Here is a 56,798-nt window from a genome sequence, read left to right on the forward strand (position 1 = left end):
GCAAAGCCTTCGCCGTGGGTCAGCTGGCGCACCGCTGCCTTGCCTTCCTGCTTGAGGTCGTACAGGTACAGCTCGCCGCCCAGCGGGAACAGCAGGCGCTGCGCGTCCGGCGACCACTGGTAGTCGACGATGCCGGTCATCGCGGCGATGCGCTGGCGCTCGCGACGGGCCTTTTCCTCGTCACTGAGGGTTTCGGTACCGGGCAGCACCACCTTGGAATCGACCAGCAGGCGGGTCTGGCCGCTGCCGATGTCATAGCTCCACAGGTCCAGCTGGTTGCGGTCGCTGTCCTTGCCGCGCAGGAAGGTCACGCGCGAGCCGTCCGGTGCCACCTTCGGCTTCATCAGGGTCGGGCCGGACAACGGCAGCGGGCCGGTGATGGCTTCCAGAGTGAGTTTTTCAGCGTGGGCGACGGTAGCGGTGGCGAGCATGAGGGCGAGCGAGGCGAACAGATGGCGCATGGAGGATCCCGGCAAACGGCAGGTCCGTCACCGCGGCGGGCGCGGGACGGTCAGCCTCCATCCTAACCAAGCCGGTGCGGGAAGACAGCATGACCTTCTGCCCATGAGGTCTTCCCATAATGAGTGCCGACCAACGGTCGGCACCCACCGTGCCGGGTCAGCGCTTGCCGAACAGGTGCTTGCGCTCTTCGTCGCTGAGCGGCTTGCCGGCGTCCGGGTTCACCTGCGTGCGCAGCGCATAGGCGCGCTGGGTGGCGGGACGGGCGGCGATGGCCTGATGCCAGCGCTTGAGGTGGGGGAAGGCGTCGAAGTCCGCCGGCAGCTTGTCGTAGGCGCCAACCCACGGGTAGCTGGCCATGTCGGCGATGGTGTAGTCCTCGCCGGCCAGGAAGGCGTGCTCGGCCAAGCGCTTGTCCATCACCCCGTGCAGGCGGCGCACTTCATTGTCGTAGCGCTCGATCGCGTACGGGATCTTCTCCGGCGCGTACACATTGAAGTGGCCCATCTGCCCGCTCATCGGGCCCAGCCCGGCCATCTGCCAGAACAGCCATTCCAGGGTGGTGACGCGGCCACGCGGGTCGGCCGGCAGGAAGCGGCCGGTCTTCTCGGCCAGGTACAGCAGGATCGCGCCGGACTCGAACACGCTCTGCGGGGCGCCGCCGTCGGCCGGGTCGTGGTCGACGATGGCCGGCATCTTGTTGTTGGGGGAAATGGCCAGGAATTCCGGCTTGAACTGGTCGCCCGAGCCGATGTTGACCGGGTGGACGCGGTACTCCAGGCCGGCTTCTTCCAGCAGCAGGGTCACTTTGTGGCCGTTCGGGGTAGGCCAGTAATACAGGTCGATCATGGCGGCGGCTCTGGGGTACGGAAAGGAACCTGAAGTCTAGTGCGTGCGTTGGCTTGGCACCGTCATGGCGGGCCGGTAACCTCGCCTCTCCCCCGAAACGCAGCATCCTCCGCATGAGTGCAAACCGTCCGCCGCTCTCCCCGTTGTCCACCCTGATCTTCGCCTCGCGCTGGCTGCAGCTGCCGCTGTACCTGGGTTTGATCGTTGCCCAGTGCGTTTACGTGTTCCTGTTCGGCAAGGAACTGTGGCACCTGATCTCGCACTCGGTGTCGATGGGCGAGCAGCAGATCATGCTGATCGTGCTGGGCCTGATCGACGTGGTGATGATCTCCAACCTGCTGGTGATGGTGATCGTCGGCGGCTATGAAACCTTCGTCTCGCGCCTGCGCCTGGAAGGCCACCCGGACCAGCCGGAATGGCTGAGCCACGTCAACGCCAGCGTGCTGAAGGTGAAGCTGGCGATGGCGATCATCGGCATCTCCTCGATCCACCTGTTGAAGACGTTCATTGCAGCCAGCCCGCTGAACGGCCTGCCGTTGTGCAAGCCGGAACAATGGGCGGCAGCGGCTTCGTCGGCATCGGCCAGCTTCTACAACGCCGGCCCCGATACCTGCACGACCCTGACCCCCGATGGTGTGCTGTGGCAGACCATCATCCACTGCGTGTTCATCCTGTCGGCGATCGGCATCGCCTGGACCGACAAGCTGATGTCCAACAGCCACAGCAAGGCTGCCGCGCACTGACGCCATCGCCGGCAGCGGCACGACTGCCGCTGCCGGCGCCGCTCCCGGCCCTTGTACGCAAGGGTGGCCGGGATGCTAGATTGCACCCTCGCTGCAGGCGACGGTGACGCTGGGAAACGTCCCCCGCCACGCCCGGATCTTCCGTTCCGGCCATGCGTATCTACGTTTTTCGTAACGTCGTCTTCTTAGAGGGGAGCAGGATGTCGCACGTCGCAATGATCGCTGCCGCGCGCCGGTGGTTGCCGGTCGCTCTGGCTTTGGCCCTGGCTGCCTGCTCGGGCAAGGAAGAAACACCGGCCCCGGCCGCGCAGGGTGCCACCGCCCCCGCCGCTGCAGCGCCAGCCGCACCAGCGGTGGCTGCCAAGGTGCAGTCGATGGGCACCGAGCAGCTGCGCGAATCGGCCAGCCAGGCACTGCGCGAGAACCGCATGTACGCCCCGGCCGGCGACAACGCCATCGAGTATTACCTGGCCCTGCGCGACAAGACCCCGGACGATGCCTCGGTGAAGAGCGCGCTGACCGACCTGCTGCCCTACACCCTGATCGCCGCCGAGCAGCACCTGGGCCGCGAGGACTTCACCGAAGCGCAGCGGCTGGTCGCCCTGATCGAAAAGGTCGACGCCTCGGCCCCGGCCCTGCCGCGCCTGAAAGAAGGCCTGAGCAAGGGCGTACAGATCGCGGCCAAGCGCACCGAAGACGAGACCGAGAAGGTCAAGAAGGACGCTGAAGACCGCACCAAGCAGCTGGCCGAGCAGCAGCGCCTGAGCGAACAGCGCGCCAAGGAAGCCGAGGCGGCCAAGCAGATTGCCGCGCAGCAGGATGTTGCCCGTCGTGACAGCGAGCGCCAGGAAGCCGAGCGCCAGGCCGCCGCCCGCCGTGATGCCGAGCAGAAGCAGCAGCAGGCCGCGGCGCAGCAGGCCAACGCCGCCCGCCAGGCAGCGACCGCCGCTGCGCCGAGCCTGCGCCCGGTCAGCACGCCGGCACCGCGTTACCCGGCCGAAGCGCTGCGTTCGGGTACCTCCGGCGAAGTGCTGGTGGAGATCACCGTCGGCACCGACGGCTCGGTGACCAATGCGCGCGTGCTGCGCGCGACGCCCTCGCGCGTTTTCGATCGCGAAGCCCTCAACGCGGTCAAGCGCTGGCGTTTCGAGCCGGTCAATGCCCCGGTCACCACCCGCCGCACGCTGGTGTTCGCACCGGGCGGCTGATGCCCAAGGCGGTAGCGCCGGGCCGCGCCCGGTGGTTCTGGAGCAAGGCCCGGCATGTCCGGGCCTTGTACGTTTCAGGCTGCGCCGTCGATCAACCGTTGCAGCGCCGGATCACGTGCGGCCAGCACCTGGAACAGGCCCAGTGCGTGCAGTCCGGGCAGCAGACTGCGCAGATCTGCTTCGGCGGCGACACGGGTGGCGGCATCACCGGCCGGGTCCTGCCAGTCGCGGACGCTAGCGAGAAAGGCGCCGACGCTGCCCTTGCGCACGGTAAGACCGTTCACCTGCACGTCGTTCTGGTGATCGGGAAGGATGTCCTGCGGTTGCATGGCGTGCTCCTGGGGAATGGACGCCCAGTGTCAACGCTCGCCGCCGACTGTTCTGCCGTATAACTGCCAATGGATATGGCAAAGCAGACAGCCCAGACGCCATTGATCGATCCTGCACTGGCCGATGCCAGCGGAGGGCCGGCCCTGCTCGGCACGCAGTTGGCGATGCCGGGTTCACGCCGCACCCTTCGCCACCAGCATGCGCGCGGGCAACTGCTGGGCGCCCACACGGGCCTGCTGCGGATCGAGGCGGGCGACATCCACTGGCTGCTTCCGGCCGGACACGTGGCATGGCTTCCGCCGCAGCACCCGCATGCGCTGTCCAGCATCGGCAGCTTCGATGGCTGGAGCCTGTACTTCAGCAGGGAAGCCTGCGCGGGCTTGCCGACCACACCACGCATCTTCCAGTCCAGCGACCTGCTGCAGGTGGCGGTGCCGCGTGCACTGCGGTGGTCCGGGCAGGCGTTGGATGCGGTGCAGCAGCGGTTGGCGGGGGTGATCATCGATGAGATCGCCGCCGGCACGCCCTTGCCGCTGGCCCTGCAGCAACCCAGCGACCGCCGCCTGCGTCGCATCGCCTCGGCCCTGGCGCGCGCGCCGCATGACACCCGCAGCGTCGAGGACTGGGCCGCAGCGAGCGGCCTGTCCAGCCGCAGCCTCGCCCGCCGCTGGCAGGCCGAGACCAACATGACCCTGACCCACTGGCGGCAGCGCCTGCGCGTGCTGCTGGCGCTGCCGCAATTGCTGGCCGGTGAGCCGGTCACCACCGTCGCATTGTCATTGGGCTACGACACGCCCAGTTCCTTCATCGCCGTGTTCAAGCGCGAGATGGGAGTGACGCCGGCGCGGTATGGGGGAGGAAACGCCTCACTGCGCTGACATGAACAAGGCCCGGGATGACCGGGCCTCGTTCTGCATCCGCCGGGCATGGCCCGGCGCTACCGGTTACGCTCAGCCGGAAATCGCCAGCCGTTCGTTGTGGTAACGGCGCACGGCAGCAAACCACAGCACTGCGGCCAGACCCAGGCTTGCGCCGAGGTAGACCGCCCAGATGGTCGGGCTGATCGCCTCGTGGCGGATCACCTTCAACAGCATCTGGTTCTGCGACAGGAAAGGCACTGCGTACTGCCACAGCTCGCTCTTCACCGGGTAGGCCATCAATGCGTAGCCGGGCAGCATCGGCAGCAGCACCAGCCAGGTCATGTGGCTCTGCGCTTCCTTCATGCTCTTGGCCGCGGCCGAGAGGAAGGTCAGCAGCGAGGTGCCGATCAGCAGCATCGGCACCATCACCAGCAGCATCTGCAACATCGAGCCGATGTTCATGTTGAGCTGCCGGCCGACATTGCCGGGCGCGATCTGCGCACTGGCCTTGAACGCGATCAACGTCAGCAGCAACGAGGCGAAGCCGACCACGCAGGCGGCGGCGATCTTGCCGCTGACGATGGCGCTGCGCGAACCCGGGGTCGCCAGCAGCGGCTCCAGCGATTGCCGCTCGCGCTCACCGGCGGTGGCATCCATCACCAGGTAGGCGCCACCGATGAACGAGGTCAGCGTCAGCAGCACCGGCAGCAGCATCGACAGCATCATGCCGCGCTTGGCCTCGGCGCTGGCCATGTCCTGGGTAGCCACCTCCAGCGGCCGCGCCACCTGTGCGTCGACGCCACGTGCCATCAACCGCAGCGCACCGACCTGGCCGTTGTAGGTCGCCAGGGCCGCCTGCAGGCGGGCGCTGGGTACCTCGGCGGCGCGCCGGGTACTGTCACGGATCACTTCCACCAGCGCGGGCTTGCCGTCGGCCCAGTCCTTGCCGAAATCGGGGCTGATGCGCAGCGCGACGTCGATCTCCTGCGAGCGGATCGCCTCGGCCAGATCCTTGGGCGCCGGCGCGGTGTTCAGCCCCTGCGCGGCCAGGAAACGCACCAGGTTCGGCGCATTCTCGGCACCGATGGTCGGGATCTGCAGTGGCTGTTCAATCTGGATGCGCACACGGCTTTCGGCCAGCTTGCCCATGCCCAGGATCAGCAGCGGGTACAGCAAGGGACCAAACAGCAGGGTCAGCATCAGGGTGCGGCGGTCACGCGAGAGGTCGCGCAGTTCCTTGCGCATCACCGTCATCATGGTCGACATCATGCTCATGCGTGCAGGCCCTCTTCGCTGCCGATCAGTTTCACGAACGCATCTTCCAGGTTGGGTTCGCCGGACTGCGCACGCAGTTCATCGGCACTGCCGGCGGCCATCACCGTTCCCTTGGCGATGATCACGATGTGGTCACACAGCGCACCGACCTCCTGCATGATGTGGCTGGACAGGATCACGCAGCGCCCTTCCTCGCGCAGGCCCAGCAGGAAGCGGCGAAGCGCGCGGGTGGTCATCACGTCCAGGCCGTTGGTGGGTTCGTCGAGGATCACGTTGCGCGGGTCGTGCACCAGCGCGCGGGCAATGGCGGTCTTGGTGCGCTGGCCCTGCGAGAAGCCATCGGTCTGGCGGTCGAGGATGTCGCCCATGTCCAGCGCATGCGACAGCACTTCGATGCGTTCGCGGATGCGCGACGCGGACAGGCCATGCAGCTCGCCGAAGTAAGCGATGTTCTCGCGCGCGGTCAACCGCTTGTAGACGCCACGCGCGTCGGGCAGCACGCCGAGATGGCGACGCACTTCCACCGGATCGCGGGCGGCATCGATGCCATCGACGGTGATGCTGCCTTCATCCGGCGTCATCAGCGTGTACAGCATGCGCATGGTGGTGGTCTTGCCGGCGCCGTTCGGCCCGAGCAGGCCGGTGATGCGGCCATCCTCGGCGCGGAAGCCGACATCGGCGACCGCCTGGATACGGCCGGTGCGGGTGTTGAAGGCCTTGTGCAGGTTGTCGGCGACGATCATGGGGCCCATCCGTTGAACGAGGTGAACGCCGGCACGTAGCTCAGCGTGTCCAGGCAGCTGGCATCCAGCGCCTTGGCATCGGTGGTGTCGATGAACTGGCCGAGCAGGCGCGGCATGCAACCGGCGGTCAGGGTGCCGTGGCCTTGCCCGCGGGCGACCAGCGCGCGTCCCTTCGGCAGCCCCTTGAGCACCTGTTCGGCGTAACGCGGCGGCGTCACCGGGTCCAGCTCGCCGGACAGCAGCAGCACCGGCAGATCGCTGCGCAGCGGCGCTGCCGCAGCCGCCGGCGACGGCTGATGCGGCCACACCGGGCAGGCGGCGAAGAACGCACGCGCCGCTTCCGGCCCGAACAGCGCGTCTCCGCTTTCCGCCGGCGCCTGGTAGCGCGGTGCATCTTCGCTGCAGATCACCGACCACTGCATGCCGCGGTTGATCTGGAAATCCATGCTGCGGGTCGCACCGCGTACCAGCGAGGCCAGTGGCGCATAACGTCCCTGCGCGGCCTCGTCCAGCACCAGTGGCAGCAGCGAGGAATACTGCGGCACGTAGGAGAAGGCGAACGCCAGGCCGACCACGCTGTCCGGGGTCAGTACATCCTTGCGCGGCGCATTGGTACCCGGATCGCGGTACTCGACGGTAACCGGCGTGCGGCGCAGGGTGTCCGCAACGCTGCGCAGTTGTGCGCGGGTATCGACCGGGAAGCGCTTGCTGCAGGCAGCATCCTTGCGGCACTGCGCCGACTGCAGGGTGATGGCGTTGTCGAAGGTATTGGCGAACTCACCCCCTACCACCAGATCGTTCGGCACCACACCGTCGATGACGATGCTGCGGGTGTGTTGCGGGTAGGCCGCCGCATAGCGCTGGGCAACGCGGGTGCCGTACGAGCCGCCGACCAGGTTGAGCGTATCGGCGCCCAGCGCCTGGCGAACCGCGTCCAGATCGGCGATGGCCTCGGCAGTGGTATAGAAGCGCGGGTCGGCGCGGCCCTTCAGCGACGCGGCGCAGCGTTCGGCGTACTCGCGCAGCAGCGCCTCGCTGGGCGCAGCATCCTCATCCATCGGCAGCACCTTGCCATCCGCGCCCAGGCAGCTGAGCGGGTTGGAGCCGCCGGTGCCGCGCTGGTCGATCAGGAAGATGTCGCGCTGCTTGCGCACCTGGCGCAGTGCCGTATCGACGATGACGGCGACCTCGCTGGCCGCCTGGCCGGGGCCGCCGGCCAGGAAGAACACCGGGTCTGGCAGACCCGAGCCACTGTTGCCCGACTCCAACCAGGCAATGCGCAGGTCGATCCTGCGGCCGTCGGGCTTGCTCCGGTCTTCCGGCACCTGGAACGTGGCGCACTGCGCCTCGACATTGTCGCTGGCGCCTTCAGTGGCCAGCGTGCAGGGACGGAAATCGATCTGGCCGAAGCGGCGGCTGGGCGTATCGCCTGCGCCGTCGGTGCCTGCCTGCGGCGGTGCGCTGCAGCCGGCAATCAGCATGCTGGCCAGCAACCCGGCCCGCGCGAAATGGTGTCGTTGCATCGTGCGTGATTCCCCTGGGAATGTTCCTGTCCACCACGACGGTGTGCCGCGGCAGATGTGACCAAACTGATGTGACCCAACTTACACGCGCCGGGCGCTGGCGGCGACAGGTGGATGTCCTAGGCCGGCGTCGGCACCGCCACCAGGCGGTTGCGGCCCTCGGCCTTGGCCCGGTACAGGGCGCTGTCGGCCAACGCGATCAGGCCGGAAAGATCGGTCCGGCCGTCGTCCAGCACCAGCCCGATGCTGGCAGTCACCGCCACCGGACCGGTGTCGAGCAGGGCCGGACGCTGCTGCAGCCCGTGGCGGATCGCGTCGGCCAGCGCCGTCGCCTCATGGCCGCTGCTGCCAGGCAGCAGCAGCAGGAACTCCTCGCCCCCATAGCGGCTGAGCAGATGCACGCGGCCGATCGCGCAGCGGTGCAGCACACCGGTGAAATGCTGCAGCACCTGGTCACCCGCCAGATGGCCCCAACGATCGTTGACCTGTTTGAAATGATCCACATCCAGCAGCAGCACCGCCAACGACGTACCGTGCCGGCGTCCCTGTTCCAGCTGCAGCTGCCCATCCGCCAGCACCGCGCTGCGATTGAGCAGGCCGGTAAGACCATCGATCCGCGCAGCCCGACGCAGTTCCACCAGCATGCGTTCGACCAGCAGCAGCACCAGAGCGAAGCAACGGGCCAACTCCAGCATCACCCCGGCCAGGTAGGTCACGAACATCGGCGTGCCGGTACGCATGATGTCCTCGCCGGCACCGGCCGCCACCGGCAGGAACAGGCGCACCACGTACAGCAGGCCCTCGGCGAGGAATACCGCCGCAGCCAGCCTGCAGCTGGTGCGTTGCTGTGGCGGGGCGTGGCGCAGCAGCAGCCAGGCGATCCAGCCATCGATGAGCGCAGCGAACACACTGAACACATGCAGGCGCACGACCAGGTTCGGCCACGGCACCAGGAACAGGAAGATGCCGGCCATGAACGCGGCCACCAGCAACAGCGGTCGCCATACCGGCAGGGGTTGGCCCAGATGCAGGGCCATGCCACGCAGCAGCAGCACCGCGCAGGCGGCCATCGCCGCGTTGCCGGCCAGAATCGCCGGCACCTGCGGCAGGTAGGGGCGCAGCGCCAGCAGGGTCACCCCCAGGGTCAGGGCCCACAGGCTGAGCGTCCACAGCCGCAGCACCGGTTGCCCGCGCAGCACCACCAGCAGCAACGAGAACCCCAGCGCGATGCCCACGCAGAGCAGGAAGCCAAGCACGGCGACGGTGGGGAAATCCAGGGACATGCGGCGCTGGAAGGAGGGCGGCGCGCGCATCTTAGCGCCTTGTGGCGGCCGCACGGACCGTCGCACCTGGGCAGGGCCAGGCGGGCCATCGAATCCGGTGGCGGAAAATGGCGAGCACGCGGCCCGTGGCGGCGACAGAATGCGCGGAAAACCGGGAGACACTCCATGCATTCGTGGCAACTCAGTGGCATCGACCACCAGCCGTTCGAAGCGCTTTTCGAATCCAGCGACGACGCCTTGGCCGCACGGGGAATCGTGCGGCGACGCGCAGGCGACGGTGGTGGCTACCCCTGCAGGGTCAGCCTGACCGACGCGCCTGCGGGTGCCGAATTGCTTCTGCTGCCTTACACACACCTGGCCACGCAGTCGCCCTACCGCGCGTCGGGCCCGATCTTCGTGCAGCGCGGTGCCACCCGCTGCGTGCTGCCGGCAGGCGTAGTACCTGCCTACGTGCACCGTCGGCTGATTTCAGTGCGTGCCTATGACAGCGCGGACTTCATGCTGAGCGGCATGGTCTGCCAGGGCACCGAGGTTGCTGCGCAGCTGGACCGGTTGTTTGCCGATACAACGGTGGCCTTCGTGCACCTGCACAACGCAGGACATGGATGCTTTTCGTGCCAGGTGGATCGGGCAGGCAATCACCGGGCATGACCGTGCGCGCGAACGTGATCGTTGCCGCGCTGCAGGCGTGACCGCCAACGCATTCGTTCAGTGTGGCGTGAAGCCTGCGGGAAGGGCTTCACACACGTAGTCACGGATCGGTGTTGACGTGGTTTGCCGCTGTGCATTGCCGCTCGATACTCGCGGCGGTACCGCTCATTGCCCGTCGCGTGGCACAGCGCGGGTGCTGCGGTCACCGCTCCCTTCGACGATCACAAGGATGCGCCATGTCTCTGCGATACACCCCCTTGCTGCTGGCTACCGTCTTCGTTGGCGCCGGTGTTGGCGTTGCCGGCAACGCGGCCGCACACGGCACGATGATCACCCCGGTCAGCCGCGTCTATGCCTGCTTCCAGGGCAATCCGGAAAACCCCACCAACCCGGCCTGCGCGGCCGCCAAGGCAGTGGCCGGCTCGCAGGCGTTCTACGACTGGAACGGCATCAACCAGGCCAACGCCAACGGCAACCACCAGGCCGTGGTGCCCGACGGCAAGCTGTGCAGCGGCAACAACCCGACTTTCCGCGGTCTGGACCTGGATCGCAGCGACTGGCAGACCACGCCGATACAGCCGGATGCAAACGGCAAGTTCACCTTCGTGTTCAAGGCCACCGCCCCGCATGCCACGCGTGATTGGAAGTTCTTCGTCACCCGCGCCGGCTGGCAGCCCGGCAGCCCGCTGCGCTGGGCCGACCTGCAGGAATTCTGCTCGCTGGGCAACACACCGCTGTCGGCCGATGGCACCTACAAGCTGCAGTGCACGCTGCCGCAGCGCAGCGGCCAGCATGTGATCTACAACACCTGGCAGCGCTCGGATTCGACCGAAGCGTTCTACACCTGCATGGACGTGCGCTTTGAAGGCGGCGGTGGAACCACGCCGGTGCCGCAGTGGCAGGATGCCGGGCCGGTCACCGCGCGTACCGAGCTGCCGGTCGGCACCACGTTGGCCTTGCGTGTGTTCAATGCCAACGGCAACGACGTGGAACGTGTGGAAGCCACGCTGGCCGCAGGCCAGACCACGCCGGCACAGTGGCCGCTGGCGCTGGCCCGCAAGGTCAATGCCAGCGCCCAGCACGCGCGCGTGGGTGTGCTCAGCAACGGCGCGATCACGCCGACCGCCTCGGCCACCGACAACCGCGTGTATCTGAAGGACGGCAACCGCTTCCAGCTGGACACGAAGATGCCGGACCCGGGCACGCCCTCACCCGGCGGAGACTTCGACCATGTGTATCCGGCCGGCATCGGCAGCTACGTGCCCGGGCAGACCGTGGTGAAGAGCAGCGACGGCAAGCTCTACGCCTGCCGCCCGTTCCCGGAAGGCGCGTGGTGCAACGTCAATGCCGAGGCGTACCGGCCGGGCGTGGGCTCGGCCTGGCGCGATGCCTGGGTGCCGTACTGACTGAGGGATGGAGCGGGAGCGGCATGCACGTGCCGCCCCGCTTCTGCAATCGGGCAGATGCAGGCCCGCGGGTACGGTATGAAGTGTTAACCCGTTCGCGCTGGCAATGCACATTGCGTCGCAGCCTGCGGCTTTTCGGAATCGTTGAATGGATGGCGCTGTGCATCGTGTGGAGACTCGCTGGTCCTTCCACCGTTCACAGGATCCCCACCATGCAACCGATCAATCGACTCGCTCTCGCGATGACTGCCATCGCCGGCCTGGGCGTCTCTGCCAGTGCGCTGGCACACGGCACCATGTCCAAACCCAGCAGCCGGGTCTATGCCTGCTTCCAGGGCAATCCGGAGAACCCGACCAATCCGGCCTGTGCCGCCGCAAAGGCGATCGGTGGCGCACAGCCGTTCTATGACTGGGCCGGCGTCAACCAGGCCAGCGCCAACGGCAACCACCAGGCGGTGGTGCCGGACGGGCAGTTGTGCAGCGGTGGCAACAGCAAGTACCGCGGCCTGGACCTGGATCGGTCCGACTGGTCGACCACGCCGATCCGTGCCGATGGCAACGGCCGCTACACCTTTGAGTTCCTTGCCTCCGCCCCGCATGCCACCCGTGACTGGAAGTTCTATGTGACGCGCGAAGGATGGCAGCCAGGTACGCCCGTGGGCTGGTCGGATCTGCAGGAGTTCTGCGCCCTCGGCAACGTGCCGCTGTCGGAAGGTGGTGTCTACAAGCTGGACTGCCCATTGCCCCAGCGCACCGGCCAGCATCTGATCTACAACACCTGGCAGCGCTCGGATTCGGCCGAGGCGTTCTACACCTGCATGGACGTGCGTTTCGAGGGGGGCGGTGGTGTGACGCCGCCGCCGCAATGGCACGATGCCGGCCCTGTCACCGCGCGCGGAGCCCTGGACGCGGGTACGACCCTCACCCTGCGCGTGTTCAACGCGAACGGCAATGATCTGGAACGCATCGACACCACGCTGACCACTGGCCAGACGCTGCCAACGCAGTGGCCGCTGACGTTGGCCCGTGCGGTCAATGCAGGTGCGCGGCATGCCCGCATCGGCCTGCTGGAGAATGGTGTGATCACGCCGATTGCCTCAGCAACGGCGAACCGCGTCTACCTGGCGCAGGGGCATCGGTTCCAGCTGGATACGAAGGTGCCCGATCCGGTGGAGCCGCCGGGCGACTTCGATTTCATCTATCCGGCCGGCATCGGCAGCTACGTGCCCGGGCAGACCGTGGTGAAGAGCAGCGACGGCAAGCTCTACGCCTGCCGCCCATTCCCGGAAGGCGCGTGGTGCAACGTCAATGCCGAGGCGTACCGGCCGGGCGTGGGTTCGGCCTGGCGCGATGCCTGGGTGCCGTACTGAGGCATGGTCCGGGGGCGGCGTGATGCCGCCTCCGGTGAGGGCTTCGTGCGTCCATGAGGTTGCCGGCCAGCGGCCGGCACTACCTGGGCCTATTTGCTGCTGACGTACTTCTCGCGGCGGATCTGCGGATTGCCCAGGCCCGCCGCCTTCAGCGCTTCTGCACAGGCGTCGACCATGTCCGGGTTGCCGCACAGGTAGGCGATGTCGGTGGCCGGGTCCGGCGTGAACTCCGCCAGCGCCTGCTGCACGTAGCCGTGGCGCACGTCCGGGTGCGGCTCGGCCGGCAGTTCCCGCGACAGGCACGGCACATAACGGAAGTTCGGGTGCTTTTCGGCGAAGCTGTAGAAGTCTTCGCTGTACAGCAGCTCGCCCGGGCTGCGTGCACCCTGCAGCAGGACCACCTGCACCCCGCGCTCGGCCATCGCCGTTGCCAGCAATGGCAGCATCGAGCGGTACGGGGTGACGCCGGTACCGGTGGCGATCAGCAGGTAGCGGCCGTTGTGGTCGCCGGGGTTCAGGCAGAACCGACCGTAGGGGCCGGACGCGCTGACCTGGCCGCCGATGTCCAGCGCCTCGAACAGGGCCGTGGCGGCGCCGCCGGGGACGAAGCTGACCGCGATATCCACTGCCTCGCCCGGGCCCAGCGCGTGGTCGTGGATGGTCGCCAGCGAATAGCTGCGCTTGGTTTCGGTGCCATCGGCATAGCTGAAATGGACCTGGATGAACTGGCCGGGCTGGAAATCCAGCGGCTGGCCGTCGTCACGCACGAACTGGTAATGGCCGATGGAAGGCGCCAGCATGCGGCGGTCGACCAGTTTGATGGGGAATTGGACAGGCACGACTTTTCGGGACAGTGTGTAGCCGGGGCAAGCCCTCGGGGTCTTCTATAATAGACCTTCCCCGCCCCTCTCCAGCGCCAGCCCATGGGCGCGAAGGCTTCGAGCTTGGCTTCCCTGAACGATACGGCGCCCGCCCTGCGCGTGCGCGACCTGCGTAAAACCTATGACAACGGCACCCAGGCCCTGAAAGGGGTCTCGCTGGAAGTGGCCCCCGGCGACTTCTTCGCCCTGCTGGGCCCGAACGGCGCCGGCAAGTCCACCCTGATCGGCATCATCAGCTCCCTGGTCAATCTCAGCGAGGGCCAGGTGGAGGTGTTCGGCAGCGACCTGGTGCGCAACCGCAGCGCCACCATGCGCCTGATCGGGCTGGTGCCGCAGGAGATCAACTTCAACCTGTTCGAAAAGCCCTTCGACATTCTGGTGAACTACGCCGGTTTCTACGGCGTGCCGCGCGCGGAAGCCGAGCAGATGGCCGAGGTCGAACTCAAGCGCGCCCACCTGTGGGAGAAGGCGCAGGTGATGAGCCGCACCCTGTCCGGTGGCATGAAGCGCCGGCTGATGATCGCCCGCGCGATGATGACCCGCCCGCGCCTGCTGATCCTGGACGAACCGACCGCCGGCGTGGACATCGAGATCCGCCGCGACATGTGGCGGGTGCTGAAGGAGATCAACGCCGCCGGCACCACGATCATCCTGACCACCCACTACCTGGAAGAGGCCGAGCACCTGTGCCGCAACCTGGCCATCATCGACCATGGCCAGATCGTCACCCAGGGCCCGATGCGCGAACTGCTGGCCAAGCTTGATGTGGAAGGCTTCCTGCTGGACATCGACGGCGCCCTGCCCGCCCAGCTGCCAGTGATCGAGGGTGCGACCCTGATCGCCACCGACGGCCATACGCTGGATATCGACATGCCGCGCGCGATGGATCTGAACCGCGTGTTCGAGGCACTGAACGCAGCGGGCATCCGTGTGCGTTCGATGCGTACCAAGAGCAACCGCCTGGAGGAACTGTTCGTGCGCCTCACCGGCAACCAGGAGACGTCCGCATGAGCAGCACCCCGACCCCGGTCCTGACCGACGGCCAGCGCAACCGCATCGCACTGATGACCATCGTGCGCCGCGAAGTCGCCCGCATCATGCGCATCTGGGGCCAGACCCTGGTGCCGCCGGCGATCACCATGACCCTGTACTTCCTGATCTTCGGCGGCCTGATCGGTTCGCGCGTGGGCGACATGGGCGGCTACACCTACATGCAGTTCATCGTGCCGGGCCTGGTGATGATGAGCGTGATCCAGAACAGTTACGGCAACATCAGTTCGTCGTTCTTCGGCGCCAAGTTCGGCCGCCACGTGGAAGAACTGCTGGTCAGCCCGATGCCGAACTGGGTGATCCTGTGGGGCTACGTGGCTGGTGCAGTGCTGCGCGGGCTGATGGTCGGCGTGATCGTGCTGATCATCGCGATGTTCTTCACCCCGGTGCGCATTCCGCATCCGCTGGTGACGCTGACCACGGTGATCCTGGGCGCGACGATCTTCTCGCTGGCCGGCTTCATCAACGCGGTGTATGCGAAGAAGTTCGATGACGTGGCAATCGTGCCGACCTTCATTCTGACCCCGCTGACCTACCTGGGCGGCGTGTTCTATTCGGTGAAGCTGCTGCCGCCATGGGCGGAGGCGGCCACGCACGCGAACCCGATCTTCTACATGGTCAACGCGTTCCGTTACGGCCTGCTGGGCAGCAGCGATGTGCCGGTGGTGGTGGCGTATGCGCTGATGATCGGTTTCGTGGTGGTGCTGACGGCGCTGGCGCTGTGGCTGCTGAAGCGTGGCGTGGGCATGCGCAGCTGAGGATGTCCTGCAGGGCCTGCGGCCCTGCACCCGCGGTGGTAGTGCCGGCCGCTGGCCGGCAATAGCAACGTCAACGTCAACGTCAAAGGCAAGATATCCGTGGGTTGGCGGGGTGGTGTCGGGTTGCGGGGACGCCGCAAGTACGTCCCTGTAGGCTTGGCCGCGCCATCCATGGCGCGGACACCCCGCAACCCGACACCACCCCGCCTTCGACAGTTTCCCGCTGCTGCCGGAACGGCTGTGTGTGCTGCTGTTGGTGGGTGTCGACCTTGGTCGACACGGTAGATCCACGCCATGCGTGGATGGCTGGAGATCATGTAGAGCCGAGCCAATGCTCGGCTCTTTTTGTTTGCGATCTGATGAATGTGGATCCACCGGAAAGATGATCACGAGAAACGAGCGGAGCGACCCGCTGTTGCTTTTGATTTTCTTCTTTGTTTTCCGTGGTGGACGCACACGTAAACCGTCAGGGGTCGGGCGGGGTGGGCTCGCGGGGGTGTCCGCCGCATGGATGCGGCGGCCAAGCCTACAGGGACGTATTCACGGCGTCCCCCGCGAGCCCACCCCGCCCGACCCAAACACGGCTTGTGCTTCAAACCACCACGAGGGGCGCAGCCGTTGGCCGCGAACTCCGGCACAATCACGGCAGTGAATCCCCCAACTGCGGTGAGCGTGCAATGCGTATCCTGATCCTCGGCGCCGGCGGTACCGGCGGTTACTTCGGTGGTCGCCTGGCCCAGGCGGGCGTGGACGTGACCTTCCTCGTGCGCCCGGCCCGCGCCGCGCAACTGGATCGTGATGGCCTGGTGCTGCGCAGCCCGGTGGGTGACGCCACGTTCCCGGTGCAGCATGTCACCGCTGAAGCTCTGCCTGCGCTGGCTGCGGAACAACCGTTCGATCTGGTGATCCTCAGCTGCAAGGCTTACGACCTGGACAGCTCGATCGATGCCATCGCACCGGCCGTGGGTGCGGGTACCACCGTGCTGCCGATCCTCAACGGCCTGCACCACTACAACGCGCTCGACGCACGCTTCGGTCGCGATGCAGTGCTCGGTGGGCTGTGCTTCATCAGTGCGACCAAGGCGCCCGATGGTGCCGTGCTGCACCTGGGCAAGCCGGCCAAGCTGACCTTCGGCGAACGCGATGGCGGTGCGGTCTCCGCGCGCGTGCGGGCATTCGCTGCAGCGTGTGCACAGGCGAATCTCGATCATCTGGCCAGCGAACACATCGGCCAGGAACAGTGGATCAAGTACACGTTCCTCACCGCGCTGGCGGCGGCTACCTGCCTGCTGCGCGCGGACATCGGTACCATCATGGCCACCGATGACGGCGACGCCATCGTGCGTGGGCTCTACGACGAATGCCTGGCGGTGGCCGAAGCCGCGGGCGAACCGGTGCCGCAGGCGGCGCAGGACACCGCGCGCAGCACCCTGACCCAGGCCGGTTCGGCGTTGAAGGCGTCGATGCTGCGCGACCTGGAAGCGGGCCAGCAGGTGGAAGCCGCGCAGATCGTTGGCGACATGCTGGCGCGTGCGCGCGCCGCGGGCCAGGAAGCGTTGCTGCTGCAGGTGGCCTACAGCAGCCTGCAGGCCTATCAGGCCCAGCGCGCGGCGTGATCCGATGAACCTGCCTGGCCCGTTGCCGATGCGCGTACTGATCCTCGGCATGGGCTGGAGTGGGCGCGTGTTGGCCGCGCACCTTCAGGCCCTAGGCGTGCAGGTGGAAGGCACCGTGCGCGATCCGGCGTCAGCACCTGACGATGGCCTGCAGCGCCATCAACTGCAGGCCGACGCTGCGCTGTCACCCACCCTGCTCGATGCCATCGCACACGCAGACGCGGTGCTGTGCAGCGTGCCACCGGATGCCGAGGGCGACCCGGCACTGCGACTGCTGCATGCTGCGCTGCGCGACAGCGCGTCACTGCGTTGGCTCGGCTACCTGTCATCGACCTCGGTCTACGGCGACCGCGACGGTGGCTGGATCGACGAGAGCAGCGTTTCCGATGCCACAGAACCCGTGGGCATGCAGCGACAACTCGCCGAAGCGCAGTGGCGTGCGCTGGCGGAGGCGCGCGGCATCGCCTCGGCCGTGTTCCGCCTGCCGGGCCTCTATGGGCCTGGGCGCAATGCGCTGCTGCAGCTGGCGCAGGGCCGCGCGCGGCACGTGGTGCGCCCGGGGCTCGCGTTCAATCGCCTGCATGTAGAAGACCTGGCAACGGTGGTGATCGCCGCGATGCGCCGCCCCATGGCCAATGCGCTGTATCTGCCGAGCGATGACGAGCCGGCGCCGTCGCAGGATGTACTGGCCTTCGCCGCGCAGCTGGGGGGCTTTGCCCTGCCGCCCGCAGTGGCCTGGGATGATCCATCGCTCAGTGCGACGTTGCGGCGCTTCTACCAGAGCAACAAGCGCATCGACAGCCGCGGCACGCGCGAGGCGCTGGAGTGGACACCGCGGTTTCCAACGTATCGGGAAGGGCTGACGGATCTTGCCGCTTCGCTCGCCGGGCATGGCCCGGCGCTACCGGATCCGGGCGTTCCCGGCTGACGGGTAGTGCCGGTCAGGCAGCGTCGGGCAGGCGGAAGAACGCACGCGTCGCGGCCGTGGCGTTCGCCGCCGTGGTCTGCACATCCTCGCCACGGTCCCGCGCCAGCTCTTCCACGATGTGCGACAGGAACACCGGTTCGTTGCGGCGGTCCTTCGGCATCGGCTTCAAAGTACGCGGCAGCAGATACGGTGCGTCGGTCTCGATCATCAACCGGTTGGCCGGAATGTTCTTCACCAGCTCGCGCAGGTGCCCACCGCGGCGCTCGTCGCACAGCCAGCCGGTGATGCCGATGTACCAGTCCTGGTCCAGGTAATCGAACAGCTCCTGCCGCTCGCCGGTGAAGCAGTGCACCACGGCCGGACCGATGCGGCCTTCGAAGTTCTTCATCTGCGCCATGAAATCGGCATGCGCATCGCGCTGGTGCAGGAACAAGGGCTTGCCGTTGTCCGCAGCCAGCTGCAGCTGGCGCTCGAACGCGCGGTGCTGCGCCGGGCGCGGCGAGAAGTCGCGGAAATAATCCAGCCCGCACTCGCCCACTGCGACGACTTCAGGGTGGGCATGCAGCGCGCGCATCTCCGCATCGCACTCGTCGGTGTACTCCACCGCGTGGTGCGGGTGCACGCCGGCGGTGGCGTACAGGAACCCCGGGTGCTGCTGCGCCAGCTGCAGGGCCAGCGGCGAGTGCTCGCGGCTGGCACCGGTGATGATCATCTGCACCACACCGGCCTGCCGTGCGCGGTCCAGCACGGCCTCGCGGTCGCGGTCGAAGGAGTCGTGGGTCAGGTTGGCGCCGATATCGATCAGATGCATGGGGGCAGCAGGGGCAGGAAAACCCGCGCATTGTACCCGTGCCCGTCATGGCCCCTTATCCTTTGCACATGAACGCCCCGCAATTCCCCATTTCTCCGCTGCTGCCGCAGATCCAGCAGCAACTGGCCGCGCACCCGCGGCTGGTGCTGGAAGCCCCACCCGGCGCCGGCAAGACCACCCAGGTGCCGTTGGCGCTGCTCGATGCGCCGTGGCTGCAGGGCCGCAGGATCATCCTGCTGGAACCGCGCCGGGTGGCCGCGCGCAGTGCCGCGATGTTCATGGCGCGCCAGCTCGGCGAAGAGGTCGGCGGCACCGTCGGCTACCGCATCCGTTTCGAGAACAAGGTATCGGCGCGCACGCGCATCGAGGTGGTCACCGAGGGCATCCTGACCCGGATGCTGCAGGACGACCCGATGCTGGAGACCGTCGGCGCGATCCTGTTCGATGAATTCCACGAGCGCCATCTCAGTGGTGATCTGGGCCTGGCGCTGGCGCTGGACGTGCAATCGCAGCTGCGCGATGACCTGCGCCTGCTGGTGATGTCGGCGACGCTGGACGGCGAGCGGCTGGCACGCTTCCTCGATGCACCGCGGTTGAGCAGCGAGGGCCGCAGCTATCCGGTGGCGATCAGCCACTTCCCGGCGCGGCGTGACGAGGCACTGGAGCTGCAGGTGCGGCGTGCCGTGCAGCAGGCGCTGGCCGAGCACCCGGGTGACCTGCTGGTGTTCCTGCCCGGCCGGCGTGAGATCGCGCGCGTGCAGGCCGGCCTGCAGGACAGTCTTGATGGCGCTGCGGTGGACGTGCTGGCCCTGCACGGTGAGCTGCCGGTGGAACAGCAGGCGCGCGTGCTGCAGGCCGCCAGCGACGGCCGCCGCCGCGTGGTACTGGCTACCAACGTGGCCGAGTCCTCGGTGACGCTGCCCGGCGTGCGTGTAGTCATCGACAGCGGTCAGGCACGCGAGCCACGCTACGACCCCAACAGCGGGTTCACCCGCCTGGACGTGGTCGCCATCGCGCAGGCCTCGGCCGACCAGCGTGCCGGCCGTGCCGGCCGTGTGGCAGAGGGCGTCGCCTGGCGGCTGTGGCCGCAGTCGCAACGGCTGGAGCCGCAGCGTCGCGCCGAGATCGACCAGGTTGAACTGGCCGGTCTTGCGCTGGAACTGGCCGCCTGGGGCAGCAGTGACCTGCGCTTCCTCGACCCACCACCGAGCGGGCCGATGGCCGCCGCACGCGAGCTGCTGCAGCGCCTGGGCGCGTTGTCCAGCAGCGGCGCGATCACTGCACTCGGCCGTCGCGTGCTGGCGCTGGGCACCCATCCGCGGATGGCCGCAATGCTGCTGGCCGCACCCGATGCCCGCGCACAGGCCTTGGCCGCCGATCTTGCGGCTTTGCTGGAAGCCCGCGACCCATTGCGCCAGGGCGGTGATGCAGTGGCCGCGCGCTGGCGCGCACTGGCGGCCTTCCGCAATGGCCGTGCGCCGGCCGATGCCAATCGCAGCGGCCTGGCCGCCATCGACGCTGCTGCCAAACAGTGGCGCCGTCGCCTGCGCTGTGAGGCCGCGCCACCGGCCAGCATCGAGGCGCACGAGCTCGGCGACCTGCTGGCGCACGCCTTCCCCGACCGCATTGCGTTCCAGCATCCGAACGACCCGTTGCGTTACCTGCTGGCCAATGGCCGCAGCGCCCGCCTGCATGAACTGAGCGACCTGCGTGGCGAACCGTGGCTGGTGGCCAGCGAACTGCGCTTCGAAGCCCGCGATGCGCTGCTGCTGCGCGCCGCACCGGTGGATGAAAGCTATCTGCGCAGGAACTGGCCCGACCGCTTCCTGACCGAAGACGTGGTGCGCTGGGATGACACGCGCCGCGCGCTGGTTGCGCTGCGCGAAACACGCTTCGACCGCATCGTGATGGACAGCCGTTCGGCGGGCCGGGTTGATCCGCAGCTGGCGGCGCAGGCACTCACCGACGCCGTTGCCGAGCTCGGCCTGCAGGCATTGCCATGGACCGAGGGTCTGCGCCAGTGGCAGGCACGGGTGGAATCGCTGCGGCGCTGGATGCCCGAGCTGGGCCTGCCCGACTGCAGTGACACCGCATTGCTGGCCAACCGTGCGCAATGGCTGCAGCCGGCATTCGCTGGCAGGACACGTCTGGATGCGCTGGACGAGGCCAGTTTCGGCGAAGCGCTGAAGTCGCCACTGGAATGGTCGCAGCGGCAACTGGTCGAGCGCCACGCGCCGACCCGGATCACCGTTCCGTCAGGGCTGGAACGGCCGATCACCTATGCGCTGGATGGCGAAAGCGGCGAGCCGCTGCCGCCCGTGCTGGCGGTGAAGCTGCAGGAGTTGTTCGGCCTGGCCGACACGCCGCGCATCGCCGATGGCCGGGTGCCGCTGACCCTGCACCTGCTGTCACCGGGCGGCCGGCCGTTGCAGGTGACCCAGGATCTGCGCAATTTCTGGGAGAACACCTACGCCGAGGTGAAGAAGGAAATGAAGGGCCGTTACCCGCGCCACCCGTGGCCGGACGATCCGTGGACGGCCACGGCGACCCACCGGGCCAAGCCGCGCGGAACCTGAGTGGCGGGGTCGGATCCCTTTGCGTGGCAAAGGGCTCTGACCCAAGGATGCGCGCCGGGGTCAGAGCCCTTTCCCAACGGAAAGGGATCCGACCCCAACCTGCCTGATCCTGAATGGCTGCGGTAGAGTCACACCACGCGCCCGCCTGACTGACATACCGTTTACGGGCAACAGGCGACACTGGACTTCGACCCGAGGCAAGGACACCCCCCGCATGAGCAAGTTGACCGTAATCACCGACCGCGCCCTGGAGCGCGCCCTCGACCTGGCCCACACCGCGGGCGATGGCCTGAAGAGCGCCGGCGGCAGCCTGCGGCACCTCGGCCCGCAGGCCAGCGACTGGATCAAGACCGGCGCCGCGCTCGGCGCGGTGAAGACCGGCGGCAAGGTCGCCACCAAGTTCGCCCGCCGCAATCCGGCGGTGACCATCGCGGCGGCTGCGGTGGGCGTGGGCCTGCTGGGCTACGCGCTGTACCGCAAGCAGCAGAAGAAGAAGGCCGCCAATGGCCATGTCGTGAACGGCCAGGCCCAGCGCATCAATGCGCGCGATCGCCGCAACGACACCGTGGTCGACGAGCACAGCGATATCGGCAGCGACGCCTGATTGGCCGGGGTCGGATCCCTTCCGCAGGAAGGGCTCTGATCCCATGACGCTGCACGAGGGCCGGACGCCGCAAGGCCTCCGGCCCTTTTTCGTTTCAGCCGATCTGCCGCCACTGCCCCGGCTGCAGGTCATCCAGCCGGTACGGCCCCATCGCAGCGCGTACCAGGCGCAGCGTCGGCAGGTTCACGGCCGCGGTCATCCGCCGCACCTGGCGGTTGCGTCCTTCGCGGATCGTGATCGCCAGCCAGCTGTCGGGCACCGTCTTGCGGAAACGCACCGGTGGATCGCGCGGCCACAGCTCAGGCGCAGGATCGAGGCGCTCGATCTTCGCCGGCAGCGTCGGACCATCATTGAGCACCACGCCATCGCGCAGCTGCTGCAGCTGCTCCTCGCTAGGCGTGCCTTCCACCTGCACCCAGTAGAGCTTGTCCGCCTTGTGCTTCGGGTCGGTCAGCTTGTGCGCCAGCGTGCCGTTGTCGGTCAGCAGCAGCAGGCCTTCGCTGTCATGGTCGAGGCGGCCGGCAGCGTAGACGCGCGGCGGCAAGCCGAAACCGGCCAATGTCGGCCGCGGCGGCACGCTGCGGTCGGTGAACTGGCAGAGCACGTTGAACGGCTTGTTGAAGGCAATCAGCATTACGGGCGCGGCAGGCGGCGGGTAAGGCATTGTCCCACGCCGCGCGTCGTGCAACCGACCTGTAGAGCCGAGCCGATGCTCGGCTGCTGTTGCGATCCGTCGCGCTGTGCGCGATGAGCCGAGCATGGGCTCGGCTCTACACTGGGGAATCCGCGCTGGCAGTACGACGTGCCGGCTTACGGCTTGATGAAGCGCAGGGTCATGCGGTCACTTTCGCCGATCGCCTGGTACTTCGCATCATCGGCCTTGTCGTGCTGGTTGGTCGGCGGCAGGGTCCAGACGCCATTCGGATGGTCCTTGGTATCACGCGGGTTGGCATTGACCTCGGTGCGCGCATCCAGCTTGAAACCGGCAGCCTCGGCCATCGCGATCACCTGCTGCTGGCCGACATAGCCGGTGTCGTCAGCGTCGGCCACGTCGGCCTTGGCGCGGTGCTCGACCACGCCGAGCACGCCGCCCGGCTTGAGCACGTTGAAGAAGCCCTGGAACATGCCCTGCGCCTGGCCCGCCTTGCGCCAGTTGTGCACGTTGCGGAACGTCAGCACCACATCGGCCGAGTTGGCCGCGCCGAACACCGGCTTGGCCGGGTCGTAGGCGACGACGGTGGTCTTGTCGAACTGTGCCGGTGCGGCGGCGTACTTCTTTTCCAGGCTGTCGCGGCTGCGCTGCTGGTAGTCGCGGCCGCGGCCTTCCGCCACGGCCTGCGGATCGACCACCGCAGCGATGTAATGACCCTTGTCGCGCAGCAGCGGCGCCAGGATTTCCGAGTACCAGCCATTGCCGGGCGTGATCTCGATGACGGTCTTTTCCGGCGCCACGCCGAAGAAGCCCAGCGTCTGCGCAGGATGACGGAAACCGTCGCGCTTGACGTTGGCCGGGTCGCGGGTCGAGGCCTTCACCGCCGCATCGATCGCCGGCGACACCTGGATCTTTGCCGGTGCGACCGTGGCCGGTGCAGCGAATGCGGGAACGGCGACCAGCAGCGCCGAGGCAAGCAGCACGCGGCAACCACGCAGGGATGAGGCAGCAATCATCGGGACGACTCCAGCGGAAGATGCGGCGAGACTAGCAGCCGTCGCGCCGCAGGTGTTCACAAAACGTTAGCCGCGTGCGCGTCGCGGAACACAGTTTTGTGGTCAGCGCCGCAGCGCGGTCACACATCGCGCTCTATCCTGAAGGACTTCCCCCAAGGAGTCCGTGCCCATGACGGCAATCCGCGAACTGGGCCGTTCCGGCCTGCATGTAGCTCCGCTCGCCTTCGGTGGCAACGTATTCGGCTGGAGCGCCGATGAGAAGGCCAGCTTTGCGCTGCTGGATGCCTTCGTCGATGCCGGCTTCAACCTGGTCGACACCGCCGATGTGTATTCAGCGTGGGTGCCGGGCAACCAGGGTGGCGAGTCGGAGACGCTGCTCGGCAAGTGGTTCGCGCGCAGCGGCAAGCGCGACAAGGTGGTGCTGGCGACCAAGGTGGCCAAATGGGCCGAGCGGCCCGGCCTCACCCCGGACAACATCAATGCGGCCGTCGAAGATTCGCTGCGTCGGCTGCAGACCGATGTGATCGATCTGTACCAGGCTCACGAGGACGATGAATCCACGCCGCTGGAGGCCACCCTGGCTGCGTTCGGTCGCCTGATCGAGGCAGGCAAGGTGCGCGCCATCGGTGCGTCCAACTACAGCGCCACGCGCCTAGCCGAAGCGCTGAAGGTGTCCACCGACTACAAGCTGCCGCGTTACGAAACCCTGCAGCCGGAGTACAACCTGTACGACCGCGCCGGCTACGAGAAGGAACTGGAACCGCTGGTGCAGCGCGAGCAGATCGGCGTGATCAACTACTACGCATTGGCCAGTGGCTTTCTCAGTGGCAAGTACCGCACGCCGGACGATGCCGGCAAAAGCAGCGCGCGTGGTGCCACCGTGGTCAAGCGCTATCTGAACCCGCGCGGCCTGCGCATCCTGCAGGCGCTGGATGATGTGGCCAGCAAGCACAACGCTACTGCCGCGCAGATCGCGCTGGCCTGGCAGATCGCACGGCCGTCGATCACCGCACCGATCGTCAGCGCCACCAGCGTGGAACAGCTGCACGACCTGCTGGCGGCGGCGAACGTCGCGTTGAGCGTGCAGGACGTGGCGCAGCTGGATGCGGCCAGCGTGGAAGGCTGAGGAAGGACGGTGCCGACCAACGTCGGCACCGTTCAGTAGATCCACGCCACGCGTGGATGCAGCAGCTCAACGCGGCAGGCTGTCTTCGCCGACCAGCGCATGGTGCACGCCGATACCCGCGCGCACCCCTTCGGCCATGGCCAGGGTGATGTTGCCGACCGTGGTCGCATCACCGGCCGCATGGACGTTCGGCACCGAGGTCTGTTTCATCATGTCCACCTCGATCAGCACGCCCAGCGGACTTTCCACCAACGCGCAGCCCAGTTGCTGCACCAGCGGCGTGGCCATCGCCTGCCCGGCAGGTACGAACAGTGCACGCTGGGCGATACAGCGGCCATCGGCCAGCTCGACCTCCAGCCAGGTGGTCTGTTCGCCGTGCACGCCGACCACCGGTGTGGTTTCGATCTGCACGCCGCGCTGCTGCATGGCGGCCAGCTCCTCGTCGCTGATCGGCAAGCCCTGGCTGAAGAAGGTCACGTTGCCCCAATCGGCGAACAGCGGCGCCTTGCCGGCCGACATCGGATGGCCGCCGAGCAGGCCGATCGAACCGCCACCCACTTCGTAACCGTGGCAGTACGGGCAGTGCAGCACGGTGCTGCCCCAGCGTTCGGCCATGCCGGGCAGTTCGGGCAGCTGGTCGGCGATGCCGGTGGCCAGCAGCAGCTTGCGCGCGGTCAGCACCTGACCGTCGGCGGTATGCACCTCCACACCCTCGGCGCTGGCCGAGGCCCGCACGGCTTCGGCATTCAGCCAACGCACGGTCGGGTAGTCCAGCAGTTGCTGGCGTGCGTTCTTCAGCAACTCGGCGCCACTGATCCCGTCCATGCCCAGTACGCCGTGCGAATGGCTGGCAAAGCGGTTGCGCGGCGAACCCGCGTCGATGATCGTGACCGGCCGACGCGCACGCGCCAGGATCAGTCCGGCGGCGATGCCGGCGTAGCTGCCGCCGACGATGAGGACATCAGGATTCATGGTGAGCTTCCAGGGAACGGTGATGGGCAAGATGGCGGGCGAAGTCGGCGCCCAGCTGGTCGAGGGTGGTTGCCTGCAGCCGCTGCTCGAGCAGGCGCTGCGCTTCGCGGGCGCTCTCCAGCAGGGCCTGGTTGACCAGCTGCTGGATCGGGCAGCCGCCCATGCCTTCGCGGGTACCGACCTGGACCATCGGCGGCGCGCCGATGGCCTGGTAGACGTCGTGCAGGGTGATCGTCGCCGCATCGCGGGCGAGCTGGCTGCCACCACCGTGGCCGCGCGTGCTGCGGACCAGGCCGGCCTTGTGCATCTGCGCCAGCAGGCGGCGGATCACCACCGGATGGGTTGGCAGGCAGGTGGCCAGCTGTTCGGAGGTTCGCGGCCCGGGCTGGCCGACCAGATGGGCCATCACGTGCAGGGCATCGGAGAGCAGATTCGCGGATTTCATGTAACTACGATAGTTACATTTAAACCAGCTGTCGAGGGTCTGCTTTCGTTCCATATGGACACATTTGTCCTATTAAACACACCCTTCACATCACTAAACAGAACGGGAATGTGACACGCATCGCACTTCAGAGACCTAAAGGATGGTCGATACCGCATCGCACCCCTTCCGAGATCTCGTCCCATGAAAGCCTCTTCCCATGCGCCGCGGCTGCAGTCGAAGCTGCTCGGTGCCGTTTCTGTTGGTCTGGCCGTTGTCCTGGTTTGCGCCCTGGCGGGCCTGGCGTCTGCCTGGTTGAAGCTGTCCACCGAAGTCCCCCCGGAGGTCGCCCACAGCCGCGACGCCGAGCGCCTGCAGCGTGAGTTCCGCGGGCAGGTGCAGGAATGGAAGAACGTGCTGCTGCGCGGCCACGATGACGCTTTGCGCCAGCACCACCTGCAGGCCTTCGACAGCGAAGGCCGCCTCGTTACCGAACTGGCCAAAGGCCTGGCGGCCAGCCCCGATGCGCGCACGCGTGAACTGGCGCAGGCGTTTTCCGGCCTGCATGCTCAATTGCAGCTGGATTACCACGCGGCACTGCAGGCCTTCGCTGACGCCGGCTACGATCCTGCGGCCGGCGATTCGCTGGTGCGTGGCAAAGACCGTCCGGTGGCGACCGCGCTGGATGCGTTGGGTACGCAGGCCACCCAGGTGGCCGAAGCCGCAGTGACCGCGCGTTCGCAGCAGGCACGGCAGACGCTGCTGCTGTGCGCCGCACTGACCATTGGCGCGGCCGTGCTGCTGTTGATGGGCCTGGGCTGGTGGCTGCGGCGCGCCGTGGTGCAGCCGGTGCTGGCCGTGGAAGCGGCCGCACGTGCGGTCGCTGCCGGCGATCTCGACTACCGCGTGCAGGTGCGCAGCCGCGACGAGATCGGTCGCCTGGCGCAGGCGATGCAGGCCGTGCAGAGCACCGTGCGCGGCGTGCTCGACGCGCAGACCGCGATGGCCAAGGCACACGACGCCGGCACGATCAGCCACCGCATGGACAGCAGCGCCTTCCCCGGTGCCTACGGCACGATGGTGGCCGACACCAACACCCTGGTCGATGCACACATCCAGGTGAAGATGCGCGCGATCGCGATCATGGGCCGCTATGCAGTGGGCGACCTCAGCCTGGACATGGAGCGTCTGCCGGGCGAAAAGGCGGTGATCACCCAGGCACTGGATGCGGTCAAATCCAACCTCGGTGCGATCAACGGCGAGATCCGCCGCCTGGCCGAAGCCGCTGCCGCAGGCGACTTCAGCCAGCGCGGCGACAGCGCGCGCTTCGAGCATGATTTCCGCGCGATGGTCGATGGCCTGAACCGGTTGATGCAGACCACCGAACACAACCTCGGCGAGGTCTCGACCATGCTGCGCGCCATTGCCGATGGTCGCCTGGGCGCACGCATGCACGGCGATTTCCAGGGCGTGTTCGCCCGCATTGCCGGCGATGCCAACACCACGGCGGCGCAGCTGGCCACGATCGTCACCGACATCAAGCACGCCTCGGGCAACATCCACACCGCCGCGGCCGAGATTGCCGCCGGCAACAACGACCTGTCGCGCCGCACCGAACAGCAGGCGGCGAACCTGGAAGAAACCGCCGCGTCGATGGAAGAACTGACTTCCACCGTGCGCCAGAACGCCGAGCATGCGCGGCAGGCGAACCAGCTGGCGATCGGTGCGCACAGCGTGGCCTCGCACGGCGGTGAAGTGGTCGGCCAGGTGGTGGCGACGATGGATGCGATCGAAGGCTCCTCGCGGCAGATCGCCGACATCATCAGCGTGATCGACGGCATCGCATTCCAGACCAATATCCTGGCGTTGAATGCGGCGGTGGAAGCAGCGCGTGCCGGTGAGCAGGGCCGCGGCTTCGCGGTGGTCGCCAGTGAAGTGCGTACGCTGGCGCAGCGCTCGGCGGCGGCAGCCAAGGAAATCAAGTCGCTGATCGAGGCGTCGGTGGAACAGGTGGGCCACGGTACGCAGCGTGTGCGCCAGGCCGGTGACACCATGGCCGAGATCGTCGCTTCGGTGCAGCGCGTGACCGACATCATGGCCGAGATCTCCGCTGCCTCGCAGGAGCAGTCGGCGGGCATCGAGCAGGTCAGCCAGACCATCATCCAGATGGACGGCACCACCCAGCAGAATGCTGCGCTGGTGGAAGAAGCGAGCGCGGCGGCACGCAGCCTGGAACAGCAGGCGAACCGCTTGATCGATTCGGTGGATGTGTTCGATCTGTCGACCACGGCGGCGGCAAAGGGTGCCTTGGCGCGGGCGGCCTGATCCTTTGCAGGCAGCCGAGCATGGGCTCGGCTCTAAACCGGGCCGTCGATCGTTCCGGGCTCTGTAGAGCCGAGCCTACGCTCGGCTCACATCAGCGCAGGTAATCCGATGCGGCCATCGCTTCACCCAGGTAATCCAGGAACGAGCTGATCCGCGCCGACACGGCCGTGTTGCGGTAGTACACCGCATGGATCGGCTGGTACACGTCCAGCGTCTGTGCGGCCAGCACCGGCACCAGCGTGCCGGCCGCACGATCACGTTCGGTCACGAAGTCGGACAGGCAGGTGATGCCCACGCCTTCCACCGCCAGCGTGCGCAGCGTCTCGCCGCTGGACACCGCGATATCCGGGCGCACCAGCAGCTGCCCGTCGGCATCGCCCGGCAGCGGCCAGCGGTTCAGCGATTCCGGTTCGTTGAAGCTGAGCAGCGTGTGCTGGCCGAGCGCCGCCACGCTGGCCGGCTCTCCGTGCGCGGCCAGATAGCCCGGGCTGGCCAGCACCTGCAGCCGGCAGCGCCCCAGCGGCCGCGCATGCAGCGTGGAATCAGCCAGCGGGCCGATGCGGATCGCCAGGTCGGTACGCCGTTCCAGCAGGTCGATGTAGCGCTCGGAACTGTTCAACTCCAGCTGCACCTCCGGATAGCGCGCGCGGTAGCCGGCCACCAGCGGCGCGATCACGTGCAGCACGAACGGCATCGCCGCATCCACCCGCAGCCTGCCAGCCGGGCGCTCGCGGCGCGCGGCCATCTGTTCCTCGGCCGATTCCACTGCATCGATGATCGCCCGCGCATGACGCAGGTAGGCCTCGCCCTCGGCGGTCAGGTGCAGGCGACGGGTGGTACGGGTCAGCAGGGTCGTACCCAGCTTGTCCTCCAGCCGGCCCAGCGCGCGGCTCACGCCTGAAGGCGTCTGCCCCAGCTGCTCGGCGGCGGCGCTGATCGAACCGCTGTCGATCACCGCCAGGAAGGCCTGCATTTCGTCGAGGGTGGTTTTCATGCGGCCATTATTGACCACGCGGCAAGAGTGATTGGCGTGAAGACCGGTTTTTCGGCAAAGGTCGGCCGCGCACACTGCGCCCCTTCCTCCCCTCTGGACACTGTCATGATCCGTGGCATTCCGCTCGCCCTGCTGGCGCTGACCCTCGGCGCCTTCGCCATCGGCACCACCGAGTTCGTCATCGTCGGCCTGATCCCGACCATCGCCGCCGACCTGCAGGTCAGCCTGCCGTCGGCCGGCCTGCTGGTGTCCCTGTATGCGCTCGGCGTGGCCGTCGGCGCACCGGTGCTGACCGCACTCACCGGCCGTGTGCCGCGCAAGACCCTGCTGGTCGCGCTGATGGTGCTGTTCACCCTCGGCAACGTCATCGCATGGATGGCACCGGGCTATACCTCGCTGATCGTCGCCCGCATCCTCACCGGCCTGGCCCACGGGGTGTTCTTCTCCATCGGCTCGATCATCGCCACCGCCGTGGTGCCGAAGGAGAAGGCCGCCAGTGCCATCGCCATCATGTTCACCGGCCTGACCGTGGCGCTGGTGACCGGCGTACCGCTGGGTACCTTCATCGGCCAGCACCTGGGCTGGCGCGCTACGTTCCTGGCCGTGGCCGGGCTGGGCGTGATCGCGCTGCTGGGCGCTCTGCTGTTCGTGCCGCGCGGCCTGGCGCAGAGCGCGCCGGCCACCTTCCGCCAGCAGCTGGGCGTGCTTGCGCAGCCGCGCCTGCTGATGGTCTACGCCATCACCGCACTCGGCTACGGCGGCACCTTCCTGTCCTTCACCTACCTGACACCGATCCTGCAGGACGTCACCGGCTTCTCGGCCAACGCGGTCAGCCTGGTGCTGCTGGTGTATGGCGTGTCGGTGGCGATCGGCAACCTGTGGGGCGGCCGCATGGCCGACCGCATGGGCCCGGTGCCCGCGCTGAAGCGCATCTTCGCGCTGCTGGCCGTGGTGCTGCTGGTGATGACCTTTACCGCCCACAACACCTGGTTGATGCTGCTGACCGTACTGGCACTGGGCGCGGTGGCATTCGGCAACGTGCCCGGCCTGCAGGTGTATGTGGTCAAGCAGGCACAGCGCTACGCACCGCAGGCCACCGACGTGGCCTCGGGCCTGAACATCGCCGCGTTCAACATCGGCATCGCGCTGGGTGCGTCGTTGGGCGGCCTGGTGGTCGAACACATCGGCCTGATGCACACGCCGTGGCTGGGCGCGCTGGTGGTGGTCGGCGCGTATGGCCTGACCGTGCTGAGCGGTCGCCTGGACCGTCGCGACGGCATCGATGATCGCGCCGAAGGCATCACCATTGCGGCGCATTGATGAGCGCAATGCACCGTTGCCGGCATGCACACGGCCCCTGCCCTACCCTTTGTGATCACCTCCTTCCCCCGCTTTGGAGTTCTCCATGACTGTCCCCGCTTTCGGTCTCGGCACCTTCCGCCTGAAAGACCAGACCGTGATCGACTCGGTGCGCAACGCACTGGACGTCGGCTACCGCGCCATCGACACCGCGCAGATCTACGGCAACGAAGCCGAGGTCGGCCAGGCCATCGCCGAGTCCGGCGTGCCGCGTGACGAGATCTACCTGACCACCAAGGTGTGGATCACCGAGTTCAAGCGCGATGCGCTGCTGGCAAGCCTGCGTACCAGCCTGGAAAAGCTGCGCACCGACCATGTCGACCTGGCGCTGATCCACTGGCCGTCGCCGAACGACAAGGTCGATACGCCGATGGAGGAGTACCTGACCGCGCTGGCCGAAGCCAAGGCACAGGGACTGACCCGCGAGATCGGCATCTCCAACTTCACCATCGCCCAGACCCGCAAGGCGATTGAGATCCTCGGCGCCGATGCGATCGCCACCAACCAGGTCGAGATCCACCCGTACCTGCAGAACCGCCTGCTGGTGAAGTTCCTGCAGGACAACGGCATCCGCGTCACCGCCTACATGAGCCTGGCCTATGGCGAGGTGATCAAGGACCCGGTGATCCAGGCCATCGCCGGCCGCCACCAGGCCAGCCCGGCGCAGATCGCGTTGGCGTGGGCGCTGCAGCAGGACTACGCGGTCATTCCGTCGTCGACCAAGCGCGAGAACCTGGCCAGCAACCTGGAGGCTGCGGCGATCCGCCTGACCGAGGACGACATGGCGCAGATCGCCAAGCTGGACCGCGGCCATCGCCTGGCCAACCCGGAAGGCATTGCGCCGGCCTGGGATTGAGCAAAAGCCGCCGGGCATGGCCCGGCGCTACCGGTAGGTGCCGACCTTGGTCGGCGCTTACCTCTGGTCGATCGATGAAACACCGTGCCGATCAAGGTCGGCACCTACCAGAAGCATGGGTTCAGCCCTCGCCCTGCAACAACCACCCGCGCATCGCCGCACTCACCTCGTCCGGCTTTTCCATGGGCGCCAGGTGTCCGCAATCAGGCACCACCACCAGCTGCGAATGCGGCACCAGCGCGTGCATCTCCTCGCTCACCGCCAACGGCGTGATGCGGTCGTTCGCACCACAGACAATCAGCAGCGGATCGCGGTAAGCGGTCAGCACGTCGTGGCCATCACTGCGTTCCAGCGCGCTCTGCCGCAGGAATACCTCCGCGCCGAGGCGTGCGGTCATGTCACGCACGCGCTGCACCAGCACGTAGTCGTCCAGCCGCGAGGCATCGATGTAGCTGCGCATCAGCACATCGCCGAAACCGTGGAACTTGCCCGGCAGGCGCACGCTGGCACGCTGGCTGCGACGTTGTTCCGCACGTTCGGGAGAGTCGGCATGGATCGAGGTGTCGATCAGGGCCAGCTGCAGCACGCGCTCCGGCGCGGTGCGCAGGATCTGCTGGGCGACGAAGCCACCCAGTGAGAAACCGGCCAGCGCGAATCGCGCGGGCGCCTGCGCCAGCACGTCCTCGGCCACCGCCTGCAAGGTCTCGCCCCGGGTCTGGTCGCCCACGGTGCAGTCGGCGATATCGGCCAGGTCGGCCAGCTGCGCGCGCCAGAGTTCGGCATCGTTGAGCAGGCCCGGGAGGAGGAGCAGGGGAATACGTTCGGTCATGGCGGGTATTGTGGCGCCTTCAAACCCACAACACGACCACACAGCCATGGCCGATCCCTACAACAGTGGCACTCCCACCACCTCCGCAGCGCGCTTCGATGATTCGATGGTCACCACCGCCTTCGAGCTGCCCGGCTACCGCATCGCACGCAACCTGGGCGTAGTGCGTGGCATCACCGTGCGCTCGCGCTCGATCGTCGGCAACTTCCTCGGCGGCCTGCAGACGATCTTCGGCGGCAACATCACCATCTACACCGAGTTGTGCGAGCAGGCGCGCGAGGAAACCTACCGCGACATGGTGCGGCACGCGCGGCAGCTGGGTGCCAACGCGATCATCGGCATGCGCTACGACGCCACCGATGTGATGACCGGGCTGACCGAAGTGCTGTGCTATGGCACGGCGGTGGTGGTGGAACCGTTGCGCTGAATCCGGCGTTCCGCCGGGCATGGCATCAAGTGCAGCCGAGCGTGGGCTCGGCTCTACAGCGGAGGCGCAGCGACTTCGACCTGTTGTACCGGCAGCGTCACCATCATCACCGTCGGGTCATCCGGGTCCAGCCGGGTCTTGAAGCCCAGGCTCTGGCACATCGCCAGCATGGTGCTGTTCTCGCGCAGCACCTGGCCTTCCACCACGTCCAGGCCCAGCCACTTGGCGTACTCGATCATGATCGCCATCAGGCGCCAGCCGATGCCATGGCCCTTCAGGTCCGAGCGGATCAGGATGCCGTACTCGCCGCGGTGATAGTCCGCATCGGCATGCAGTCGCACCGCACCGAGCATTTCACCGGTGCGCGGCTCAATGGCCACCAAGGCGATCGAGCGCGCGTAGTCCAGCTGGGTCAGGCGGGCAATGAACTCGTGGCTGAAGTGCTTGACCGACTGGAAGAAGCGCAGGCGCAGATCCTCATCGCTGACGCGCGCGAAGAACGCACGGAACAACGCGTCATCTTCCGGCCGCACCGGGCGTACGAACGCGCGACCGCCATCGGACAGCTCGATGGTGCGCTCCCATTCCTTCGGGTACGGGAACACGGCGAAGCGTGGATGGCCACGCCCTTTGTGCAGGATGCGCGACGGGGCAACCGCCACGCGCGCGTCCAGCGCCAGGATGCCCTTGCTGTCCACCAGCAACGGGTTGATGTCCAGCGTGCGCACTTCGGGAATATCCGCTGCCAGCTGCGCCAGCTTGACCAGCGCCAGCGCCAGTGCGCGCTCGTCGGCCGCTGGCACATCGCCGTAGGCCTTGAGGATGCGCGAGGCGCGGGTCTGGCCGATCAGCTCGTGGGCCAGGCGCAGGTCCAGCGGCGGCAGCGCCAACGCCTTGTCATTGATCACTTCCACCGCCGTGCCACCACGGCCGACCACGATTACCGGGCCGAACGTGGCGTCGTCGGCGATACCGACGATGAGCTCGCGTGCCTTCGGGCGGACGATGGTCGGCTGCACCAGCAGGCCGTCGATGCGGGCGTCCGGTCGCAGCTGTCGCGCACGGGCAAGGATCGCCTTGGCCGCGCTCTGCACCGCAGGCAGCGTCGCCAGATTGAGTCGCACGCCATCCACTTCGGATTTGTGCGGAATATCGGGCGACAGGATCTTCAGCGCGACGGTCGCGCCACGCTCCAGCAGCGGTTGCGCCAGATCCATCGCCTCGTGCGCATCGCGCGCGTGCATCACCGGCGCAGAAGGAATGCCGTAGGCCTTCAGCAGCTCATGGGTGGCCAGCGGATCCAGCCAGCCTTGACCGTTGGCCAGCGCGGCCTCGACCAGCGCGCGTGCACGCACGGTATCCACGCTGAAGTCCTGCGGCAGGCTGGGCGGCGTTTCCATCAACGCGTTCTGTGCTTCGCGGTAACGCACCAGATGCTGGAAACCGCGCACGGCCTCGGCTTCGGTGGGATAGGTCGGCACGCGTGCCGCATTGAGAGTGGCGGTGGCCTGGTCGTCGTTGCCCAGCCACACCGCGAACACCGGCTTGTCACGGTGATGACGCGGGCGCAGGCCCAGCGTGCGGGTCAGCGCCTGCGCGGCGTCGGCCGAGGAGGTGAACGCCGTGGGCACGTTGACCACCAGCACCGCGTCGTTCTCGTTGTCGGCCAGCAGCGCCTCGATGGCCGTGGCATAGCGATCACCATCGGCATCGACCACGATGTCGACCGGGTTGCTGCGCGACCAGCCCTGCGGCAGTACTGCATCGAGCTTCTGCACGGTGCTGTCGGACAGTTGCGCCAACGTGCCATGCAGGGCGATCAGCTGGTCCACCGCCAGGTGGCCGACACCGCCGCCGTTGCTGAGGATGGCCAGGCGACGCCCGGGGAAGGTACCCAGGCGGCCCAGCGATTCGGCTGCGGTGAACAGTTCGTCCAGCGCACTCACCCGCAGCAGGCCGGCACGGTTGAATGCCGCGCCGTAGACATCATCAGCGCGCGCCAGTGCCTGCACGTGGGTATCGGCGCTGCCCGGCTGCACCCGTTCGGCGCGGCCGGACTTCACCACCACCACCGGCTTGGCACGCGCAGCGGCACGTGCGGCCGACATGAATTTGCGGGCGTCCTTGATCTGCTCGACGTAGAGCAGGATGGCGCGGGTACGGTAGTCGGTGGCGAAATAGTCCAGCAGGTCGCCGAAGTCCACGTCCATGGTGTCGCCCAGCGAGACCACGGCGGAGAACCCCACCGAACGTGCCACGCCCCACTCCACCAGGGCGGCGGCGATCGCCGAGGATTCGGAGATCAGCGCGAGGTCGCCGGCCTGCGGGAAATGCGCGGCGATGCTGGCATTGAGCCGTGCATGCGGTGCGATCACGCCCAGGCAGTGCGGGCCGAGGATGCGCAGGCCATGCGCGCGCGCGGCCGCCTCCACCTGTGCCCACGGCGAACCCGGGCCTTCACCCAGATGCGCGGTGAGGATGATCGCGGCCTGTACGCCACGTTCGGCGGCGGTGCGTACCACCTGCGGCACGATGGCGGCCGGCGCGGTGATCACCACCAGTTCCGGTACCCAGTCCAGGTCCTTCAAGCGTTTGACCGTGCGGATGCCATCGATCTCGGCGTGGCGCGGGTTGATCCATGCCACCTTGCCGGGGAAGCCGGTGCCACGCAGGTTGCGCATCACTGCGCGGCCGGCCGAGCGCTCACGCGGGCTGCCGCCGATCACCGCGACCGACTGCGGACGGAACACGGACTGCAGGTGGTAGGTACTCATGTGCCTACGTTACACGGACCGGTGCTGCGGCGGCATGATCGTGCGCAGGAACCTGGCATCGCATCCACGCATGGCGTGGATCTACTACGGCGGCCACGACCGATACATCCACGCATGGCGTGGATCTACCACGGCTGCCAGGACCAGTAGATCCACGCCATGCGTGGATGACGCCCCCTTACAGTAGATCCACGCCATGCGTGGATGACGCCCCCTTACAGTAGATCCACGCCATGCGTGGATGACGCCCCCGTTACAGCAGGGTGCCGTGCAGGATCATCGCGGCGATGCTGAAGTAGATCACCAGGCCGGTCACATCCACCAGGGTGGCGACGAACGGGGCCGAGGCGCTGGCCGGGTCGAAGCCCAGCCGCTTGAGGATGAAGGGCAGCATCGACCCGGACAGCGAACCGAAGGTGACGATGCCCACCAGCGCGGCGCCGATGGTGATCGCCAGCAGGATCCAGTGCTCGCCGTAGTCATGGAAGCCACCAAGCTGCCAGATCACGATGCGTACGATGGCCAGGCAGCCGAGGATGGCACCGAGCACCATGCCAGTGGGCACTTCGCGCAGGGCCACCTTCCACCAGTCGCGCAGGCGCAGCTCGCGCAGGGCCAGGCTGCGGATCAGCAGCGAGGTCGCCTGCGAACCGGAGTTGCCGCCCGAGCTCATGATCAACGGAATGAACAGGGTCAGCACCACCGCGCGCGCCAGTTCGTCCTCGTAGTGCTGCATCGCGCTGGCGGTCAGCATCTCGCCCACGAACAGCACGCTCAGCCAGCCGGCGCGCTTGCGCAGCATCTCGAAAAAGCCGATCTGCATGTACGGCTTGTCCAGCGCTTCCATGCCGCCGAACTTGTGCGCGTCTTCGGTGGACTCTTCGATCAGTGCATCGAGAATGTCATCGACCGTGACGATGCCGAGCATGTGCTGCTGCGCGTCCACCACCGGGATCGCCAGCAGATCGTGGCGGCGGATCAGCCGTGCCACGTCTTCCTGGTCCATCTGCGCATCCACCATCACCGGCGGATTGACCTGGGCCACGTCCAGGATCGATTCCTCCGGCAGGCCGGTGATCAGCCGGCGCATGGTCACCACCTGCTGCAGCTGCTGGGTGGCCGGGTCGAGGACGTAGATCGCGTACACGGTCTCGCGCGTGCGCTCGACCTGGCGGATGTGCTGCAGGGTCTGGGCCACGGTCCAGGTGGCGGGCACGGCGACGAACTCGGTGGTCATCAGCGCACCGGCGGTGTTCGGCGGGTAGCTCAGCAGCTTCTGGATGGTCTGCCGGGCTTCGTTGCCCAGCAGCGGAATCAGCCGCGCGCGTTCTTCTTCATCCAGCTCGTGGACGATGTCGGTGGCACGGTCGTCGGCCATCAACCCCAGCAGCGCGGCGGCGCGTGCCGGCGGCAGCGCGGCAACCAGTTCGCCACTGCGGTGCAGCTCCGGCGCCTCCAGCATCTTCACTGCACGCGGCAACGACAGCGCAGCCAGCGTCTCGGCGGCGCGCTGCAGTTCGAGCGTGTTGAGGAATTCCACCGCGTCGGCGGTGTTGTAGTTCGCCAGCGGTGCCGACAATGCTGCGGCATCGGCCACCGGACGCAGCAATTGCTTCTGGTTCATGGTGATTCGCCTTCATGGGGTGCGACATCGCGCAACGCCAACGCAGGCAAACCGTCCCGATGTCAGGCGGTGGCCATCGCTGGCGTCGACCGAGGTCGACTTCTACTGTCGCTGGACATGGGTTGGGGACTCTGGAGGGGTGTACTGACGGACATGCCGGCAGCGGCGGGCAGTCTGGACCGGCGACCGGTGCAGGTCAACCCGCAGCCGGTGACCGGGCAAGGGGCCCACTGCCGTTCTCGTGCGTACACAGCCGCGCGCGCATAATGGCCAGGTGGCCTCCGCCGCGCTTCCCCCCCGCCGAACGGACGCACAGCCGGCCTTCCGATGACCAGGTATTCCCATGCATAGCGGTGGTCTGGAACTGGCACTGGTGCTGCTGCTGGCCGCGGTGATCGCGGTGCCGGTGTTCAAGAAGTTCGGCTTCGGCGCGGTGCTGGGCTACCTGGCGGCCGGCGTGGTGCTGGGGCCGGATGGCCTCGGCTTCGTGCAGGATGCCGACCGCATCCTCGGCGCGGCCGAGATCGGCGTGGTGATGCTGCTGTTCGTGATCGGGCTGGAGCTGTCCCCTGCCCGGCTGAAGGTGATGCGGCGCTCGGTGTTCGGTGCGGGCGCAGCGCAGGTGGCGCTGTCCGGGCTGGTGCTGGGCGGGCTGCTGCTGCTCGATCACTTCCAGTGGAAGAGCGCGCTGGTGGTGGGCGTGGCGCTGGCGCTGTCGTCGACCGCGGTCGGCCTGCAGCTGTTGTCCGAGCACAAGGCGATCAACAGCGACCACGGCCGGCTGGGGTTTGCCATCCTGCTGTTCCAGGACCTGATCGCCATTCCGCTGCTGGCCGCGATTCCGCTGCTGGGCGGGGTCAAGAACGAGACGCTGCGCTGGGAAGATGCGGCCGTCGCGCTGGGCGCGCTGGCGGTGGTGATCCTGTGTGGACGGCCGGTGCTGCGCCGCCTGTTCGGCATCATCGCGCGCACCCGCAGCCCGGAAGTGTTCACCGCTACTGCGCTGCTGGTGGTGCTGGGCACCGCCTGGTTCATGCAGGAAGCCGGCCTGAGCCCCAGCCTGGGAGCGTTCCTGGCCGGCGTGCTGCTGTCCGATTCGGAATTCCGGCACGAACTGGAATCGCAGATCGAGCCGTTCAAGGGCTTGCTGCTGGGCCTGTTCTTCATCGCCGTGGGCATGGGCATCGACCTCGACCGCATCGCCGCCGAGCCGTGGATGATCGCCGCGGGTGTGGCGATCCTGCTGGTGGTGAAGTTCAGCCTGCTGTACGCCATCGGCCGCATCGCCAAGCTCAGTTCGCGGCAGTCGCTGCTGCTGGGCAGCGTGTTGTGGCTGGGCGGCGAATTCGCCTTCGTGGTGTTCAACGAAGCGCAGCGTGCGCATCTGCTGGGCAATGCCAACCATGACCGGCTGGTGGCGATTGTCGGCCTGTCGATGGCGATCACCCCGTTGCTGATGATCGCCCTGCTGCGCCTGCTCGGCGAGGAGAAAGCCGCGCCACGCCAAGCGGCGGAGGCCGACAAGGTGGCGCCGGACAATCGCCCGAAGGTGCTGATTGCCGGCATGGGCCGCTTCGGCCAGGTGATCGCGCGCCTGCTGACCGCGCAGAAGGTGCCGTTCGTGGCGCTGGAAGCGAACCCGGACACCGTGGCCGACCTGCGCCGCTTCGGCAACCAGCTGTACTACGGCGACCCGACCCGGCCGGAGATGCTGCGCGCCGCCGGTGGCGAGCACATCGACGTGTTCGTGATCACCGTGGACGACCCGGAAACCAACCTGCGCGCGGTGCGCATGGTGCGCCGCCTGTACCCGGATGCGACGGTGCTGGCACGCGCACGCAACCGCCAGCATGCGTGGCGGTTGATGGACATGTCGGCCGAACCGTTCCGCGAAGTGTTCGGTACCAGCCTGGAAATGAGCGGGCGCGTGCTGACCGCGCTGGGCGTGGCCCCGAACGTGGCCGAGCGCCATGTGCAGCAGTTCCGCGAACACGACGAGAAGCTGCTGCGCGACCAGTACCTGGTCTACGACGACGAGGCGGCGGTGATCCAGACTTCGCGCGATGCGCGCAACGACCTGATGCACCTGTTCGAAGCGGACGCGGAAAGCGACGACAAGTAGATCCACGCCATGCGTGGATGTTGTTGTTTCCGTGCGCGGCGATCATCCACGCATGGCGTGGATCTACTGAAGGCATCCTGCCGACCAACGGTCGGCACCCACCAGGGGTAGGATCCCAAGGTATTGGGGTCAGAGCCCTTTCCGTTGGAAAGGGATCCGACCCCGGGCCGGTCAGCCGTTGTCGCGCAGGAACCTGGCCATCGACGATACGCCCGGCACGCGCGGCTCGAACTCGGCGGCGACGTCGATGAAGCCGCGCATCACCGCGATCTCGCGCGGGCTGCGGTTCAAGCCATCGCGCGCTTCCGGATCGGCACCGGCGCGCAGCAGGCGCTGCACCAGCAGCGGCAACCCGTGGAGGGCGGCCAGGTGCAACGGGCCGAAGCCACGCGGGTCGCGCACGTCCAGGCTCACGTCTTCATCGAGCAGGCGCTCGACCGCGGCCATCACCACCTGCTCGTCGCAGGCGGTGCCCGGTTCGGCGCGCGCGCCCATCAGCAGCAGCAGCGGCGTGACCGCACCGGCGGCGGCCTGGTCCGGTTCTGCACCGGCCAGCAGCAGGGTGTCGAGCAGCGCCAGCAGGCGCGAACGGTCGCGCGCACTGAAGCCATACAGGGCGGCGCAGTGCAGCGGTGCCAGCTGCTGGGCATCGCCGGCATGCACGTTGGCACCGGCGGTGAGCAGGCGCGCCACGATGTCCGGCAGGCCCAGCGCCGAGGCCAGCATCAGCACGGTGACGCCGCCCGGCAGGCGGTGTTCGAGCTGCGCACCAGCATCAAGCAGGGCCGAGACGATCTCGACCTGGCGCATGCTGACCGCCGCCGACAACGGCGTCGCACCACTGGCAGCGGCATGCTGCGGATCGGCGCCGCGCGCCAGCAGCAGGTCGACCACGGCCAGATGGCCACCGCCGGCAGCACGCAGCAGCGCGGTGCAGCCCTGCGCATCGACGGCGTCGACGGCAAAGCCCAGATCATTCAAACGACGCACGGCATCGACATCACCGGCCATCGCGGCGGCCGGCAGATCGCCTTCGCGCAGGGTCCTGCGCGGCAGCGGCCAGACCCGCCAGTCCAGCCAGTCGGCCAGATCGCGACGACCGATCGACAGCGCCACGCCCAGCGGCGTCTGCCCATCGGCAGCACGCGCTTCCGGCGAGGCGCCGTGCTGCACCAGCAGCTTCAGGGCACTTTCGCGCGCCAGTGCGGTGGCCAGATGCAGCGCGGTCATGCCATGGCTGTCACGTGCTTCACGGTCCACGCCGGTGGTGAGGAGGGCCTGCTGCAGGCGCAGCCACCCCAGGCGCACCGCCAGTGACAACGGCGGATCACCGGCCGGCGAGGCAGCAAACGGATCGGCGCCGCGTTCCAGCAGTTCCAGCGCCAGCTGTTCCAGGCCACGCGCCGCCTGGTCGTGCTGCGCGCAGGCGGCCAGGAAACGCGCCAGGCCACCACGGCCGGCCGGCGACAGGCCATGCTGCAGCATCACCTGCAGGGCTGGCACGGCATCGATACCGCGCGACAGCAGCGCGAACATCGGTGTATCGGCACAGGCGTCACGCACGTACGGATCGGCACCGTGGGCGAGCAGCCAGTCGACCGCACGCGGCTCCAGCGCCAGCTCCGGGTCGAGCAGCAGGCCACCCAGTTCTTCAGGCTGGCACAGCCTGGCCAGTGCGGCCATGCCATCGGTGTTGCCGAACCCCAGCGCCTCGCGCAGCAGGGTCAACGGCGGACGATCAGGCAGCAGGCCGCTGGCACTGGCCGCCTCACCGCGCTCGGCCAGGCCATCGCTGACGGCGGCAGGCAACGGATAGGACGGATCCAGCAGGGCGACGATCGCCCAGCGACCGGCTTCGGCGGCGTAGTCCACCGCGCGCCGGCCGGCCGGATCGCTGCCGTCGGCGGCGATGCCCAGTTCCAGCAGGCGCTTGATCAACAGCGGCGAAACGTCCTCGGCCATCGTTGCCAGCAGCACCGCGTTGCGGCCATCGGTGTCGACAGCAACCAGGTCGGGCTTGTGTGGCAGCAGGTGCTCGACCACGGCGGCGCGGCCGGCACGTGCAGCTTCCAGCCACGGGGTACGGCCGAGCGCGTCGCGCGCTTCCAGGTTGGCACCGGCGGCAAGCAGCACGCCGATGATGTCCACGTGGCCGGCCAGTGCCGCTTCATGCAGCGCGCTGCGGCGCTGGCGGTCACGCGCGTCGGCACGTGCCTTGTGCTTGAGCAGCAGCTGCACGCCGGCCGGATCATCGTCTTCGGTGGCGGCCGCGGCCAGCAGCACCGGGGTGCCGTCAGCCGGCTCGCTGCGGGCGCCGCGCTCCAGCAGGAAGCGCGCCAGGCGCCAGTTGCCGACCTGGCAGGCCACCGCCAACGGCGACCAGCCATCACGGTTCAGCGCGTCGACTTCAGCCGCTGCATCGCGCAGCAGCGCGGCCACGCCCGGGTCGGAACTGCGGGCGGCATGGTGCAGGGGCGTATTGCCCTCACTGTCGGTGGCGCGCGAATCGGCACCGTTGGCCAGCAAGGTCATCACCGCCTCCGGACGCCCATGCCAGCTGTCGCGGGTCGCGGCCAGCAGCGGGGTCATGCCGCGATGCGGCGCGTTCACATCGACGCCGCGGCCGATCAGCTCACGCAGCAGGCGCAGGTCCGGCAGGACGGCGGCGAGCACTGCCAGGCTGCGCTGGTCGCGCCAGTTCGGGTCAGGCAGGGAGTATGGATCGGCGCCGGCCTGCAGCAGCTGCAGCGCACGGTCGATACGGCCGTGGCGTGCGGCTTCGTACAGGGCCGGGGTCAGCTCTTGCGGCGCCAGGGCTTCCAGCGGCGTGGTGTCCACCACCGCGCTGAACAGCGTTTCGCGATCGACCGGCAGTTCAGCGCCAACCGCGCTGCGCAGCGACACGAGCGGCGCCGGTGCAATGCGCTGCAGCAGCAGGTGCAGCAGCGGCGACAGCAGCAGCACCGCCAGTGCCGACGGCCAACGCGCGCTTTCCGGCAGCAGGTCCGGCCAGGTCGGCAGTACCACCAGTGCCGCCAGGGCCATCACCAGGGCCGCCACGCCAAGACCACGCCAGGCGCTGAGGTCACGACCCGCCAGCGCCTGCCAATGCTGGGCCAGGCCACCATCGAGACGCTCGACATCGTTCCACAGCGGCCAGGTGCGCCAGGCCGCGAGCAGGCCGGCGCTGACCAGCACGCTCAGGCCCAGCACCGCGGCCAGGCTGCCGCTGTCGCGCAGCGCGGCCAGCGGCCAGGCCAACAGCAGGGCCAGCAGCAACGGCGCGGCGGTCCACAGCGCCAGCAGGGCCGGCAGGTCCTGGCGGGCGATCACCTTCGGCGGCAGCAGCGCACGGCTGCGCCGCCACCAGGAAATCCCCAGCGCGAACGCCGGTTGGGCCAGCGCCGCCAGCACCGCGCCGGGCAGGCCACCCAGCGCCGATCCCAGCGCCAGCAAGGCACCGACGGTGAAGGCCAGCGACAGGGCGCGGGATCGGGAAAGCTCAGTCATAGTGGCGCAGCATCATGCTGCTCACCGACGGCGGCACCTGCAGGTAGAACCCGCGCTCGGTCAGTTCGCTGCGCACCTTGGCCGGATCGGCCTGGGCCAGCCGGCGCTGCGCGTCCAGGGTCACGTCCAGCACGAAGACGAGCGCCCCCAACGACGCCGACAACGGCGCAGGCAAAGCGCTGAAGTCATCGCGTCGGGCGAGATAGACGTAGGTGTCCGGCTTGAGTTGGCTTTTATAGACGTAGGCGTGCATGTCCACGGGACGATAACCCGGGAAGAGCCGTGATTGTGTCGGAAAGCCGACACCGGGGAAAGCCGTCACGCGACGATGGCGGCGTGATCGACGGCGTTTCCCCGGTGAGGTTCAGCAATGTGGCGATGCCGTTCAGCCAGCGCCACCGGTCGGCCGCGCTTACTTGACCTTGGCGTAGGTGCCCTTCAGGGCCACGCCGGCGACGAAGGTGCCGGCCCAGCACTCGTAGTTGGTCGCGCTCTTGAACTCGTTCTTCTTGTAGTAGCTGACGATGTCGACCACGGCGTTGGCGCCGCGCGACTTGGCACCGTCCTGCAGGGCCAGCAGCGCCGACAGGGCCACCCAGTTGCAGGCCTCGACGTCGCTCTTGTTGGCAGCGTTGGTCTTCTTGTTGGTCACGTCTTCGCCCAGGCGCTGCTGCACGCTGACCGGCTGGCCGGCCAGGTAGAAGCGCACGCTGCCGTCGATGCCGGCATCTTTGGCGGCCTGCGAACTGATCAGCTCGCGCAGGGACTGTTCGACGCGGGTATCGCGCGCCGAAGCGGTGGAAGTCAGGGCCAGCAGCGCGGTGGCAGTGGCGATCAGCAGGGTGCGGCGCATCGGAACGTCTCCTTGTTGAGGTGCGGGTACGGCGGGATCACGCGCTCCAGCGGCGGAACACCAGCGAGGTGTTGATGCCGCCGAAGGCGAAGTTGTTGCTCATCACGTACTCGGCCTGCAGCTCGCGGCCTTGCCCGGTGATGAAGTCGAGCTGGCCGCAGCGCGGGTCCACCTCGACCAGGTTCAGGGTCGGCGCGAACCATCCGGCGCGCATCATCTCGATGCTCATCCAGGCTTCGAACGCACCGCAACCGCCCAGCATGTGGCCGACGTAACTCTTCAACGAGCTGATCGGCACGCGGCTGCCGAACACCTGGGCGGTGGCCTGGGTCTCGGCGATGTCACCGTGGTCGGTGGCGGTGCCGTGGGCGTTCACGTAATCGATCTGTGCCGGTTGCAGGCCGGCGTCTTCCAATGCCAGGCGCATGGCCTGGGCCATGGTGTCGGCGCTGGGCTGGGTGACGTGCTGGCCGTCGCTGTTGGTGCCGTAGCCCACGATCTCGGCCAGGATGGTCGCGCCGCGTGCCTGCGCGTGCTCCAGATCCTCCAGGATCAGCGTGCAGGCGCCCTCGCCCAGCACCAGGCCGTCGCGGCCGGCATCGAACGGGCGCGGAGTGGTGTGCGGCGCGTCGTTGCGCGTGCTGGTGGCGAACAGGGTGTCGAACACTGCCGCGGCGGTGGCGTCGAGCTGCTCGGCGCCACCGGCCACCATCACCGTCTGCTTGCCGCTGCGGATCGCTTCGTAGCCGGCGCCCACGCCCTGGCTGCCCGACGTACAGGCGCTGGAGGTGGTGTAGACACGCCCGGACAAGCCGAAGAACACACCGATGTTGACCGGCGCGGTGTGGCTCATCATCTTCAGGTAGGTGGTGGCGCTGATGCCGTCGGTGGTGAACTCATGCAGCATGCGACCGAATTCACCGGTGGCCTCGTGGCTGCCCGACGAGGAGCCGTAGGCCACGCCGGTGCGGCCACTGCGCAGCACCGGGTGCTCGAACAGGCCTGCCTCACGCAGGGCGACCTCGGTGGCGCGCACCGACATGATCGCGACCTTGCCCATCGAGCGGGTGGTCTTGCGGTTGTAGTTCGGCGGCAGCTCATAGTCCTGCGCCGGTGCGGCCAGCTTGGTGTTCAGGCCCGCATACACATCCCATTCCGGCATCGAACGCACCGCGTTGCGGCAGCTGCGCAGATGGGCCTGGATGGTCGGCCAGTCGTGGCCGAGCGGACTGATGGCGGCGGCACCGGTGACCACCACGCGACGATCGGCGGCCATCAGATCATCCCCCCGTTGACCGAGATCACCTGGCGGGTGATGTAGCCGGCCGGCTCGGACAGCAGGAACGCGACCGTGGCCGCCACTTCCTCGGGACGGCCGACGCGGCCGGCCGGAATCAGCTTCAATGCGTGTTCGACCACTTCTTCGTTGAGCATGTCGGTCTCGATCAGGCCCGGGGCCACGCAGTTGACGGTGATCTGGCGGCTGGCCAGCTCCAGCGCCAATGCCTTGCTGGCACCGATGATGCCGGCCTTGGCTGCACTGTAATTGACCTGGCCACGGTTGCCGGCCACGCCGGACACCGAGGACAGAGTGACGATGCGGCCCGGCTTGCGCCGCCGCACCATCGGCATGATCAGCGGATGCAGCACGTTGTAGAAGCCGTCCAGGTTGGTGTGGATCACCTGGTCCCAGTCGTCCTCGGACAGCGCCGGGAAGGCGCCGTCACGGGCGATGCCGGCATTGCACACCACGCCGTAATAGGCGCCATGTGCCTCCACGTCCGCTTCCAGCGCGGCGCGCGCGGCGGCACGGTCGGCCACGTCGAAGGCCAGCACGCGGGCCTGCTGGCCCAGTGCCTGGATCTCGTCGGCCACTGCCTGTGCTTCTTCCACACGGCTGCGGCAATGCACCACCACGTCGAAGCCATCGCGCGCGATACGCAGCGCAATGGCCCGGCCGATGCCCCGGCTCGCGCCGGTCACCAGCACGCTTCGATTTCCTGTCATGCCTGTCCACTCTCCAGATAGGCCATCGAGTCGGCCGGTTCGAACACCGACACGTTGGCAACCGCCCATTCTTCCTCGCCTGCCAGGATGCGGCAGGCGAACATCCCTAATCCATTGTCGCCCAACAGTTCGCAACGCGCCTGTACCTGCAGGCGGGTGCCGCTGGGGAAACTGCTGCGCGTGCTGGCATAGCGCCGGCTGCCGAGCAGGAAGCCCAGCCGCGGCGGGTTGCCGGCCGTGCGCGCACGGCAACCGGCCCAGGCGGCGATGGCCTGGGCCATGTATTCGATGCCGACCCAGGCCGGGACGGCACCGTCTTCGATGAACAGGCCGGCCTCGGGCACCACCAGTTCCGCCTCGATGCTGTCCTGGTCCCAGCGCAGGATGCGGTCCAGCAGGCACATGTCCTGGCGGTGCGGCACCACCTCTTCGATGGCGTACAGCGGCAGGTTCATCGGCGCTCCAATGCCAGCACGGCATTGCTGCCGCCGAAGGCGAACGAATTGCTCAGCACCCGCCGCGGCAGCTGCGGCAGGAAGGTCGCCGGGGCGACCAGCGGCAACGCCGGCAGCGCCGGATCGGCCACGCCGTCCCACCAGTGCGGCGGCAGCTGCTGCTGCGGATTCTCGGCCAGCAGGATCCAGCACAGCGCCGCTTCGATCGCACCGGACGCACCCAGCGTGTGGCCGGTCAGTGGTTTGGTCGAACTGGCGGGCACATCGGTGCCCAGCACCTGCGCCACCGCCAGGCTCTCCATCGCGTCGTTGTGGCCGGTCGCAGTGCCATGCAGATTCACGTAATCCACTTCCGAAGGCGCCCAGCCGGCACGCTGCAACGCCTGCTGCAGGGCATCGATGGCGCCCAGACCCTGCGGGTCCGGTGCGGACATATGGTGCGCGTCGGCCGACTCACCCCAACCGGCCAGGCTGACCGCACCCGGTTCGCGGGTCAGCAGGAACAGCGCGGCGCCCTCGCCGATGTTGATCCCGCAGCGATGCTGCGAGAACGGATTGCAGCGCACGGCGGAGACCGATTCGAGCGCGCTGAATCCAGCCACGGTGAACCGGCACAGGGAATCGGCACCACCGGCGATGACCGCATCGACGACGCCCGAACGCAGCATGCGCGCGGCCGACATCAACGCCTTGGCGCTGGACGAACAGGCCGTGGACAGGGTCCAGGCCGGGCCCAGCGCACCGCTGCGGGTTCGCACGAACTGCGCGGCGGTGCCCATTTCCTGCTGCGCGTAGTCGAACCCGTCGGGCCAATGGCCGTGCTCGGCGCGGGTACGCAGCGCCTGCTCGGATTCACCGATGCCCGAGGTGCTGGTGCCCAGCACCACGGCCACGCGTTCCGCACCGTAACGGCTGATGGCATCGGCAACGGCCGGCGCGATCTGCGCCAGGGCCACGTCCAGCAGCGCGTTGTTGCGTCCCCGCAGGGACACCGGCAGTGCTTCCAGCGTCGGCAGCGGACTGTGCACTTCGCCCAGCGCCAGGGTGCGACCTGGCAGCAGGGTGGCGTTGTCGCTCAGCCCGCTTGGCGCATCAGCGAACAGCGCAGCGGCGACCGCGGCGCGACCCTCGCCCAGTGCGCAGACCACGCCGAGGTCGTTGAGGAAAATGGGCGCGCTGTTCATTGCTGGCCGGCCATGTCGATCGATTCGATGCGCAGCGTGTAGCCCTCGGCGCGGTTGTCCAGCTGCACGCTGCCATCGTCCAGGCGCTGCAGCTGCAGCCACACGGTGCCGTCGCGCGACAGGCTGCGCTGGCGGCCGTCATCGCTCACCTGCCAGCCGGCCGGCAGCGCGGCGGCAATGGCATCGGTCGGCCACAGTGCGAACTGCAGGTCGTCCAGCACGCGCTCGGCACGCACCTGTGGCGGCAGCCAGGGCGCACGCTGCTGGGTCAGCTGCTGGCCGTCCCACTGCAGGCGCACGCCGGTCTGGCCCATCGCCTGCACGGCCAGCTGCACCTGCTGCGCGTCGGCTTCCAGCAGCGCGTCCAGGTCACGCTCGTGGCTGCCGAAGCGGAAGTGCAGCTGCTGCTGCAGGGCCAACGGCGCCGGCAGGCTGGATGGTGCCAACCGCAGCGGCGGCAGTTCGACCAGCGGCCGCGGCATGCGGCTGGCACAGGCGGCCAGCAGCAGGCACAGCAGGACCGCAGAAAGGCGGGCAATCAGGCGCTGCACAATTCCTCCAGCACACGCATGCGGCGGCCACTGTCATCGGCCACATACGGATTGTTGGTGTCCCAGGCGTAGCCGGCCAGGATGGAGCTGATCATGTCGCGCACCTGCGGCTGCTGGTTGGGGTGGTAGATGATCTTCTGGAAACCGCCCTGGTACCAGCTTTCGACGAAGCGGCGGAAGGTTTTCACGCCGGCACGCAGCGGAATCGAGAAGTCGCGTTCCCAGTCGACCGTTTCACCCGCGTAGCGGCGCTTCAGGCATTCGCTGGCCAGCTGCGCGGATTTGAACGCGATGGTGACGCCGGAGGAGAACACCGGATCGAGGAACTCGCCGGCGTTGCCCAGCAGCGCATAACCCGGGCCCCACAGCGAACTGACATTCGCCGAATAGCCGGTGATGCGGCGCACCGGCAGCACCGCCCACTCCGCGTTGGCCAGCAGCGAGGTCAGGTTCGGGTCCTCGCCGACGATGGCCTGCAGCTTCTGCAGGTCGTCGCCTTCGTAGCGTTCGAAGAATGACGGCTCGGCCACCACGCCCAGCGAGCAGCAACCGTTGGAGAACGGGATCGTCCAGTACCAGACGTCGATATGCTCGGGATGGGTGGTGATCAGGATCTTGTTGCGGTCGAAATCCGCTTCGGCCGGGATGTTGTCACGCACGTGGCAGAAGATGGCGCCACGCACCGGGAAGTTGGACGGCGATTCCAGGTCGAGCAGGCGCGGCAGCAGGCGTGCGAAGCCGGAGGCGTCGAGGATGAAATCGGCTTCGATGCGGTACTCGCTGCCATCCGGGCGGCGCACGTTCACCACCGGCTGTTCGCCCGGCTCGACCGCCAGCACTTCGTCGCCGAAGCGCAGGGTCGCGCCCATGCGCTCGGCGCCACGCGCCAGCACGTTGTCGAAGTCGGCGCGCTGCACCTGGTAGGTGGTGCCCCAACCCGGCGAGAACTTCTTCCTGAAGTCGAACGCGGTGCGCGCGTTCCCGTGCACGAAGGCCGCGCCGTTCTTGTACTGGAAGCCCGCCTCGACCACGTCCTGCAACAAACCCGCCGCTTCGATGTATTCCATGCTCTGCGGCAGCAGGCTCTCGCCGATGGAAAAGCGCGGGAACTGCTGGCGTTCCAGCATCAGCACCTTGCGCCCCTGCTGGCGCAGCATCGCCGCGGCCACCGAACCGGCCGGGCCGGCGCCGATGATCAGGATTTCGGTACGTTCCACGTCTTCGTGGCTGGAAGAATCAGCGGCATCCACAGCAGTAGTCATCGGTGCGTCCTTGTTGCTCGATCAGGTGGAAAAGCGGAGGAATCGGAATGAAGCGTGTCCGTTCAGGCCGGCGGCACGTCATGCGGTGGCGGCCGGAACAGCGGCGAGATCAGCCAGACCAGGCCGATGCCGAACAGCAGGGTGAGCCCGAACGCGCGCAGCGCCGGCGTCTGCGAAAGACCCAGCAGGCCGAACGACAGCCACGTGCTGGCGGCACCCACGCACACCGCCAGCCAGGCACTGGCGTCGCCGCGGTGCTCGATCAGGAAGATGCCGTAGTCGATGCCCATGCCCAGCAGCAGCATCAGTGCCAGCACATTGAACAGCTGCAGCGGCTGGCCGAACAGACCGAGCAGGCCCAGGGTGAGCGCACCGGCGACCAGGGTGGGGGCGAACACGCGCCAGGCATGGCGCCGATAGCGCAGCCACAGGGCGCCGAACACCAGCACGATGCCAACCAGCAGCAGGCCACCCATCAGCTTGCGGTAATGGCCCAGCAGCTGCGAGAAATCAGCGGTGCGGTCGACCCAGCGCACGCCGTCCAGGCCTTCGGCAGCGCCACGCAGGGTGGCCAGCGCATCGGCACGCGACAGGTCATCGACCATCACCACGCTGATCATCTGCCCGCCTACGTTGCCGACCCACAGGTGGCGGAACGGCTGCGAAGCCGGCGAGGCGAGGAAGGCCTCGGCGCTCAGCGGCGCCGCTGCGAATGCAGGGCGCTGCAAGGGCTCACCCACCGCTTCGCCGACCGCGGCCAGCACACCCGGTTCCACCCGGGCGGTCAGCGCCGCATCGGCCTGCTGTCGCGCGGGCGATGGCAACCAGTCGCTGATCGCGCGGTAGCCGCCGATGCGCTTGTCGTGGGTCAGTTCACGCAGGCGTTCGGTCAGTGCTTCTTCACGCTGCAACAGCTGTGCGGCGTCACTGCCCTGCACCAGGTAGAACTGCGCCGGGCTGGGCATGCCCAGCAGCTGGCTGAGGCGGATCTGCTGGGCCATCAGCGCCGGCGGCGACGATTGCAGGCTGCGCAGGTCGTCGTTGCTGTGCAGGCGGGCGATGCCGATGGCCGACACCAGCGCGGCCACGCCAAGGAAGATCGCCACCGGGCGACGCCCGTGCAGGCGCGGGAAGCGCTCCAGCGTATTGCCCAGCCACTGCGCGAAGCGGGTGGTTCGGATCTCGCCGCCGTCCAGCCACGGGAACCAGAAGATCACCGTGAGGAAGGCGGCGGCCAGACCGACCACGGAGAACAACGCCATCTGCCGCAGGCCGGGGAACGGCGCCAGGCCCAGTGCCAGGTAGGCCAGCGCGCTGGTCAGCAGGGCCAACCACAGGCCCGGCAGCAGATGCCTCAGCAGCTTCCAGCGGCGGTCGGCCGGCTCGGCCTGGCGCGAAGCAAACCAGTGGATGCCGTAGTCCTCGGCCACACCGACCAGCGATGCGCCGAACACCAGGGTCAGCACATGCACCTTGCCGAACACCAGCACGGTCACCGCCAGCGCCACGCCACAACCGATCAGCAGCGAGGCGGCAACCAGCAGGATCGGCCGCAGCGAGCGGAATGCCAACCACACCAGCAGCAGCACCGCCGCCAGCGAACCCCAGCCGATGGTGTTGATCTCCTGGTTGGCCTGCACCGCGGCGGCTTCGGCATGCAACGGCACGCCGGCATGCAGGATCTCCAGACCTGGCGCAGCGGCCTTGGCCGCTTCTCCGGCGCGTTCGAGCAGGCCATCGAGATGGCGCTCGCCATCCAGCCTGAAGGCCGAGCCCGGCGTATCGAACTGCAATGCCGCCCAATGCTTGCCCTCGGCCTCAAGCAGACCGTCATCGCCCAGGCGCAGCCCGGAGCCCTGGGCCTGCTGCTGCCACCACTGCGGCCACAGCGACAGCGGATCCTGCCGCCACTCGGTCAGGCGCGGCGCGCCCATCGGGCCGTACAGCGCGCCCAGCGCCTGTTCGGCCAGCGCAGCGGGTTCGGCCTGTTGCAGCTGCTCGCGCTGGGCCGGGGTCAGCAGGCGGTCGCGGTACGGTGCGTAGAACGCTCGCGCGTCATCGAACCAGCCTTCGATCGAACCACTGGGCACCAGCAGCGCGCTGTCGGCATCACTGGCCATTGCCGCAGCGAACGCCGCCTGCGCGCGCTTGGCAGCGGCTCCGTCGGTGCTGCCGAGCAGCACCACCACCTGCCGCGAGCTGCCATCGGCGATGCGCCGGGTGACGTCGCTGAGCAGGCGGTCGTGCGCGTCCTGCGGCAACAGGGCGAGGATGTCGGTGTCGATCCGCGACTCCTGGCTCCACAGGCGCCACTGCTGCGCGCCCAGCACCAGCAACAGCAGCAGCCAGGCGATGCCCAGCCAGTGCCACCAGCGGCGCAGGCGATCCGGTGCGGCGCTGTCACTCAAAGCGGCGCGCCTCGTCGGCGTTCAACGTTGCCGGAGCCTCGCTCAGCGCAGTGAACTGGATGCGGGTGCGATCCTGGTTGGCTTCGATGATCTCGACCTGGCGCACGTAACGGTCGCCCTGCAGTGTCAGCGACTGGAAGGCCTTGGCCAGCATCGCCGACTTCGGCGTCAGTTTCAGACGCCAGCCCTGCCCTTCACGCGTGGCCTGGACGTTGAACTGGCTGGACAGTGCCTGCACGTCACCGCTCATCAACGCGAACATGATCGCGTTGACCGAGCGCATCGCCGGCTGCTGGCGCGCGTCCAGTTCGACGCGGGTGCTGCCATCGCGCTGGCGGCTGAGGATGCGGTCGGCGGTGACCACTACCTCGGACGGGAACGGCTTGAGCGTGGACCAGATAACGCCATGCTTACGCGCGACCACGAACTGGCCCTGCGAGCGCAGCGGGTTCTTGAAACCGCTGACCTGCTTTTCCTGGGTGAACTGCCCGCGCAGCACGTCCGGCCGGGCGACGGCCTGGGTGATGGCATCGACGGCGGGATCGGCGGCCTGCAGCAGCGGCGCGGCAACCAGCAGCAGCGCGCACAGCAGCACGCGCGGAAGACGAAGGATTCGGATCACGGGGCAGGCACTCCAAGACGCTGCCACAGCACCGGCGGGCACTGGTACAGCATTTCCTTGCTGGCCGCGTCGACCGCGACCTGGATGGTCATCGCGCGGGTCAGCACCTGGCCGCTTTCCGCATCGAGGATCTCGTATTCGATCTTCAGCCGGTTCTCCCACTCGACGATGCGCGAGCGCACGCGCAACGCCTGCCCGAACAGCAGCGGCCGCACGTACTTCACCCGCGCATCGACCACCGGCCACAGGTAGCCCGATTCGAGCATCTGCGGGTAGTCGTAGTCGTAGCGCTTCAGCAACGCGCAGCGCGCGATCTCGAAGTACTTGAAGTAGTTGCCATGCCAGACCACGTTCATCGGGTCGCAGTCATGGAAAGCGGGGGCCAGCTCGATTTCGCCGACCAGTTCGTTGCCTTCATTCACCGACATACAGCTCCCAGCGTTGCGCGCGGATCTCCACCAGCAGTTCCCGCAGTTCGCGATCCAGCGCGCGGTCTTCTTCGACCAGGGCGATGCGCTGCCCCAGGTCGGCGTACATGTCGGCCAGACTGCCATGCAGCTGCGCGTTCATGCCAACCCGTTCGCGCAGTGCCAGCCCCTGGCGGGCGGCGATCAGCATGGCCGCCACGACCTGTTCAGTCAGTTCGATCACGCGCAGGCAGTCGCGCGCGGCGATGGTGCCCATGCTGACCTTGTCCTGGTTGTGGCATTCGGTGGAGCGCGAGAACACCGAGGCCGGCATGGTCTGCTTCAGTGCCTCGGCCGTCCACGCCGAAACACTGATCTGCAGCGCCTTCAGGCCATGGTTGATCGCCGCACGCGGGCCGGTCGCCGCCGACAGGTTGGCCGGCAGGCCATGGCTGTAGCGGGCATCGACCACCAGCGCCAGCTGCCGGTCAAGCAGGTCGGCGATGTTGGCCACGGTGTTCTTCAGCGTATCCATCGCCAGCGCGATGTGGCCGCCGTAGAAGTGGCCACCGTGCAGGATGCGCTCGCCGTCGGCATCGATCAGCGGGTTGTCATTGGCGCTGTTCAGCTCGGTTTCGATCAGCTGACGCAGGAACGGCAAGGTGTCTTCCAGCACGCCGATCACGTGCGGCGCGCAGCGCAGCGAGTAGCGGTCCTGCAGGCGCTGCTCGTTGCGCGGCGGGCGCTCGCTGTGCAGGTCGCTGCGCAGGCGCGCGGCAATGCGCGACTGCCCAGGGTGCGGCTTGGCGGCGAACAGGGTTTCATCGAAGTGATGCGCGTTGCCGTCGCTGGACAGCACGTTGAACGCGGTCAGGCGCGTGGCCATGCGTGCCAGGTAGTCGGCGCGCTGCCAGGCCAGGCAGGCCAGGCCGGTCATAACCGCGGTGCCGTTCATGACCGCCAGGCCTTCCTTCGGCCGCAGCTTCAGCGGGGTCATGCCGATCTTCGCCAGCACCTCGGCCGCCGGCTGCACGCGGCCGTCGTGCAGCACCTCGCGTTCGCCGCACAGCACGGCTGCCACGTACGACAGCGGGGTCAGGTCGCCACTGGCGCCCACCGAGCCTTCGGCGGGAATCAACGGCAGCACATCGTGCTGCAGCAGCGTGGCCAGGCCTTCCAGCAACGGCACGCTGACGCCGGACATGCCACGCACCAGCGAGGCCAGGCGCGCTGCCAGCACGGCACGGGTCTCGGCCGGGTCGAGGTAACGGCCCAGGCCGCAGCCATGGTAGGTGTACAGGTGGTGCGGCAGCTCGGCGACCAGTGCCGGCGGAATGTTCACCGTGCACGAATCGCCGTAGCCGGTGGTCACCCCGTAGATGACGCCATCCTCGCGCAGCAGGCGGTCGAGGAAGTCGGCACCACGCTGGATATGGGCGCGGAACGCCGGCACATCGCTCAGCGCGGCCTCGCATCTGCGCTGGGCCAGGGCGACCACGTCTTCGATGGTCAGCGGTGCATCGCCGAAACGGCACACGGGTACGGCGTCAATCGTCATGAGGAGCCTGATCCCAGAAGGGGAAGAAATTGAACCAGTCCAACGGGGACTGGATGACCTGGAGTTCCAGCCAGTGCGCGAAGCGCTGCGCCTGTTCGGCCAGTGCGGCATCGCGCGAACCGCGCGGCAGCACCACGCGCTCGGCGAACTGTTCGAAGGCCACCCGATAGCCGTCGCCCTGGTGCAGGCACGACATCGTGTAGACCGGGCAGCCCAGCGCGCCCGCCAGCACGTAGGCGCCGATCGGGAACGGCGCACGGTGGCCGAGGAAATCGGCCATCACGCTGCGTCCGCCCTGCACCGGCACGCGGTCGCCGACGATGGCAACGAAGCCACCGGAGGCGACCTTTTCGGCGAGCATCACAGCCGTGGCCGGGCCCATTTCGGTGACCTGCACCAGCTCCACCGCAGCCAGCGGGTCCAGCCGCTGCAGCAGGCGGTTGAAGCGCTGCGCGTGCGCGGTGTGCACCAGCACGGTGATGCGGAACCCCGGCACCTGCTCGGCCAGTACCTGGCACAGTTCCAGGCAGCCGATGTGCGCGGTCAGGATCAGGCCGCCTTCGCGGCGCGCGATCTTGCCCAGCACCAGGTCGCGCTGCAAGCGGATGCGCTCGGGCGGATAGCGGCCGCCAAGGCCCAGAATCTTGTCCAGCATCGTGTCGGCGAAGCTGAAGAAATGGCGCAGGCTGTCGCGCCGGGTCGGCGCATGGCCAATCGCCCCGGTATGCGCCTGCAACCGCTGCAGATACTGCATCGAGGCCTGGCGGCCGACGCGGTTGCCGAGCCAATGGCAGGCCACCACCGGCCACACGCACAGGCGGAACGGCCAGCGCCCGAACCAGCGATGTACCCAGCACAGGAACAACACGCCGGCCACCGAGGTGGACTCGCCGATATCGGCCCAGTGCGGGGCGCTCTGCGCGCGGCTCATCTCAGCCCTGCCCCCGCAGCCGGCGCCACAGCAGGCGCGGCGCACGCCAGAGCATGCCGAAGAACAGCCGGGTATGCATGCGGCTGATGCGCACGTTGTCGCGCCACACATCGAAATGCGAAACGCCGTCGGCCGGATAGGTCACGCGCGTGGCCAGGTGCTCGACCGGTACCTGCCGCCAGTACAGGCGCACCATCACTTCGGTGTCGAAATCCATGCGCCGGCCGATGGTTTCCTCACCAATCAGGCGCAGCACTGGCGGCAGCGGATACACGCGGAATCCGCACATGGTGTCGCGCAGGTGCAGCGACAGCGTATTGATCCACACCCAGATGTGGGTGGCGTAGCGACCATACAGGCGCGCCTTCGGCACGCTGGCATCGTAGGCCGGAATGCCGCAGATCACCGCGTCCGGGTGCGCGCGGGCGGCATCGATGAAACGCGGCAGGTCGCCGGTGTCGTGCTGGCCGTCGGCATCGATCTGCAACACGTGGGTATACCCACGACGCTGCGCTTCAGCGAAACCGGCCAGCATCGCCCCGCCCTTGCCCTGGTTCACGTCCAGCCGCAGCAGGTCGACGCCCGATCGCTGTGCAAGTTCCCGCAGCACCCGCGCGCAGGAGGACTGCGAGCCATCGTCGACCAGCAGGCAGGGCAGGCCCGCGGCCTGCACGCCGTCGACCACCGCGCCGATGGCGTGTTCGTGGTCGTACACGGGAATGACCACCAGCGGCGCGAACGCGCCGCCAGCGGTGGCTGGTTCAATGCGCATCGGCGAAGACCACCCTGCCGCTGGCGTGCACGCCATGCACGGAGGTGTAGCGGAAGGTCAGCACGCCGCGTTCGGCGTCCCACTGCAGTTGCAGGGTCAGCTCGTCGCCGGGGCGGGCCACGCGCTGGAACTTCACCGCATCCATGCGCTGGAACCCGGCCGGCAGCACGAAGGCCTGCCGACCGAAGCGCACCGCCCAGTCCAGCTGGGCCACGCCGGGCAGGATCGCCGCCTGCGGGAAATGGCCCTGGAACGCGCGCAGCGCAGGGTCCAGCATCATCCGGAGGGTGGCCGCGGCCTCTTCGCGACAGTCCCAGACCGGCACCGGCAGCAGCGGCTGGAACAGCGCGACCAGCGCCGCCTGGGTGACCTTGCCCTGGGCATTGATCGGCAGCGATTCGACCAGGCGCCAGCGGCGCGGCCGGGTGACCGCGTCATGGCCCTGCGCCAGCCGCGTGCCCAATCGCTGTCCCAGCGCGCGCCGTGCGCTGTCGCCGGCACGTGCCAGCGCCGTATCGGCCGGCACCACTACTGCCGCCAGCTGCTCGCGCTGGCCCTGAAGCACAAGTACGCGCGCGTCCTCGACCTCGGGATCTTCGCGCAGGGCGCGCTCCAGTGCGTCCAGCGAAACGCGCCGTTCTTCGATCTTGACGATGCGGTCGGCGCGGCCCAGCAGGCGGAAGCGGCCATCGGCCAGTGCTTCCACGCGATCCTGGGTGCGCCACCAGTCCGACGTCTCCAGGTGCGGCGAGGCAACCGCCAGGCAGTCCTCCTCGATCCGCCACTGCACGCCCGGCAACGGCCGCCACGGCGGTGCATCGGCGTCCCAGCGGCGCCAGGCGATACCGCCGGTT

Annotated in this window: 51 protein-coding genes (2 of these 51 cut by a window edge); 18 read left to right on the top strand and 33 right to left on the bottom strand. The window is 67.9% G+C overall.

Going from position 1 to position 56,798, the window contains the following annotated elements; genetic code table 11:
* Positions 1-461, bottom strand: partial view of a DPP IV N-terminal domain-containing protein gene (locus CR919_RS09685; protein WP_099819838.1) — the 5' portion only. The gene continues 1,765 nt to the left of window position 1, outside the view; only the first 461 of its 2,226 coding nucleotides appear in the window; it begins with the start codon at positions 459-461; its stop codon lies off the left edge, out of view.
* Positions 462-618: 157 nt separating this feature from the next.
* Entirely contained in the window at positions 619-1,308 is a 690-nt protein-coding gene (locus CR919_RS09690) for a glutathione binding-like protein (protein WP_099819839.1), read from the bottom strand.
* Positions 1,309-1,421: 113 nt separating this feature from the next.
* Here CR919_RS09690 and CR919_RS09695 point away from each other — a divergent pair, with 113 nt between their 5' ends.
* Both CR919_RS09695 and CR919_RS09700 read left to right on the top strand, forming a co-directional pair.
* Positions 1,422-2,051 (top strand): TIGR00645 family protein, encoded by a 630-nt coding sequence (locus tag CR919_RS09695; protein WP_099819840.1) that lies wholly within the window; start codon positions 1,422-1,424, stop codon positions 2,049-2,051.
* A gap of 200 nt (positions 2,052-2,251) precedes the next feature.
* Positions 2,252-3,259, top strand: coding sequence for an energy transducer TonB (locus CR919_RS09700; protein ID WP_099819841.1), 1,008 nt, complete (start codon positions 2,252-2,254; stop codon positions 3,257-3,259).
* A gap of 74 nt (positions 3,260-3,333) precedes the next feature.
* On the opposite strand, the gene CR919_RS09705 is transcribed toward CR919_RS09700, so the two are convergent.
* The gene (locus tag CR919_RS09705) at positions 3,334-3,588 is read right to left on the bottom strand and encodes a hypothetical protein (RefSeq protein ID WP_099819842.1); all 255 of its coding nucleotides are present in this window, start codon (positions 3,586-3,588) and stop codon (positions 3,334-3,336) included.
* 75 nt (positions 3,589-3,663) lie between these two features.
* Between CR919_RS09705 and CR919_RS09710 the strand changes: the two genes are divergently transcribed.
* Entirely contained in the window at positions 3,664-4,467 is an 804-nt protein-coding gene (locus CR919_RS09710; RefSeq protein ID WP_099819843.1) for a helix-turn-helix transcriptional regulator, read from the top strand.
* Between the two features lie 72 nt (positions 4,468-4,539).
* Here the strand turns inward: CR919_RS09710 and CR919_RS09715 are convergent, their stop codons facing one another.
* The 4 genes from CR919_RS09715 to CR919_RS09730 form a co-directional block, all read right to left on the bottom strand.
* Positions 4,540-5,724, bottom strand: coding sequence for an ABC transporter permease (locus CR919_RS09715; protein WP_099819844.1), 1,185 nt, complete (start codon positions 5,722-5,724; stop codon positions 4,540-4,542).
* Positions 5,721-6,467 (bottom strand): ATP-binding cassette domain-containing protein, encoded by a 747-nt coding sequence (locus CR919_RS09720; RefSeq protein ID WP_099819845.1) that lies wholly within the window; start codon positions 6,465-6,467, stop codon positions 5,721-5,723. The genes CR919_RS09715 and CR919_RS09720 overlap by 4 nt, the downstream gene beginning before the upstream one ends.
* The gene (locus CR919_RS09725; protein ID WP_099819846.1) at positions 6,464-7,990 is read right to left on the bottom strand and encodes an alpha/beta fold hydrolase; all 1,527 of its coding nucleotides are present in this window, start codon (positions 7,988-7,990) and stop codon (positions 6,464-6,466) included. The genes CR919_RS09720 and CR919_RS09725 overlap by 4 nt, the downstream gene beginning before the upstream one ends.
* Positions 7,991-8,109: 119 nt before the next feature.
* On the bottom strand, positions 8,110-9,303 hold the full coding sequence (locus CR919_RS09730) for a GGDEF domain-containing protein (RefSeq protein WP_243380055.1): 1,194 nt from the start codon (positions 9,301-9,303) through the stop codon (positions 8,110-8,112).
* A 135-nt stretch (positions 9,304-9,438) separates the two neighbouring features.
* On the opposite strand from CR919_RS09730, the gene CR919_RS09735 reads away from it, so the two are divergent.
* The 3 genes from CR919_RS09735 to CR919_RS09745 all read left to right on the top strand — a co-directional run bounded on the left by CR919_RS09735 (position 9,439) and on the right by CR919_RS09745 (position 12,700).
* Positions 9,439-9,924, top strand: coding sequence for a DUF1203 domain-containing protein (locus CR919_RS09735; protein ID WP_099819847.1), 486 nt, complete (start codon positions 9,439-9,441; stop codon positions 9,922-9,924).
* 236 nt (positions 9,925-10,160) lie between these two features.
* Positions 10,161-11,330, top strand: coding sequence for a lytic polysaccharide monooxygenase (locus CR919_RS09740; protein ID WP_099819848.1), 1,170 nt, complete (start codon positions 10,161-10,163; stop codon positions 11,328-11,330).
* A 212-nt stretch (positions 11,331-11,542) separates the two neighbouring features.
* Positions 11,543-12,700 carry a lytic polysaccharide monooxygenase gene (locus CR919_RS09745; RefSeq protein ID WP_099819849.1) on the top strand — a complete coding sequence of 386 codons (1,158 nt, stop codon included), beginning with the start codon at positions 11,543-11,545 and terminating at the stop codon, positions 12,698-12,700.
* An 89-nt stretch (positions 12,701-12,789) separates the two neighbouring features.
* Here CR919_RS09745 and CR919_RS09750 read toward each other — a convergent pair whose 3' ends face one another.
* On the bottom strand, positions 12,790-13,539 hold the full coding sequence (locus tag CR919_RS09750; protein ID WP_099819850.1) for a ferredoxin--NADP reductase: 750 nt from the start codon (positions 13,537-13,539) through the stop codon (positions 12,790-12,792).
* Positions 13,540-13,623: 84 nt separating this feature from the next.
* On the opposite strand from CR919_RS09750, the gene CR919_RS09755 reads away from it, so the two are divergent.
* The 4 genes from CR919_RS09755 (at position 13,624) to CR919_RS09770 (ending at position 17,933) form a co-directional block, all read left to right on the top strand.
* On the top strand, positions 13,624-14,592 hold the full coding sequence (locus tag CR919_RS09755; RefSeq protein ID WP_165787261.1) for an ABC transporter ATP-binding protein: 969 nt from the start codon (positions 13,624-13,626) through the stop codon (positions 14,590-14,592).
* Positions 14,589-15,389, top strand: coding sequence for an ABC transporter permease (locus CR919_RS09760; protein WP_099819852.1), 801 nt, complete (start codon positions 14,589-14,591; stop codon positions 15,387-15,389). The genes CR919_RS09755 and CR919_RS09760 overlap by 4 nt, the downstream gene beginning before the upstream one ends.
* A gap of 677 nt (positions 15,390-16,066) precedes the next feature.
* Positions 16,067-17,005, top strand: coding sequence for a 2-dehydropantoate 2-reductase (panE, locus tag CR919_RS09765; RefSeq protein WP_099819853.1), 939 nt, complete (start codon positions 16,067-16,069; stop codon positions 17,003-17,005).
* Positions 17,006-17,009: 4 nt separating this feature from the next.
* Entirely contained in the window at positions 17,010-17,933 is a 924-nt protein-coding gene (locus CR919_RS09770; protein WP_099819854.1) for an NAD-dependent epimerase/dehydratase family protein, read from the top strand.
* A 13-nt stretch (positions 17,934-17,946) separates the two neighbouring features.
* Here the strand turns inward: CR919_RS09770 and CR919_RS09775 are convergent, their stop codons facing one another.
* Entirely contained in the window at positions 17,947-18,744 is a 798-nt protein-coding gene (locus CR919_RS09775; protein ID WP_099819855.1) for a TatD family hydrolase, read from the bottom strand.
* A 68-nt stretch (positions 18,745-18,812) separates the two neighbouring features.
* On the opposite strand from CR919_RS09775, the gene hrpB reads away from it, so the two are divergent.
* Positions 18,813-21,320 (top strand): ATP-dependent helicase HrpB, encoded by a 2,508-nt coding sequence (gene hrpB, locus CR919_RS09780; protein WP_099819856.1) that lies wholly within the window; start codon positions 18,813-18,815, stop codon positions 21,318-21,320.
* Positions 21,321-21,534: 214 nt separating this feature from the next.
* Complete coding sequence (locus CR919_RS09785) at positions 21,535-21,924, top strand: hypothetical protein (RefSeq protein WP_025877588.1); 390 nt, start codon at positions 21,535-21,537, stop codon at positions 21,922-21,924.
* A gap of 94 nt (positions 21,925-22,018) precedes the next feature.
* On the opposite strand, the gene CR919_RS09790 is transcribed toward CR919_RS09785, so the two are convergent.
* On the bottom strand, positions 22,019-22,558 hold the full coding sequence (locus CR919_RS09790; RefSeq protein WP_099819857.1) for a pseudouridine synthase: 540 nt from the start codon (positions 22,556-22,558) through the stop codon (positions 22,019-22,021).
* Positions 22,559-22,734: 176 nt separating this feature from the next.
* On the bottom strand, positions 22,735-23,592 hold the full coding sequence (locus CR919_RS09795) for a class I SAM-dependent methyltransferase (protein WP_099819858.1): 858 nt from the start codon (positions 23,590-23,592) through the stop codon (positions 22,735-22,737).
* Positions 23,593-23,761: 169 nt separating this feature from the next.
* Between CR919_RS09795 and CR919_RS09800 the strand changes: the two genes are divergently transcribed.
* Positions 23,762-24,718 (top strand): aldo/keto reductase, encoded by a 957-nt coding sequence (locus CR919_RS09800; RefSeq protein WP_099819859.1) that lies wholly within the window; start codon positions 23,762-23,764, stop codon positions 24,716-24,718.
* 66 nt (positions 24,719-24,784) lie between these two features.
* Here the strand turns inward: CR919_RS09800 and CR919_RS09805 are convergent, their stop codons facing one another.
* Together CR919_RS09805 and CR919_RS09810 are read right to left on the bottom strand one after the other, a co-directional pair.
* On the bottom strand, positions 24,785-25,690 hold the full coding sequence (locus CR919_RS09805) for an NAD(P)/FAD-dependent oxidoreductase (protein WP_099819860.1): 906 nt from the start codon (positions 25,688-25,690) through the stop codon (positions 24,785-24,787).
* Positions 25,680-26,135, bottom strand: coding sequence for an Rrf2 family transcriptional regulator (locus CR919_RS09810; RefSeq protein WP_099819861.1), 456 nt, complete (start codon positions 26,133-26,135; stop codon positions 25,680-25,682). Before CR919_RS09810 ends, CR919_RS09805 begins: the two co-directional genes overlap by 11 nt.
* A gap of 183 nt (positions 26,136-26,318) precedes the next feature.
* Here CR919_RS09810 and CR919_RS09815 point away from each other — a divergent pair, with 183 nt between their 5' ends.
* A complete protein-coding gene (locus CR919_RS09815; RefSeq protein ID WP_099819862.1) occupies positions 26,319-28,439 on the top strand; it encodes a methyl-accepting chemotaxis protein in 2,121 nt (706 codons plus the stop codon).
* Between the two features lie 91 nt (positions 28,440-28,530).
* Here CR919_RS09815 and CR919_RS09820 read toward each other — a convergent pair whose 3' ends face one another.
* Complete coding sequence (locus tag CR919_RS09820) at positions 28,531-29,433, bottom strand: LysR family transcriptional regulator (RefSeq protein WP_099819863.1); 903 nt, start codon at positions 29,431-29,433, stop codon at positions 28,531-28,533.
* Between the two features lie 105 nt (positions 29,434-29,538).
* On the opposite strand from CR919_RS09820, the gene CR919_RS09825 reads away from it, so the two are divergent.
* Both CR919_RS09825 and dkgB read left to right on the top strand, forming a co-directional pair.
* Positions 29,539-30,753, top strand: a complete 1,215-nt coding sequence (locus CR919_RS09825) for an MFS transporter (RefSeq protein ID WP_099819864.1) — start codon at positions 29,539-29,541, stop codon at positions 30,751-30,753.
* A gap of 85 nt (positions 30,754-30,838) precedes the next feature.
* Entirely contained in the window at positions 30,839-31,648 is an 810-nt protein-coding gene (dkgB, locus tag CR919_RS09830; RefSeq protein ID WP_099819865.1) for a 2,5-didehydrogluconate reductase DkgB, read from the top strand.
* A 121-nt stretch (positions 31,649-31,769) separates the two neighbouring features.
* Here dkgB and CR919_RS09835 read toward each other — a convergent pair whose 3' ends face one another.
* Positions 31,770-32,477: an alpha/beta hydrolase gene (locus CR919_RS09835; RefSeq protein ID WP_099819866.1), complete on the bottom strand. Its 708-nt coding sequence runs from the start codon at positions 32,475-32,477 to the stop codon at positions 31,770-31,772.
* Between the two features lie 46 nt (positions 32,478-32,523).
* On the opposite strand from CR919_RS09835, the gene CR919_RS09840 reads away from it, so the two are divergent.
* Positions 32,524-32,904, top strand: coding sequence for a YbjQ family protein (locus CR919_RS09840; protein ID WP_099819867.1), 381 nt, complete (start codon positions 32,524-32,526; stop codon positions 32,902-32,904).
* Positions 32,905-32,957: 53 nt separating this feature from the next.
* Here CR919_RS09840 and CR919_RS09845 read toward each other — a convergent pair whose 3' ends face one another.
* Together CR919_RS09845 and mgtE are read right to left on the bottom strand one after the other, a co-directional pair.
* Positions 32,958-35,678 carry a bifunctional acetate--CoA ligase family protein/GNAT family N-acetyltransferase gene (locus CR919_RS09845; protein WP_099819868.1) on the bottom strand — a complete coding sequence of 907 codons (2,721 nt, stop codon included), beginning with the start codon at positions 35,676-35,678 and terminating at the stop codon, positions 32,958-32,960.
* 253 nt (positions 35,679-35,931) lie between these two features.
* Positions 35,932-37,302 carry a magnesium transporter gene (mgtE, locus tag CR919_RS09850; protein ID WP_099819869.1) on the bottom strand — a complete coding sequence of 457 codons (1,371 nt, stop codon included), beginning with the start codon at positions 37,300-37,302 and terminating at the stop codon, positions 35,932-35,934.
* Positions 37,303-37,645: 343 nt separating this feature from the next.
* Here mgtE and CR919_RS09855 point away from each other — a divergent pair, with 343 nt between their 5' ends.
* Positions 37,646-39,424, top strand: coding sequence for a monovalent cation:proton antiporter-2 (CPA2) family protein (locus CR919_RS09855; RefSeq protein ID WP_099819870.1), 1,779 nt, complete (start codon positions 37,646-37,648; stop codon positions 39,422-39,424).
* Positions 39,425-39,595: 171 nt separating this feature from the next.
* Here the strand turns inward: CR919_RS09855 and CR919_RS09860 are convergent, their stop codons facing one another.
* The 16 genes from CR919_RS09860 to CR919_RS09935 all read right to left on the bottom strand — a co-directional run.
* Positions 39,596-42,934, bottom strand: coding sequence for an ankyrin repeat domain-containing protein (locus CR919_RS09860; protein WP_099819871.1), 3,339 nt, complete (start codon positions 42,932-42,934; stop codon positions 39,596-39,598).
* The gene (locus CR919_RS09865) at positions 42,927-43,187 is read right to left on the bottom strand and encodes a YcgL domain-containing protein (RefSeq protein WP_099819872.1); all 261 of its coding nucleotides are present in this window, start codon (positions 43,185-43,187) and stop codon (positions 42,927-42,929) included. Before CR919_RS09865 ends, CR919_RS09860 begins: the two co-directional genes overlap by 8 nt.
* 159 nt (positions 43,188-43,346) lie before the next feature.
* On the bottom strand, positions 43,347-43,787 hold the full coding sequence (locus CR919_RS09870; protein WP_025877987.1) for a hypothetical protein: 441 nt from the start codon (positions 43,785-43,787) through the stop codon (positions 43,347-43,349).
* 37 nt (positions 43,788-43,824) lie between these two features.
* Entirely contained in the window at positions 43,825-45,063 is a 1,239-nt protein-coding gene (locus CR919_RS09875; protein ID WP_025877989.1) for a beta-ketoacyl-ACP synthase, read from the bottom strand.
* Positions 45,063-45,794 (bottom strand): 3-ketoacyl-ACP reductase FabG2, encoded by a 732-nt coding sequence (locus CR919_RS09880; RefSeq protein ID WP_099819873.1) that lies wholly within the window; start codon positions 45,792-45,794, stop codon positions 45,063-45,065. Before CR919_RS09880 ends, CR919_RS09875 begins: the two co-directional genes overlap by 1 nt.
* Entirely contained in the window at positions 45,791-46,249 is a 459-nt protein-coding gene (locus CR919_RS09885; protein ID WP_099819874.1) for a hotdog family protein, read from the bottom strand. The genes CR919_RS09880 and CR919_RS09885 overlap by 4 nt, the downstream gene beginning before the upstream one ends.
* Positions 46,246-47,433 (bottom strand): beta-ketoacyl-[acyl-carrier-protein] synthase family protein, encoded by a 1,188-nt coding sequence (locus tag CR919_RS09890; RefSeq protein ID WP_099819875.1) that lies wholly within the window; start codon positions 47,431-47,433, stop codon positions 46,246-46,248. Before CR919_RS09890 ends, CR919_RS09885 begins: the two co-directional genes overlap by 4 nt.
* Positions 47,430-47,984 (bottom strand): DUF3261 domain-containing protein, encoded by a 555-nt coding sequence (locus CR919_RS09895; protein WP_099819876.1) that lies wholly within the window; start codon positions 47,982-47,984, stop codon positions 47,430-47,432. The genes CR919_RS09890 and CR919_RS09895 overlap by 4 nt, the downstream gene beginning before the upstream one ends.
* On the bottom strand, positions 47,972-49,246 hold the full coding sequence (locus CR919_RS09900) for an NAD(P)/FAD-dependent oxidoreductase (RefSeq protein ID WP_099819877.1): 1,275 nt from the start codon (positions 49,244-49,246) through the stop codon (positions 47,972-47,974). Before CR919_RS09900 ends, CR919_RS09895 begins: the two co-directional genes overlap by 13 nt.
* A 62-nt stretch (positions 49,247-49,308) precedes the next feature.
* A complete protein-coding gene (locus tag CR919_RS09905; protein WP_099819878.1) occupies positions 49,309-51,654 on the bottom strand; it encodes an MMPL family transporter in 2,346 nt (781 codons plus the stop codon).
* Positions 51,647-52,276 (bottom strand): outer membrane lipoprotein carrier protein LolA, encoded by a 630-nt coding sequence (locus CR919_RS09910; protein WP_099819879.1) that lies wholly within the window; start codon positions 52,274-52,276, stop codon positions 51,647-51,649. The genes CR919_RS09905 and CR919_RS09910 overlap by 8 nt, the downstream gene beginning before the upstream one ends.
* On the bottom strand, positions 52,273-52,704 hold the full coding sequence (locus tag CR919_RS09915; protein WP_033832524.1) for an acyl-CoA thioesterase: 432 nt from the start codon (positions 52,702-52,704) through the stop codon (positions 52,273-52,275). The genes CR919_RS09910 and CR919_RS09915 overlap by 4 nt, the downstream gene beginning before the upstream one ends.
* On the bottom strand, positions 52,691-54,241 hold the full coding sequence (locus CR919_RS09920) for an aromatic amino acid ammonia-lyase (RefSeq protein ID WP_099819880.1): 1,551 nt from the start codon (positions 54,239-54,241) through the stop codon (positions 52,691-52,693). Before CR919_RS09920 ends, CR919_RS09915 begins: the two co-directional genes overlap by 14 nt.
* Positions 54,231-55,172 carry an acyltransferase gene (locus CR919_RS09925; RefSeq protein WP_099819881.1) on the bottom strand — a complete coding sequence of 314 codons (942 nt, stop codon included), beginning with the start codon at positions 55,170-55,172 and terminating at the stop codon, positions 54,231-54,233. The genes CR919_RS09920 and CR919_RS09925 overlap by 11 nt, the downstream gene beginning before the upstream one ends.
* Before the next feature lies 1 nt (position 55,173).
* Positions 55,174-55,944, bottom strand: coding sequence for a glycosyltransferase family 2 protein (locus CR919_RS09930; protein ID WP_099819882.1), 771 nt, complete (start codon positions 55,942-55,944; stop codon positions 55,174-55,176).
* Positions 55,934-56,798, bottom strand: the 3' portion of a protein-coding gene (locus tag CR919_RS09935; RefSeq protein ID WP_099819883.1) for an AMP-binding protein. The gene runs 824 nt beyond the window's last position; only the last 865 of its 1,689 coding nucleotides appear in the window; its start codon lies beyond the right edge, outside the window; the stop codon is at positions 55,934-55,936. The genes CR919_RS09930 and CR919_RS09935 overlap by 11 nt, the downstream gene beginning before the upstream one ends.

The sequence above is a fragment of the Stenotrophomonas sp. LMG 10879 genome (assembly GCF_002750935.1).
Taxonomy (GTDB): Bacteria; Pseudomonadota; Gammaproteobacteria; order Xanthomonadales; family Xanthomonadaceae; genus Stenotrophomonas; species Stenotrophomonas lactitubi_B.

Bases quoted from the DNA above. Each gene is read 5' to 3' on its own strand.
- CR919_RS09875 (WP_025877989.1), bottom strand. From the start codon at position 45,063: ATGGCCGCCGATCGTCGCGTGGTGGTCACCGGTGCCGCCGCCATCAGT.
- mgtE (WP_099819869.1), bottom strand. From the start codon at position 37,302: ATGAACCAGAAGCAATTGCTGCGTCCGGTGGCCGATGCCGCAGCATTG.
- CR919_RS09900 (WP_099819877.1), bottom strand. From the start codon at position 49,246: ATGACTACTGCTGTGGATGCCGCTGATTCTTCCAGCCACGAAGACGTG.
- CR919_RS09695 (WP_099819840.1), top strand. From the start codon at position 1,422: ATGAGTGCAAACCGTCCGCCGCTCTCCCCGTTGTCCACCCTGATCTTC.
- CR919_RS09760 (WP_099819852.1), top strand. From the start codon at position 14,589: ATGAGCAGCACCCCGACCCCGGTCCTGACCGACGGCCAGCGCAACCGC.
- CR919_RS09930 (WP_099819882.1), bottom strand. From the start codon at position 55,944: ATGCGCATTGAACCAGCCACCGCTGGCGGCGCGTTCGCGCCGCTGGTG.
- CR919_RS09720 (WP_099819845.1), bottom strand. From the start codon at position 6,467: ATGATCGTCGCCGACAACCTGCACAAGGCCTTCAACACCCGCACCGGC.
- CR919_RS09730 (WP_243380055.1), bottom strand. From the start codon at position 9,303: ATGCGCGCGCCGCCCTCCTTCCAGCGCCGCATGTCCCTGGATTTCCCC.
- panE (WP_099819853.1), top strand. From the start codon at position 16,067: ATGCGTATCCTGATCCTCGGCGCCGGCGGTACCGGCGGTTACTTCGGT.
- CR919_RS09785 (WP_025877588.1), top strand. From the start codon at position 21,535: ATGAGCAAGTTGACCGTAATCACCGACCGCGCCCTGGAGCGCGCCCTC.
- CR919_RS09790 (WP_099819857.1), bottom strand. From the start codon at position 22,558: ATGCTGATTGCCTTCAACAAGCCGTTCAACGTGCTCTGCCAGTTCACC.
- CR919_RS09710 (WP_099819843.1), top strand. From the start codon at position 3,664: ATGGCAAAGCAGACAGCCCAGACGCCATTGATCGATCCTGCACTGGCC.
- CR919_RS09775 (WP_099819855.1), bottom strand. From the start codon at position 18,744: ATGCATCTGATCGATATCGGCGCCAACCTGACCCACGACTCCTTCGAC.
- CR919_RS09855 (WP_099819870.1), top strand. From the start codon at position 37,646: ATGCATAGCGGTGGTCTGGAACTGGCACTGGTGCTGCTGCTGGCCGCG.
- CR919_RS09715 (WP_099819844.1), bottom strand. From the start codon at position 5,724: ATGAGCATGATGTCGACCATGATGACGGTGATGCGCAAGGAACTGCGC.
- CR919_RS09845 (WP_099819868.1), bottom strand. From the start codon at position 35,678: ATGAGTACCTACCACCTGCAGTCCGTGTTCCGTCCGCAGTCGGTCGCG.
- CR919_RS09700 (WP_099819841.1), top strand. From the start codon at position 2,252: ATGTCGCACGTCGCAATGATCGCTGCCGCGCGCCGGTGGTTGCCGGTC.
- CR919_RS09835 (WP_099819866.1), bottom strand. From the start codon at position 32,477: ATGACCGAACGTATTCCCCTGCTCCTCCTCCCGGGCCTGCTCAACGAT.
- CR919_RS09825 (WP_099819864.1), top strand. From the start codon at position 29,539: ATGATCCGTGGCATTCCGCTCGCCCTGCTGGCGCTGACCCTCGGCGCC.
- CR919_RS09735 (WP_099819847.1), top strand. From the start codon at position 9,439: ATGCATTCGTGGCAACTCAGTGGCATCGACCACCAGCCGTTCGAAGCG.
- CR919_RS09795 (WP_099819858.1), bottom strand. From the start codon at position 23,592: ATGATTGCTGCCTCATCCCTGCGTGGTTGCCGCGTGCTGCTTGCCTCG.
- CR919_RS09740 (WP_099819848.1), top strand. From the start codon at position 10,161: ATGTCTCTGCGATACACCCCCTTGCTGCTGGCTACCGTCTTCGTTGGC.
- CR919_RS09885 (WP_099819874.1), bottom strand. From the start codon at position 46,249: ATGAACCTGCCGCTGTACGCCATCGAAGAGGTGGTGCCGCACCGCCAG.
- CR919_RS09805 (WP_099819860.1), bottom strand. From the start codon at position 25,690: ATGAATCCTGATGTCCTCATCGTCGGCGGCAGCTACGCCGGCATCGCC.
- CR919_RS09800 (WP_099819859.1), top strand. From the start codon at position 23,762: ATGACGGCAATCCGCGAACTGGGCCGTTCCGGCCTGCATGTAGCTCCG.
- CR919_RS09770 (WP_099819854.1), top strand. From the start codon at position 17,010: ATGAACCTGCCTGGCCCGTTGCCGATGCGCGTACTGATCCTCGGCATG.
- CR919_RS09755 (WP_165787261.1), top strand. From the start codon at position 13,624: ATGGGCGCGAAGGCTTCGAGCTTGGCTTCCCTGAACGATACGGCGCCC.
- CR919_RS09840 (WP_099819867.1), top strand. From the start codon at position 32,524: ATGGCCGATCCCTACAACAGTGGCACTCCCACCACCTCCGCAGCGCGC.
- hrpB (WP_099819856.1), top strand. From the start codon at position 18,813: ATGAACGCCCCGCAATTCCCCATTTCTCCGCTGCTGCCGCAGATCCAG.
- CR919_RS09860 (WP_099819871.1), bottom strand. From the start codon at position 42,934: ATGACTGAGCTTTCCCGATCCCGCGCCCTGTCGCTGGCCTTCACCGTC.
- CR919_RS09820 (WP_099819863.1), bottom strand. From the start codon at position 29,433: ATGAAAACCACCCTCGACGAAATGCAGGCCTTCCTGGCGGTGATCGAC.
- CR919_RS09745 (WP_099819849.1), top strand. From the start codon at position 11,543: ATGCAACCGATCAATCGACTCGCTCTCGCGATGACTGCCATCGCCGGC.
- dkgB (WP_099819865.1), top strand. From the start codon at position 30,839: ATGACTGTCCCCGCTTTCGGTCTCGGCACCTTCCGCCTGAAAGACCAG.
- CR919_RS09880 (WP_099819873.1), bottom strand. From the start codon at position 45,794: ATGACAGGAAATCGAAGCGTGCTGGTGACCGGCGCGAGCCGGGGCATC.
- CR919_RS09865 (WP_099819872.1), bottom strand. From the start codon at position 43,187: ATGCACGCCTACGTCTATAAAAGCCAACTCAAGCCGGACACCTACGTC.
- CR919_RS09890 (WP_099819875.1), bottom strand. From the start codon at position 47,433: ATGAACAGCGCGCCCATTTTCCTCAACGACCTCGGCGTGGTCTGCGCA.
- CR919_RS09810 (WP_099819861.1), bottom strand. From the start codon at position 26,135: ATGAAATCCGCGAATCTGCTCTCCGATGCCCTGCACGTGATGGCCCAT.
- CR919_RS09690 (WP_099819839.1), bottom strand. From the start codon at position 1,308: ATGATCGACCTGTATTACTGGCCTACCCCGAACGGCCACAAAGTGACC.
- CR919_RS09915 (WP_033832524.1), bottom strand. From the start codon at position 52,704: ATGTCGGTGAATGAAGGCAACGAACTGGTCGGCGAAATCGAGCTGGCC.
- CR919_RS09815 (WP_099819862.1), top strand. From the start codon at position 26,319: ATGAAAGCCTCTTCCCATGCGCCGCGGCTGCAGTCGAAGCTGCTCGGT.
- CR919_RS09870 (WP_025877987.1), bottom strand. From the start codon at position 43,787: ATGCGCCGCACCCTGCTGATCGCCACTGCCACCGCGCTGCTGGCCCTG.
- CR919_RS09925 (WP_099819881.1), bottom strand. From the start codon at position 55,172: ATGAGCCGCGCGCAGAGCGCCCCGCACTGGGCCGATATCGGCGAGTCC.
- CR919_RS09725 (WP_099819846.1), bottom strand. From the start codon at position 7,990: ATGCAACGACACCATTTCGCGCGGGCCGGGTTGCTGGCCAGCATGCTG.
- CR919_RS09705 (WP_099819842.1), bottom strand. From the start codon at position 3,588: ATGCAACCGCAGGACATCCTTCCCGATCACCAGAACGACGTGCAGGTG.
- CR919_RS09920 (WP_099819880.1), bottom strand. From the start codon at position 54,241: ATGACGATTGACGCCGTACCCGTGTGCCGTTTCGGCGATGCACCGCTG.